The organism is Salegentibacter sp., assembly GCF_041642575.1.
Classification (GTDB): Bacteria; Bacteroidota; Bacteroidia; order Flavobacteriales; family Flavobacteriaceae; genus Salegentibacter.
The window spans coordinates 1-57,671 of the sequence record NZ_JBEPWD010000003.1 but is presented as its reverse complement, the minus strand read 5'-3'; the positions used below and the strand labels follow the sequence as shown (position 1 = coordinate 57,671).

The following is a 57,671-nucleotide window of genomic DNA, read 5'->3' as shown; positions in this document are numbered from 1 at the left end:
TTATTTAATTCTGTTAGTTGTTGAAGAGCCGGCCCGGACTTTTCCGGGCCTGGTTTCTTAAAAAGTTATTTTTTCGGTGCTTGTGCGACTAACCAGAAAATTAATTAAATTTATAGGAAAACAGAACTATGAAAAGCAGTTTCAACGATATCATAAATGATGATAAACCTGTATTGGTAGATTTTTTTGCCGACTGGTGTGGCCCCTGTAAGATGTTGGCTCCGATACTTAAAGATGTAAAAGCAGAATTGGGAGAAGGGGTTAAAATTGTAAAGATTGATGTAGACCGCAACCAGGAACTCGCTGCGAAATACCAGGTGAGAGGTGTACCCACTATGATCCTCTATAAAAACGGAAAGCAACTCTGGCGCCAATCGGGAGTTTTGCAAAAGCAACAACTTACCGAGATTATCAGATCACATTCATAAAATTTCTCCTCCGGGTCTCCCGATCCGGGGATTTTTCTGGTTTTCTTCAGGCCAGGTCAGACTTACAATTTACTTATTCCCCCTCAGATTTTCCCCGTAACAAAGGTTACTGATAGCAGCTCTCTTCCGGAGTAATTTTGCACTATTAAAAGTTTTGAGACACAAGCATATATTATATAGCTAATAATCTGTAATTCAGATTAAATAAAATAATTTTAATATGACGATAAATTACCCAACATCCTTAAGCATTGATAAGCGCAGGCTTTTTAAAAAAACAATGAGACAACTTGCATTTTGGGGAATAGCCTATGCTCTTTTATTCTTCACAATACACTTACATGCCGCATCTATTTTTGAAGCTTTTTTAGCAGGTGTGGATACCTCTGTAACCACCTTGTCGCTCATTGTACTGTTTTCGGTATTACTCATTAGTCCTTTTCTTGGTTTAGTTGACATTTTCCTGGAGGAAGATAGGTTTAGAAATCAACCTCTTGGTATGAATGTTTTAATCGCCGGGGGGCTTTATACCATGTTGTTAGTGGGAGCAATTAGCTTGATCAGGTTATTCATATTAAGCTTCGGAAAAAATATTTTCCTGGATGAAATTAGCTTAAGCATGCTAACCCGGCATTGGAGTTATTATTTTGTGATCTTAAGTGTTCATACCGGTTTTATGAGCCTCTTAATAGGATTTGGAAATCAGTTAAGCAAGAGATTTGGTCCAGGAATGCTTTTACCGTTTTTTTCGGGAAAATACAGATACCCCAGAGAGGAAGAGCGCATATTTATGTTTTTGGACCTTAGTTGTTCAACAAAACTTGCGGAAAAGCTTGGTCATATTAAATATTCAGCGCTGATTAAAGATAGTTTTCTGGATATTGATAAAATGGTAAAAAAATACAATGCCGAAATCTACCAATACGTAGGAGACGAGGTTGTACTTAGCTGGCCACTGGAAAAAGCCAAGAACCTGGAATATATCGACTTCTTTTTTGGGGTTGAGGAACTTTTCAGAAATAAAGAAGATTACTACAAGACTAATTACAGTATAGCTCCTGTGTTTAAAGCGGGAGTACATTCCGGAAAAGTAACAGCAGTAATGGTAGGTGATTTGAAAAAAGATATCGCTTATCACGGCGATACTCTTAATGTCGCAGCAAGATTAGAAGGCTTATGTAAAATTCATTCTCAGCCTCTTTTAATTTCTGAAGCCGTTTCCAAACTGGATAATATTGAGAAAAAATATTACTCGACTTCCCTGGGCACTCAATATTTAAAGGGTAGAAGTAATCCAGTTGAAGTTTTAAGCATTTCCAAATCTTTAAGAAAGGTTGCTGCGGCTTAAAATTAAATCTATGCAAAAAAGAAACCTGACCAATTCCCTCCTTATTATTCTACTTTTTAGCTTCGGAATCTCTTTCGCACAGGTAGGTACCTCCAATAAACAAGACAGCCTTCCAAGCACCTGGGAACTCCTTAAATACGATGGAGCCAGTGCATTTGGGGGAATGAAATACACATACTCCAGGCCAATAAAATGGGAGAAAGACGATTTCCTAACCGCCGGAGCTATTGTTTTGGGTACTGGTGCACTTTATTTGGTTGATCAGGAAACCCACGAATTTTTTATAGATCAGGACCCCAATATTCCGCAATTAATTAAAGATATTGGATGGTATTACGGGAGTCCTCAAAACAATTACGCCATAAACGGGGCGGTTTACCTCTATGGCCTTTTCACCAAAAATGAAAAGATAAGAAAGACAGGAGTCTTACTTATCTCGGCAGCTTCTACGGCTGGACTTATTCAAACCATTGCAAAAACCTCTATAGGAAGGGCAAGACCTGGAACCGGAGAAGGCAAAAGTAGCTTTGATCCATTCAGAGGAACTGGACCCTATCATTCATTTCCATCGGGACATACAATATTGTCTTTTACAACTGCTTACGCCATTGGCAAGCAATTTGACAATCCGTTTGTTAAAGCGGGTATTTATTGTTTAGGAATGATCGCTCCCGTATCCAGACTTTGGTCCGGTGCGCACTGGCTCACCGACGTGGGTTTGAGTCTCGCCGTAAGTATATTAGTGGTAGACAGCATTGATAATTATTTAAATGAAGAGCGCCTCTATGGCCCTGAAGAAAAAAACAGGATTGCCTGGAAGTTTAATATTGGCCTTGGAAGAGTTGGTCTAACAGGAACTTTTTGATCAATCTAATTTACCTCCTTTACTCGTCCACCAGGGATGAACCTCAACCTTTAGTCTTCCGGCCTTTACCATAGGGTCCAAATTAGCAAGGCTGTCAGCTTCCTTTTGAGTTGGAGTGTTATAAATTGCTATTCCTCTTATTTCATCATTTTCTTCCAATGGTCCCACTAAGCTCACAAAGCCCTCATCGGCCATACGGCTTAAATGTGATAGGTGTTGCTCCTGCAGTTTAGCCACTTCGGTAGAATCCTGATTGCGATTAGGTCCTGCCTTAAGAAAAACCATGTAATAGCGTTGCATTAGATAAGTGCTATCTTCGGTTTCATGGCGAAATACCTGGTAACCTTTTTCCTTCAGGTCATTCTCCAGGCTATCGATAGGTACAGGCGCCTCTTTTTTCACTCTTTCAGGGGCGGGAATCCCCCGTGTTTTTTCAACAGGTTGATTACAACTTAAAAACGCCAGTACAACGGTAAGGAATAAAACTAATTTCTTCAAGATTAATTATTTTTTCCAGTTTTTATATGGGTTGTTACTCAACTGAGAATTGTAATACCTGATTTCTCCGGTAACTTCATTACCAAGCCAGTCGGGTCTTTCAAATTCATCTTTTTCGGTTTCCAACTCGATCTCTGCTATTACAAGACCCTGGTTTTCTCCATAGAACTCATCTACCTCAAAAATAAAATTTCCCTGGTTTACCAGATATCTCATTTTATCTATAATTCCCGGCTTACAGAGTTTGAAAAGTTCCTCCGCTTCATTTATTTCAATTTCCTTTTCCCACTCAAATCGGCTCAATCCTTTTTCATTCGACTTACCTTTTATTGTAAGAAATGCTGAATTATCTGTTATTCTAAGTCTTACGGTTCGTTCAGGATCGGTGCTTAGGAAACCTTGTTTAATCCTGATTTTCTTGAAAGCTTCTTTTTTATAATCTTCAGATTTCACCAGGAATTTCTTTTCAATCTCAGTCATCGTCATGGGCGATATTTTTGATCTCATCAGATTCTATCCTTATTTTATCATATCCATGTTCGGCAACTTGTTGCAGAGCTTTGGCAATGGTATCGGGATGTATGCTTTGATATTTTTTAAGCGGACCAAACATCACAAAGTTAGCTGCTTTCATCAATTGTTTTGAGATAAATTCCAATGGCCGTTTCTCCTGTCTTTCTCCCCCTATTAGTGACGGCTGAAAAATATAGCTGTTTCTGATGCCGTTTTGCAGGACGGCGTTTTCCATTTCGCCTTTAGTTCGATTGTAGAAAAACCTGCTTTTGGGATCGGCTCCCAGGGCAGAGATCACAAGGAAACTCTCAATATTATTCTCTGCGCAAAGTTTAGCGGCCGTCACGGGAATTCCATAATCCACTTTGCGATAAATTTCTTTATTAGGGGTCTTTTTTTGAGTAGTTCCTATGCAACAAAAAACAACATCGCCCTTAAACTTGTCCCGGTGCTTCCCGAGTTCGAACATATCAATCAGGTGTTCTTCAATTTTTGAACTTTTGACACGTGTTGCGCTTCTGGAAAAGAGAATTATCTTTTCATACCTTTTATCCGGAATCAATCTTTTTAGCAGAAAGCTTCCGGTAAGTCCTGTTGCACCTAATATTATAGCTGTTTTGGCCATTTTCCGGGAATTTTAGTCTTATAAATATACATTTTATTTTTTCCGAATTAAAAGAAATTCAGTCCCTCTCCATTAATCCTAAATAGCTGAATTTTATAAAGTATCCGGAAATGAAAATGATTTTCGGGATGGAAAGTTAGCGAACTGCTCCGGGATTAATCCAACCAATTACTTTATCGGCGCTTTAAGCCTGGCAAAGTGAAGTTTCATTAAATTTACATCGTGGAAAAGGAGTTGATGAAAAGAAAGATCATCCATATAGATATGGACGCGTTTTATGCCTCTGTGGAACAATTAGACAATCCCGAATTAATTGGAAAGGCTATAGCCGTGGGTGGTAGTTCGCAGCGTGGCGTTGTAGCTGCTGCCAGTTATGAAGCACGTAAATATGGTGTAAAAAGTGCCATGAGCAGTGTGATGGCTAAACGCAACTGTCCTCATTTAATTTTTGTAAAACCCCGTTTTGAGAGATACCGGGAGATCTCTCAGCTAATACGCCAGATCTTCCTGGAATATACAGATCTGGTAGAACCGCTTTCATTGGACGAAGCCTATCTTGATGTCACCGAAAACAAAAAAGGAAATCCCAGTGCGACGCTTGTCGCAAAAGAGATTCGGGAGAAAATCAAAGAGAAGACCGGTTTGAATGCTTCCGCAGGAATATCTATCAATAAATTTATCGCAAAAATTGCCAGCGATTTTAATAAACCGAATGGACAAAAAACGGTGAATCCTGAAGAAGTTGAAGAATTTTTAGAAGCATTAGACATACGTAAATTCCACGGCGTAGGAAAAGTTACCGCCGAAAAGATGTACTTAATGGGCATTTTTACCGGCAAGGATTTAAAAACAAAAAGCCTTGAATATCTAACTGAAAAATTCGGGAAAAGCGGCGCACATTATTTTAATGTGGTTCGGGGCATTCACTTTAGTGAGGTTAGACCAAACCGAATAAGAAAATCGCTTGGCGCCGAACGCACATTTAACGAGAATATCTCTTCGGAAATTTTTATGCTGGAAAAACTGGAAAACATCGCCGAAGAAATCGAACGCCGACTAACAAAAAGTAAAGTGGCGGGCAAAACCATAACCCTGAAGATAAAATATAGTGATTTCAGCCTGCAAACCCGGAGTAAAACTATGTCTTACTTCATCTCGGATAAAGATTTGATTCTGGAAATTGCTAAAGAGCTTTTATATCAGGAAAAGATGAAAAATTCGGTGCGGCTTTTGGGGATTTCCCTTTCCAATTTAAATACAGATAAAGGCAGTAAAACTTCCGAAGTAAAAAAAGAGGTAGAGGTACAGCTGAAGTTTGAATTTTAAAATAAAAGCAAAAGCCACCAGTTTCATAGAAATCAGTGGCTTTTCAGTATAATTTTTTTCTGTTATTCTATTTCAGAAACTCTTAGGGTGTTTACCATCCCTTTATCGGCGATAGGCATCGCGGCCAGGTTAACAACATAGTCACCATGTTGCACAAAACCGTTCTCTTTGGCGATTCTGTTGATATCATCTATTGTCTCATCGGTGCTAACAAATTTGTCATAATTAAAAGCTTTCACTCCCCATAACAGGCTTAATTGAGAAAGAATACGATCATTGGAGGTAAAAACCAGAATGTGCGATTCAGGTCTCCATGAGGAGATCTGGAATGCAGTATAACCAGAGTTTGTCAATGTACAAATGGCCTGGGCCTTAATTTCATTGGCCATATGCGCCGCATGATAACAAACCGATTTGGTGATGTATCTTTTGGTACGAATATGTGGTGGATCGTGAGGTACTTTAATAAGCGGAGAGTTTTCCACACTTTCAAGAATTTGCGTCATTTTTTCAATAACCTGCACCGGATACTGCCCAACAGAGGTTTCACCACTAAGCATTACAGCATCGGCACCATCCATAACAGAGTTTGCCACATCGTTAACCTCGGCCCGGGTTGGGGTAAGGCTCGTGATCATGGTTTCCATCATTTGAGTAGCGATAATCACCGGTATTCTAGCTTTTTTAGCGGTTAACACCAGTTTCTTCTGAATAAGCGGCACTTCCTGAGCCGGGATCTCTACTCCAAGGTCTCCACGAGCTACCATCAGGCCATCGCAGTAAGCAACGATCTTTTCAATATTGGCTACTCCTTCAGGTTTTTCAATTTTGGCAATAATCGGAATTTTATATTCACTATGCTCTTTAATCAATTTCTGAAGTTCCATGAGGTCTTCGGCATGACGCACAAAAGACAGTGCCATCCAGTCTACCTGCATTTCACAGGCGAACTTGGCATCCTGTATATCCTTCACGGTTAGTGCAGGAAGAGAAATATTTGTATTAGGAAGATTTACTCCCTTTTTAGATCTCAATGGACCACCCTGAATAACCTTGGTTATAACTTCATTCTTTTTGTTAGTAGATACCACTTCAAAAATAAGCTTCCCGTCATCAAGTAGAATTCTTTCTCCTGCCTGCACATCACTTGGGAAAGTATCATAATTCATAAACACTCTTTGAGCGGTACCTTTAAATTCTGTTCCGGTAGCGAAAGTGATTTGGTCACCTTCAGATACCACAACTTCATCTTTCATAACCCCTACCCTGAGTTTTGGGCCTTGTAAATCGGCCAGGATAGAAGCGTTATAACCAAATTCTTCATTGAGTTCCCGTATCATTTTGATACGTTCTTTCACATCATTATAATCGGCGTGAGAAAAATTAATTCTGAACACATTTACTCCGGCCTGGAGCATTTTATTTAAAATTTCTTTAGAACTCGTTGCCGGTCCTAGGGTGGCAACGATCTTTGTTTTCTTTCTTGTTGGCATTATTCAAAAATTAAATTTTGTTTTGATTTTAATTGCTCTGCATCAATCTTATGCACGGCAATTACCTGGGGAATCTGGCTAATAATATTAACCAGTTTATTAAAATGTTGGTCGGGCAGATCCTCTTCTATCTTCAGAAAAAAATCCACTTTATTATACTCGGGAATAAGATTAATTTCCTGGGGCCTTACTTCTTCTTCGGCAAATAAGGAACCCGCATTCAATACCCTTGAGGGTTGACCCTTAAATTTGTTGGCAACCAGATTATAGCTGTGAAAAGTTTTAGGGTCTTTAAAAGTAAATCTTGCATATTGGGCCTCAATACTCTGATGCATGAAATCCACATCTTCTCTTTCTCTCTTTAACTTCAGTTTTAAATGCTTATTCAGCAAAAATGCCATTTTGAAATCTTCAATAGAACAATAAATAGCAAGGAGTTTAAAGAGGTCTTCTTCCACCTCATCCAACAACATTTTATGCGCCTGCATAAGTCTTCTACTTTATGGATAAAGATAAAATAAGAATAAGAAAAATGAGGCTTAACTGCGGAAAAATTTCACAATTTTCTACGAAAACGTTATAGCTTAGAACAATTCTCTAAAATCAGGTAATTATATTTTGGAGTGCATAATAAGCCCTTTTAGAGGCTTTCTCTTCGGCTTTCTTTTTGGAAGTGGCCCGTGCCTTTGCCACCACCCTGTTATCAATTCGAAGCTTAACTGCAAAATGTTTGATCTCATCATTTCCGGTGTCTTCGTAAATCTCGTAGTTGAATTCCTTTTTTTCCTTCTGGCACCATTCGATGAGAAGGCTTTTATAGCTTATTACTCTTCCCTCGAGTTGCTCAATATCGACATAAGGATCTATAACCCGCTCATAAATAAAGCGCTTACAATATTTATAACCCCTATCAAGATAAATAGCCCCTATTAATGCTTCAAACAGATTTCCATGAATATTTACACCAAATTGATCTATAGGAATATTGGTTTTTACATGATTGATGAGGTCCAGATCCCTCCCTAGTTCATTAAGATGTTTACGGCTCACAATTTTTGATCGCATTTTGGTAAGGTAACCTTCATTACCACCGGGAACTGCTTTAAAAAGATGAGAAGCAATTACCGCACTAAGCATGGCATCACCCAGGAATTCCAACCTTTCAAAACTAATAGCGTTCCCCAATTCATCTTTGATATTAAGAGATCTATGAGTAAAAGCCTTTCGGTAAGGCGCCAGGTTCTTGGGTTTGAAACCAAGGATCTGGGTTAAGATCATAAAAAAATTCCCGCCTTTAGAAGATCGGGAATTTAATATGTTTCGGATAACGCTCATTTTAAGAAATGTTACTCATCCAGCTTTTTAAAGATCACACAAGCATTATGACCACCAAACCCAAAGGTATTGCTCATCACCAGCTTAACATCACGCTTTTGCGCTTTGTTAAGTGTAAGATTTAATTCAGCATCAATATTCTCGTCGGGGTGTTCATGATTTATTGTTGGAGGCACAATTCCGTATTTCATAGATAAAATAGCTGAAATAGCTTCTACGGCTCCGGCGGCTCCTAACAAATGCCCCGTCATAGATTTGGTTGAATTAATGTTTATATTCTTCGCGTGTTCACCAAAAACCTTTACAATTGCTTTAAGCTCAGCTACATCTCCAAGGGGAGTTGAAGTTCCGTGAGTGTTGATAGCGTCGATATCTTCAGGATTAAGTCCCGCATTCCTGAGGCAATTTTCCATTACCGCCACTACTCCGTTTCCTTCAGGATGAGGGGCTGTCATATGGTATGCATCAGAAGAGAGACCGCCACCTACAACTTCGGCGTAGATCTTGGCACCACGTGCTTTGGCATGTTCGTATTCTTCCAGGATCAAGGCTCCTGAGCCTTCGCCGAGAACAAAACCGTCCCGGGTGGCATCAAAAGGTCTTGAGGCAGTTTCAGGGCTCTCATTTCGGGTAGAAAGCGCATGCATAGCATTAAAACCTCCCATTCCCGCAATAGTTACCGCAGCCTCTGAACCACCTGAAACGATCACATCGCTATATCCTAAACGGATGTTGTTTAGCGCATCGATCATCGCATTCGCTGCAGAAGCACAAGCAGAAACCGTTGTATAATTCGCCCCCATAAACCCATGTCGAATGGAGATATTACCAGGGGCAATATCTGCAATCATTTTAGGTATAAAGAAAGGATTGAATCGGGGAGACCCGTCGCCATTGGCGTAATTAATCATTTCGTCCTGAAAGGTTTCCAATCCACCAATTCCGGCCCCCCATATTACACCAACCCGATACTTATCTATAATATCCAGATCGATGCCGGAATCTTTTATAGCTTCATCTGAAGCTACAATGGCATATTGGGCAAACCTGTCCAACCTTCTTACTTCTTTTCTGTCGAAATAATCCAGCGGATTAAAGTTTTTGAGTTCACAAGCGAATTTGGTTTTGAATTTTTCGGTATCGAAGTAAGTAATGGGAGCACTCCCGCTTTTTCCGTTCACCAAGCCATCCCAATATTCTTCAATATTGTTTCCAATGGGGGTTAGGGCACCAAGGCCCGTGACTACAACTCGCTTTAACTCCATATAGTCTATTGGTTTATTTTTTTGCGTCTTCAATATAAGAAATTGCCTGACCTACTGTGGCAATGTTCTCAGCCTGGTCATCAGGAATCTGGATGTCGAATTCCTTCTCAAATTCCATGATCAATTCCACAGTGTCCAATGAATCAGCACCCAAGTCGTTGGTGAAGCTGGCTTCGTTTACAACTTCGTTCTCGTCAACACCTAACTTGTCAACGATAATCGCTTTTACTCTTGATGCAATGTCTGACATAATATTTTATTTTAATTTTGTTTAGGAGGCAAAAATAAAAAACTTTATTTTAAAACCGATTTTTACTTTAAAAATGTGAATCTAATTTACATATTTTTCCCTGAAAGCCCTTAATTTTACACTTTATTAATTATTAACAGCATCGATTTGAGCCTACAACCTAACAGTACTCCACGCCAAATTGTGATATTTGCCTCGGGGACCGGCACAAATGCCGAAAATATCATCAAATATTTTCAGGATTCTCCATTAGCGAGGGTAGTTGCTGTTTTTTCAAACCGAAAATCGGCTAAAGTGCTTCGAAAGGCACACGATCTCAAAGTTAAAGCCCTTTATTTTGACCGGGATGCTTTGTACAAAAGCAATGAAGTATTGCATGTGCTGAAAGACATTCAACCAGACCTCATCGTATTAGCTGGTTTTCTCTGGGTTTTCCCGAATAAAATCCTGGAAGAATTTCCTGATAAAGTGATAAATATCCACCCGGCACTTTTGCCAAATTACGGCGGTAAAGGTATGTATGGAGAAAAAGTTCACGAATCGGTAATCAATAATAAAGACGAGGAAAGCGGAATCAGCATTCATTATGTAAACGATAAATATGATGAAGGCGAAATCATTTTTCAGACAAAAACAAAGATCGATAAAGACGAAACCCCTGAAAGTTTAGCCGAAAAAATTCATCAGTTGGAATATAAACACTTCCCACAGGTGATCGAGCAACTCCTTCAACAAAACCAAGAATAGTGCAGCAACCCCAGGTTTACATTTATACCGATGGTGCCGCGAGAGGAAATCCCGGCCCCGGAGGATATGGAATTGTCATGGAATGGGTAGGCAAGGCCTACCGAAAAGAGTTCTCAAAAGGCTTTAAACACACCACTAACAACAGGATGGAGCTTAGAGCTGTAATTGAAGCGCTGAAAAAGCTAAAACAGCCCGGATTAAAGGTTGTGGTTTTTACCGATTCGAAATATGTTGCTGATGCCGTGGAAAAAGGCTGGGTCTTTGGTTGGGAAAAGAAAGCTTTTAAAGATCGAAAAAATGCAGATCTCTGGATTGAATTCCTAAATGAATACCGCAAACACCACGTGAAATTCAAATGGATCAAGGGCCACAATGAACATCCTCAAAATGAACGCTGCGATGCCCTGGCCGTAGCTGCATCTAAAGAGAAAAAACTACTTATAGATCAAGGGTTTGAAAAAATTTAAGCTTCAGTAAAGCGATCTGAATTTAGGTTTATCCCTTGAAAAACAAACTGTATATTTGCAGCACATTTTAAAACCCGTTATGAGTAAATTATTGATTGTAGGCACCGTAGCCTTTGATGCGATTGAAACCCCTTTTGGTAAAACAGATAAAATTCTTGGTGGAGCAGGGACTTATATTGGCCTCTCGGCTTCCCAGTTTAATGTAGACAGTGCAGTAGTTTCTGTAGTAGGAGACGACTTCCCTCAAAAATATCTGGATCTGCTTACAAATAATAATATAAATATTGACGGTATCGAGATCGTTAAAGGAGGCAAAACCTTCTTCTGGAGCGGTCGTTACCATAACGATCTAAATACCAGAGACACCCTGGATACCCAACTTAACGTGCTCGCAGATTTCAAGCCCGTGGTACCTTCGGCATATAAAGATGCTGATATCGTTATGCTGGGAAATCTTCATCCTCTTGTTCAGCTAAGTGTTCTGGAACAAATTGAAAGCCCAAAATTAGTGGTTCTCGATACGATGAATTTCTGGATGGACAATACCTGGGATGACCTTCTTAAGGTTATTGAAAAGGTTGACGTCATCACGATTAACGACGAAGAAGCCCGTCAACTTTCGGGGGAGCACTCATTGGTGAAAGCAGCAAGAAAAATCGAAGAACTAGGCCCTAAATATATAGTGATCAAAAAAGGAGAACACGGGGCGTTGTTGTTTCATGAAGAGCAGATATTTTTCGCTCCCGCCCTTCCGCTCGAGGAGGTGTTTGATCCAACCGGAGCCGGAGACACTTTTGCTGGTGGCTTCGCAGGATATCTGGCCAAAACAGAGGATATCTCTTTTGAAAATATGAAAAACGCCATTATTTATGGGTCTAATCTCGCTTCCTTCTGCGTAGAGAAGTTCGGCACGGAGCGGATGCAGGAATTATCCCCGTCGGAAGTTCAGCAGAGACTGGAAGCTTTTAAAAAGCTCACCCAATTCGAAATAGAAGTAAGTTAAATATACGGCCCTGTAATTGCAGGGCTTTTTTTGTGACCAAGTGAAAACAATAATCCAGGAACAACAATTATGAGTGATGCCATAAAACATGAATGCGGAATTGCCCAGGTCCGTCTTTTAAAGCCACTTGAATATTACAAGGAAAAGTACGGCACCGCCTTTTACGGCATAAACAAGATGTATTTATTGATGGAAAAGCAGCATAATCGTGGCCAGGATGGCGCCGGTTTTGCCAGCATTAAATTAAATACAAGTCCGGGAGATCGCTACATTAGTCGGGTAAGATCTAATGCAGCACAACCCATTCAGGATATTTTTGAGCAAATTAATGACAGGATAAATGCTGAAATCAAGGAAAATCCTGAATACGCCAATGATGTCGCACTTCAGAAAAAACATATCCCTTACATAGGAGAAGTTTATTTGGGCCATGTGCGCTACGGGACTTTTGGCAAAAACAGCATTGAAAATGTGCACCCTTTTCTTAGACAAAATAACTGGATGCACCGTAATCTAATCGTAGCGGGTAATTTTAATATGACCAATGTCAACCAGCTTTTCAATAATCTTGTTGATTTGGGACAACATCCAAAAGAACGTGCTGATACCGTTACCGTCATGGAGAAGATCGGGCATTTTCTTGATTCTGAAGTTCAGAAACTTTATAAGAAACTAAAAAAACAAGGCTATTCTAAAGTAGAAGCTTCCCCCATGATTGCCGAAAAACTTAATGTAGTTAAGATCCTCAGGAAATCTTCTAAGAACTGGGACGGCGGTTACGCAATGGCAGGGCTCCTGGGCCATGGTGATTCTTTCGTACTTAGAGATCCATCCGGAATCAGGCCTGCTTATTATTATAAAGACAACGAGGTAGTAGTAGTAGCTTCAGAACGACCGGTGATCCAGACTGCATTCAATGTAGATTATGATGATGTGAAGGAATTGGAACCCGGTCACGCGATAATCACCAAAAAGGACGGTTCGGTCTCTATTCAGCAAATTCTTGAACCTCTTGAGCGAAAAGCCTGTTCTTTTGAACGTATTTATTTTTCCCGCGGAAGCGATGCCGAAATCTATAAAGAACGTAAAATGCTGGGGCGTCTTCTTATGCCTGAGGTGTTGAAATCGATTAAACACGACACCATAAATACCGTTTTTTCCTTTATACCAAATACCGCTGAAACATCATTCTATGGAATGGTTGAAGCTGCCCAGGATGAATTGAACAAACAGAAGAACGAGGCTATTCTTGCCGAAAAGGAAACGCTAACCGATGCCAGGCTTCAGGAAATACTTGCACACCGCCTGAGAACAGAAAAAATAGCCATTAAAGATGCTAAGCTTCGCACCTTCATTACTGAAGATAGCAGTAGGGATGATTTGGTGGCTCACGTTTATGATGTGACTTATGGAGTTGTAAAACCGGAAGACAGTCTCGTAATTATTGACGATAGCATTGTTAGAGGGACAACACTTAAGAAAAGTATTATTAAAATGCTGGATCGGTTGAATCCAAAGAAGATTGTAATTGTATCCTCGGCGCCACAGATTAGATATCCGGATTGCTACGGAATAGATATGGCCAGACTGGAAGATCTGGTAGCTTTTAGAGCAGCTTTAGAACTACTAAAAGATCATAATAAATATGAGATAGTAGAAGATGTTTATAAAAAATGCAAGGAACAGGTAGATCTGGAAGACCATGAAGTAGAAAACTTCGTAAAGGAGATCTATGAGCCTTTCACCGATGAACAAATTTCAGATAAAATCGCTGAACTGATAAGTGAACCCACGGTAAAAGCGAAGATAAAAGTGATCTATCAGACCGTTGATAATTTACATAAAGCTTGCCCGAAAAATCTTGGGGATTGGTATTTTACAGGTGATTATCCAACATTTGGCGGTAATAGAGTGGTGAATAGGGCCTTCATCAACTTTTTTGAAGGAAATAAGGACAGAGCCTACTAGTATATTGCTGTTTATCAAATATTTATGCGCTTTATCTAAAATATTTTTCAACCAGAATTTTCCGGCTTATATTCGTAAGACCATAACATAAGTAGGTTAAGTTCATGGTAGATTTGGGGCAAAAAAAGGTGGATGAACAATCCGCCTTTTTTTATGCTCCAAACTTAAATAAGCATATAACTGTGATGCACTCAATACCTTCAAAAATATAAGTATTTTCCTACAACTTTATTTCAGCTAAAGGTGTTCAACAAATATTTAAGCTATTGGGCTAAAAGCATTTGCAAAAATAAAATCCTGTTGTATATTAGCTAAGCCATAACATAAGTAGGTTAAGTTCATGGTAGATTTGGGGCAAAAAAAGGTGGATGAACAATCCGCCTTTTTTTATGTTCGATTTCCAGGTGCTCTAAAAAAATAATCCCTCTCTTACACTTTTTTCTTATGAACTACCTATAAACTAGTATTTTGGTAGTTCATCTAAAAATGTTTTCAGAACCTATTTTTCTTCCTATCTTGGTAAGACCATAACATAAGTAGGTTAAGTTCATGGTAGATTTGGGGCAAAAAAAGGTGGATGAATAATCCGCCTTTTTTTATTGGGACTAATTTCTATAGCACATAAAAAAAGGCTACCGAATCGGTAGCCTTTATAAATTTTAGAACTTAATCTCTATTTTTCTTTTGCATATCTGCTCGCAACTTCTTTCCAGTTAATCACATTAAAAAATGCGTTGATGTAATCTGGACGACGGTTCTGATAGTTTAAATAATATGCGTGCTCCCATACATCAAGTCCCAGAATTGGAGTACCACCACAACCTTTCTCCGGCATTAATGGATTATCCTGATTTGCTGTTGAACAAATCTCTAATTTACCTCCGGGATGAACACATAACCAGGCCCAACCAGATCCAAACTGTCCGGCACCGGCTTTTGCGAATTCATCTTTAAAGGCTTCAAAAGATCCAAAAGCATTATCAATTGCTGAGGCAAGTTCACCATCGGGTTTTCCACCACCATCAGGAGACATGATTTCCCAGAATAAATTGTGATTGTAATATCCACCTCCGTTATTCCTAACAGCTTTATTTGACATATCCAGATTTTCCAGAATATTCTCAATGGTTTTTCCTTCCAGGTCGGTACCTTTTATAGCGTCGTTAAGTTTACTTGTATAACCTGCATGATGCTTACCATGGTGAATTTCCATGGTTCTTGCATCTATATGTGGTTCCAATGCATCAAATGCATATTTTAGTTTCGGTAATTCGAAAGCCATAGTTTTATATATTTTATTGTGATTAGTATTTAATTCTCCCAAATTTAAGTATTAAGGAATGTACTAAAAATATTTTTCTGTTATAAAATACTTAAAAGCACGGAAGCTTTGGCAAACAATTTTATTTTACCTTTATGTTTCTGTCCATCAATTAAGATTTCACCAAACAATACTGATTTTTGAAAAATACTTTCAATATTTATAATGCATCCGCGGGTTCCGGAAAAACCTTTACCCTGGTCAAGGAATATCTTGTTTTACTTTTCAATTCCTCCAGGCCAGATGCGTATAAAAATATACTGGCCATAACCTTTACCAATAAAGCGGTGGCAGAGATGAAAACAAGAATCATCACAAGTCTGCATAACTTCTCAAAATCTCCGGTCCCTGAAGCTTCTAGCGGGCTCTTCGAAGCCATCAGAGAGGCCACAGGAATGTCGGGTGAAGAGATTCAGCAGAAATCTGCCAGAATTCTAAAAAATATCATTCACAATTACGCGGCTTTTGAGATCTCTACAATAGATGGTTTTACCCAGCGAATCCTGAGAAGTTTTGCCAAAGACCTTGGTTTATCGGTTAATTTTGAGATTTCTCTAAACACCGAGCAAATTCTGCTTGAAGCCGTGGAAGCTTTAATTGCTAAGGCGGGAACCGATAAGACCCTGACAAAAATTCTTACTGAATTTGCCCTAAGTAAAACCGATGAGGAAAAAAGCTGGGATATAACCAAGGATCTCTTTGAAATTTCCCGGTTACTTACCAATGAAAACAATCAACATCCTCTGGCGAAATTAAAAGGTAAAAGTCTCGCCGACTTCGAAAAGTTTTCCAAAAAGATAAAAGCCGAAAAGGAATCCACAAAAGAAATCATCCATAGTTCAGCGGATATTTTCTTCGGAATAATGCAGGACCATAACCTGGAATTTTCAGATTTCACCAGGAAATCACTCCCTAATTATTTTCAGAAATTAAAGGAGGAAAAGTTTCCTGCAGATTTCTCTTCACAATGGATAGAAAACCTGGAAATATCCCCACTTTATAACAAAACCCAAAAAGAGGAGAAAAAATCCCTTTTAGACAGTCTTCAGCCACAGCTTTGTGAACTATTTAGAGCTTCAGAAAAAGCTATCTATCAATTGGATTTTCTCAGTGAAATAGAGAAAAAACTGGTGCAGCTTTCCCTTTTAAACGCTATCAATCAACAGGTTGAAATCATTAAGAAGGAGCGTAACCTTTTGTTGATCTCAGAATTCAACCCATTGATAAGCGCCCAGGTTAAAGACCAACCCGCGCCTTTTATATATGAGAAACTCGGGGAACGCTATCAGAATTATTTCATAGATGAATTTCAGGATACCTCCCAGATGCAGTGGGAAAATCTGCAACCATTGGTGGAGCATAGTCTTTCTGCTGAATCAAAACCGGGGGAACCGGCCGGACTTATGCTGGTAGGAGATGCCAAACAATCTATTTATCGTTGGCGTGGAGGTAAAGCCGAGCAATTTATTGACCTCTATAATCTTAAAGAAAAACCTTTCAGTATAAAACAAAAAGTAGAAGATCTCCCCGATAATTATCGCAGCGGGGGTGAAATTGTGAACTTCAATAATAATCTTTTTCAATATGCCTCGAATTCTTTGCGGCATCCCAGTTACAGCGAACTTTTTGTAAAAAGTAAGCAAACACCAAAAAAAGAAAATTATGGATACGTAGACATTTCATTTATTGAAGCAAAAACCAGTGAGGAAGAATTTAATATCTATCCTGAAAGAGTTCTGGAAATAATCAAAAATCTGGAAGAGGAAAAATTCCCTAAAAGCGATATTTGCATTCTCACCCGCAGAAGAAAAGAGGGAATTGCCATTGCGAGTTATTTAAGTGAGCAAGGAATCCCTGTAGTTTCCTCGGAAACCCTTCTGGTAGCTAATTCTCCGGCCGTTAATTTCATATTACATCTGCTTGCTTTTTCTATCAACCCCAAGGATGATAATCTTAAGCTGGAACTTTTTAATTTTCTTCAGGAAAAACTTCAGCTGGAGGAACCGCACCAAATTATAAGCGAGAATTTGAAGTATCATGAAGATGCTTTCTTCAACTGGCTTAAGGAATATGATATCCATTTTAGTCTGGAGGAGATGAAAAACCTCTCCTTATATGAGGCAACGGAATATATAATCAGAAGTTTTTCGCTGGTAGATACTTCTGATGCTTACATTCAGTTCTTCCTGGATTATATTTTTGAAACAACTCAGAAATCCATTACGGGCATTGCCGATTTCCTCGACCTTTATGAACAAAATAAAGAAAAGCTCAGTATTGCAGTTCCTGAGGAAGGAAATGCGGTCAAAATAATGACTATTCATTCTTCTAAGGGTCTGGAGTTTCCGGTAGTGATCTATCCTTTTGCCAACTCTGATTTTCAGGATACCCGAATGGATTCCCTTTGGCTGGACCTCCCTGAAGCATTGAATAAAATTCCAGTGAGCTACATTAGTGCCTCAAAGAAAATGCTCAATTGGAGTGAAAATGCTTCCGCCGTATTTCAGGAATTGCTTGATCAAAAGGAACTCGACACTCTTAACGTGTTGTATGTTGCCTGCACCAGGGCTTCAGAACAATTGTATATCCTTTCAAAATTGGATACCGATAAGAATGGAATAGAAAACCCTGCGAAGGTTTCCGGATTATTAATAGGTTTTCTAAAAGAGGCAGGGAAATGGGCAGAAGGACAACTCCAGTATACCTTTGGAAATCTTCCTCAACTGCGACCGGGGGCAAAGGGCTCTACAAGCCAGGTACAAGAACACTTTTATTCCACACCTACTGAAAATCAGGCAGTACATATAGTCACAAGATCAGGTTCATTATGGGATACCCAGCAGGAAGAAGCCATTGAAAAGGGTGAAATCATCCATGATATTCTAGCGCAAATCAACACAAAAGAAGATGTAGATCAAGCTTTGGACCAGGCGGTTCTTGATGGAATTATTACTCAGGAAGCAAAACCAATAATCGGAAAAGTGATCAATTCTGTCATTGACCATCCTGACTTGAGGGAATTCTTTGAACCTGGAATCTCAAATTTGAATGAGAGAGACATTCTTATAGATCACGGAAAAAGACTCAGACCAGACAGGCTTAATTTTAAAGATAAAGAAGTGACTATTCTGGATTATAAAACCGGCGGTTTTAAGGAACAACACGCCATGCAAATAAAAACTTATGGTGAAACACTGGAAAATATGGGGTTCAGAACAAATAAAAAGATCCTTGTTTATATTAACAAGAAGTTAAGCCTTGAGTATGTATAAAAAAGATGTGTAATTTTGTGAAAAATCGATTAAAATGTACGGAAAAATAAAAGATCATCTTGAAAAAGAACTTCAGGAGATAAAAGATAACGGATTATTTAAAAGAGAAAGAATTATCACCAGTCCGCAGGATGCCGTGATAAAAATCTCAACCGGCCAGGAAGTAATAAATTTCTGCGCTAATAATTACCTGGGCTTATCTTCGCATCCCGAAGTTATCCAGGCCGCAAAAGACACTTTAGACTCGCATGGATTTGGAATGTCAAGTGTGAGGTTTATTTGTGGGACTCAGGATATTCACAAGGAACTGGAAAAAACGATCGCCGATTTCTACGGAACCGAAGACACTATTTTATATGCGGCAGCCTTTGACGCCAATGGAGGAATCTTCGAACCTCTATTCACTGCGGAAGATGCGATAATCTCAGATTCTCTTAATCATGCTTCTATAATTGATGGAGTAAGACTGTGTAAAGCTGCACGCTACCGTTACGAAAACGGGAATATGGAAGATCTCGAAAACCAACTTAAAACCGCAAACGACAAAGGTGCACGATTTAAGATTATCGTTACCGATGGGGTATTTTCAATGGACGGATTGGTAGCTCCACTGGATAAGATTTGTGATCTCGCCGATAAATATGATGCGCTGGTTATGATAGACGAATGTCATGCAACAGGTTTCATTGGAGAAAACGGAATTGGAACCCTTGAAGAGAAAAATGTAATGGATCGCGTGGATATCATTACAGGCACTCTTGGAAAAGCTCTGGGTGGCGCAATGGGTGGATACACAACCGCCAAGAAAGAAATCATAGAAATGCTGCGTCAACGTTCGCGTCCCTATCTCTTTTCAAATTCCCTCGCGCCGGCTATCGTTGGGGCTTCAATTAAGGTTTTTGATATGTTGAAAACCGATTCTTCCCTTCGGAATAAATTAAAAGAAAACACAAAATACTTTAAAAGCGGAATCAAAGAAGCCGGTTTTGACATAATAGACGGTGATGCTGCAATTGTACCGGTGATGCTTTACGATGCTCAATTGTCGCAAAACATGGCTGATAAACTACTTGACGAAGGCATTTATGTAATTGGTTTTTTCTATCCGGTAGTGCCTAAAGGTAAAGCCCGTATAAGGGTTCAGCTTTCTGCAGCTCACGAAAAAGCACATTTGGATAAAGCCATTAAGGCTTTTACTAAAGTGGGAAAAGAACTGGGAGTGATCTAATTAACTTTGAATTTCTGTTAATAAAACAGTAAAATAGAGGCCTAAATTTCCTTCAAATCGCTGAAAAACTGCATTAGACAAGGGTTTATTAAGAAAACTTTATTATTATCCACTTTGTTAATATACATTTTGCGTCTACTTTTGTTAACAATTAACACTTAAAACTAAACAATTGAATATGAAACATCTTAGCAAATTATTAATGGCTGCTGTGTTGGTATTTGGGCTTACTTCGGTAAACGCTCAGGATGCCAATAATCCATGGTCTATTGGTCTTGAAGCCAATGCAGTAGATTTCTATCCTACTGGTGAAGATGCTCCCCTTGGAGGTACTTTCGATCAGTATTTTAATGTGGGTGACCACTGGAATATCATCCCTGCTGTGTCCAGAATTTCAGTTGGACGGTATATTGGCGGCGGATTTGTTTTCGAACTTGATGGTTCAATGAACCAAATTGACAAATATGGAGATATGGGAACCAGTAATCTTTCTTATTACTCCCTTGACGGATCTTTCAATTACAGTCTTCGAGCAATGCTTAACGAAGGATGGTTAGATCCAGTAATTGGTATTGGTGGGGGTTACACCCGCATCGGTGACTCGGGAGATCTTCCTATTACAGATTTAAGCGCTGCCACCTTAAACGGTAAAGTGGGTCTTAATTTCTGGTTTAGCGACAATGTAGCCCTTACTGTTGAATCTAATTACAAACATGTTTTTGATACCGATATGGCTACGCATTTCCAACATGCTGCCGGTGTGAAATTTATGTTTGGTGGTACTGACACTGATGGTGATGGTATCTACGACAAAGATGACGAGTGTCCTGAAACTCCAGGTCTTCCTGAATTCAACGGATGTCCTGATACCGACGGTGATGGCATTGAAGACAGACAAGACGCCTGTCCTGATGTAGCTGGTCTTCCTGAATTTGATGGTTGTCCTGATACTGATGGTGACGGAATCCCAGATCCTCAAGATGACTGTCCTGAAGTAGCTGGTCTTGCCGAGCTTAACGGATGTCCTGATGCAGATGGCGATGGCGTTCCAGATCATGAAGATGACTGTCCTGAAGAAGCCGGTCCTGCTGAAAATGATGGGTGTCCTTACGAAGACCGTGATAATGACGGAGTTCTTGACAAAGATGACGAATGTCCTGACACTCCTGGAACCGTAGAAAATGACGGTTGTCCAGAGCCGGATGTTGAAGTTATTTCTGAATTGAATGAGTACTCTAAAACCGTACTTTTCGACCTGAATAAAGCTACCATCCGTGATGAATCTGAAGAGGCGCTTCAATCTATCGCCGATATCATGGAAGAATATGATAACACTATCTTCCATGTTGAAGGTCATACAGACAGCACCGGAAGCGACGAATACAACCTGCAACTTTCTAAAGAACGTGCAGCTTCTGTTAAAGAATGGTTACAAGAAGCCGGAATTCCAGCCAACAGATTGACTTCTGAAGGTTACGGTGAATCCAGACCAATCGCAACTAACAATACTGCTGCCGGAAGACAGGATAACAGACGTGTTGAAATTTCTTTGGATAAAGACAAGGAAATGAGAAACCAGGAAACTGAAACTGATACTACTGATATGAACTAGTAGAAAAGTTTAAAACTTTATTTAAAAACGCCCCGATTAATCGGGGCGTTTTTTATTTTTATGAAATGATTTCTTTTATATCGCAGGTCCTTCAAAAACTCTTAAAATCAGAAGAGAACATTTCAGAAACCATTTTTATACTCCCCTCAAAAAGAGCCGGGAGTTTCTTATTGAATGAGCTTTCAAAATTAAATCAAAAGCATCTTTTCGCCCCAAAAGTTTACAGTATTGAAGAGTTTGCTCAAATTATTTCCGGACTTCAGCCTATAGATAATACTATTTGCTTGTTTGAGTTCTATGAAGTTTACAGAAAACTAACTCCTGAGGAGGAACGCGAAGATTTTGAAACTTTTACTACCTGGGCCCAGACCCTAATCCATGATTTTAATGAGATAGATCGGTACCTTATAGATCATAAAAGCTTTTTTAATTATCTGGCCGGAATTCAGGATATCAATCATTGGTATCTTCAGAAGGATAAAACCGAATTAATAGAAAACTACCTTAAATTCTGGCACAAGCTTCCTGAATATTATGCTGAATTAAAAACTAGTCTTCTCTCCAGGAATCGGGGATATCAAGGCCTGATTTATCGGGAGGCTGCTGGAAAAATTAAAAATTACACTTCCTCTGAATCTCAGAAACATGTTTTTATTGGCTTTAACGCCTTAAATAATGCCGAACAGGAGATCATCCAACATTTATTGGAGCAAGGGAAAGCTGAAATTAACTGGGATCTCGATGAGATCTTTTTGAAAGACAAAGAACATTCAGCATCGATTTTCCTTAATCAATATCTTAAGGAGTGGCCAATCTATAATAATGAAACTTCTTTACCTGAGGTAAAAGAGTTTTCAAAAGAAAAAGAAATAGAACTAATTGGGGTGCCAAAAAATATCGGACAGGCTAAATATCTGGGAGAGCTACTCTCAGGTATGGAGCAAAATCAATTGGAAAATACGGCTGTCGTTTTGGGAGAAGAAGACCTTCTGTTGCCTGTTCTAAACAGTTTGCCACCGAACATCCGGGATTTGAATATCACGATGGGATTTCCTCTCAAAAATGCTCCGTTAAGTTCTCTTTTTGAAAAGATCTTTCATATTAATCTTAATGCAGCCTCCGGGTTCTATTACAAAGATGTGATTTCAATAATTAATCATCCTGCCTTGCATAGCATTCTCCAACCCGCCGCCGATGATTTTTCAGGAAAGATCAAAAAGGATAATTCGGTTTATATTAGTTCAGAAGAAATCATTCAGCAATTTACAAGCGGAAATCAAAAGATCATAAAGGCTTGTTTTGATGAGGTGAATAACAAACCTGAAACGCTCATCAGGAATTTCCAGATGCTTATTCAGGAAATCAAGGGTTTTTATAAGAGTCAGAAAAACAGCATTGGCCTGGAGTTTTTATATCAATTTCATATTCTTTTCAACAAACTTGAAAGTCTCCATTCAACTTATCCCCATATCCGGAGTTTAAAGACACTCCATGGTTTTTACAAGGAAATAATGACGACTCAAAGTTTGGATTTTCAGGGAAAACCCTTTAAAGGTCTTCAGCTAATGGGAATGTTAGAATCCCGGGCACTCGACTTTGAAACGGTGATTATTACATCAGTGAATGAAGGAATATTGCCTTCGGGGAAATCACATAATTCCTTTCTGCCTTTCGATCTTAAAAAGGCATATAAGCTCCCGACTTACAGTGAGAAAAATGCCGTTTATACCTATCATTTTTATCGGCTAATGCAACGAGCAAAAAAGGTGTATTTGATCTATAACACCGAGCCGGACGGGATGAATACCGGTGAGAAAAGCCGGTTTATTACACAGTTGGAAGTAGAAAAACATCCAAACCATAAATTGATAAAAAAACTCATAAGTCCAAAAGTACCCACTCTTACTTCAGATTTAAAAGAGGTTAAAAAAACTCCAGAAATCATTGAAAAACTTAAAGAGTTGGCTACCTCCGGATTTTCACCTTCGGCGCTTACCACCTACATCAGAAACCCAATAGATTTTTATTACCGCTATGTGCTTGGGGTAAGAGATAGTGACGATGTAGAAGAAATCGTAGCCTATAACACCCTTGGGACGGTTATTCATGATAGCCTGGAAACATTCTACAAGCCCCTGGAAGGAAAAAACCTTACTGAAAATGATATCCTGCAGTTTAAGAAACGTATTCCGGAGGAGATCAGTCTTCAGTTTAAAAAATCCTACACCTCTGTCCCTATGGATCGCGGGAAGAATCTTCTTATTTTTGAAGTTGCAAAACGCTACCTGCAAAATTTTCTTCAGCAGGAATTAAACCGAATAAAGAACGGGGATGAAGTTAATATCCTGATGATCGAGGAGAACCTCAAAACTCAAATTAAGATTGAGGCATTGGATTTCCCGGTTTACATAAGAGGAAAAGTCGACCGACTCGAAAATACTAACGGTATTACCAGAATTATTGACTATAAAACTGGCAAGGTTCAACAGGCTCAACTTAAAATTGTAGATTGGGACTTACTGGCCTCAGATTATGATAAGTACAGCAAAAGTTTTCAGGTTCTTACCTATGCAAGTCTTATTACAGAAAGCCTGGATTTAAATCCGCCTGTGGAAGCCGGAGTGATCTCCTTTAAAAATCTGCAGAACGGATTTTTGAAATTTACCAAGAATGAAAAGGCGAATCAAAGAAGTGGAGGAAAAACCGAACTTGATTCCGAAATAATGGGTGCTTTTCAGACCGAATTAAAGAAATTAATTGTCGAAATTTGTGATCCAAATACGGCATTTATCGAAAAAGAAATCAAAAATGGAAATTACTAAAGAAACTAATCTTCAGATAGAAGGAAAACACAATAAACCTATACTCGCAGACCTTTATTTTAATACTGAAGATAAACCGAAACCTGTTATCATATTTTGTCACGGTTACAAAGGTTTTAAAGATTGGGGTGCATGGGATAAAATGGCTCAGTTCTATGCCGAAAAGGGCTATTTCTTTGTGAAATTCAACTTTAGCCATAACGGAACCTCTCCTGAACATCTAACAGAATTCCCCAATATTGAAGCTTTCGGAGATAATAATTACACTAAAGAACTTGATGATCTGCAATCGGTTATCGATTGGCTTTTATTACCAAATTTTCCACATCTGGCCCAGGTAGACCCTTCCAATATTAGTTTAATTGGCCACTCCAGGGGTGGCGGTATTACAGTTATAAAGTCGGCTGAAGAAAAAAGGATTACCAAGCTTATTACCCTGGCGGCAGTAAGCGATTTCGCTTCAAGATTCCCCAAAGGAAAAGATTTGGAGGCCTGGGAGAAAAAAGGGGTACAGTATATCACAAATACCCGCACGAAGCAACAATTACCCCATCATTACCAGTTTTACAAAAATTTCAAGGAGAATAAAGAAAGACTTAATATACAGAAAGCAGCTAAAAAGCTGGAAATACCCCATTTTATTGCTCACGGTAGTAACGATACAACAGTTTCAATTGCCGACGCGGGAAATCTATTCGAATGGAGTCCTGCCTCCAAATTACTTCTGGTAGAAGGCGCCAATCACACCTTCGGAATTTCACATCCCTGGCAAAAAGAAGAACTAACCAGGGAATTTCAACATGTGTTGAACAAAAGCCTTGATTTCCTTAATGCCAATGCACAGGAGCTATTCGACGAGTACCTTGAACTTGATGAAAACGATTAATTTCTTCGGAAGAAAATAATTCCAGGCCACCCTAATTCGGGTGGTTTTTTATTATTTTGAAACAGGAAAAGTGCGAAAATAAAAAAACCACCGCGAAACGGTGGTTTTGGTGGAGAATATCGGAGTCGAACCGATGACCTTCCCGATCTGGCATCGGGACGCTCTAGCCCTTTCACGAAAAAAATAGTTGTAGAAGCAAAATATCCGGAAACAAAAAACCACCGCGAAACGGTGGTTTTTGGTGGAGAATATCGGAGTCGAACCGATGACCTTTTGGCTGCCAGCCAAACGCTCTAGCCAACTGAGCTAATCCCCCAATTTGGAAAGGCAAATGTAATAATTTTCTGTAAATTTAAACAAAGAACTTTTAATTAATATTTCTGAATAAAAATGATTAGGAAGGCTAGCCTGAAGGACCTCAGCGAAATCAAAAAACTTACCGAAGCCTGTGCTGAAGCCCTTCAGCAACAAAATATTTTTCAATGGAATGAAGATTATCCAAGCCTTGAAAAGCTCGAAAATGATATTAAAAGGGAAGAATTATTTGTTTATGAGCATAAAAATAGGATAATCGCCATTATAGTGCTCACCCCAAACATGGATGAAGTTTACCAAAATATTAGCTGGCTTACTGAGACGGGAAATAATTTATATGTTCACCGCCTGGCCACGCATCCGGATTTCTGGGGGCAGGGATACGCCAGGAAAATGATGGATTTTGCAGAAGATTTCGCAAAAACCGAAAATTTCACTTCCATTAGGCTGGATACCTTCAGTCAAAACAAACGCAACCAGAAGTTTTATGAAGCCCGCGGTTATCAAAGACTTGGCGATGTTTATTTTCCGCATAAAAACGACCAGCCCTTTCATTGTTATGAGCTGGTTCTATAGCACAAAGTAAAAAGCCCTTCCTTTCCGCAGAAAAGAAGGGCTTTCGATTACTCTTGGATACCTTAACTTTCCCACTCAGCGATCCCGCCTTTTGCCGAATCTACTTTTATGGAATAGTTTCTACCTCCAGAGATGATCCAGCGCACTTTTACTGCATCCATCCCAGGGATATTTTCCACCTTTATGGTTTCAGGATTTACTTCCTGCTCTTCCACCTTATTAAAATCTTCATCATTTACAACCATTCCGGCAACTACCTTCGCTCCTGAAATACTTACAAAGTCGGGACGCTCGATTTTATACTTCAAATCCTGGCTGGAATGTGTAGGCATTAATCTTTCATTGTAAATTGTAGCGGTAACCTGTCTTAAACCACCGCCTAGGTTTTCCTCTTTCACATCAGAGATACTTAGTTTTGGGGTGTGGTAGGCATGATAAACACTAAAAGCCATATTTCGGTGAGCGTCCTGCTCCAGGAGGAATCCCGGGTGCGCCCTGCCAAAGTTCTTTTTGAATCCTCCAATTTCTATTTTACCGTATTGCGGATGGCTATATTCCTCCCAGTCCACAAACGCATCACCAAAGGTAAGGTAACGGTCTACTTTCAATTCCTCATCCTGATTTCCGCGACCCTTATTTTCGTGAAAATAAAGGTAGGAAACCATTAATTCATTGGAGTAAGTATAAACGCCCCTTCCGCCGTAAAACCAATCTAATTCACCACCAAAAACAGAATATAAATCCTTGTAAACCACCAGGTAACGATACCCCGGAATCATTTCCTCTCCTTTTTTAGCAATTTCATCATAGATCGCTACATCTTCACTATTATAGGTTTCAGCATCTTCTTCGGCTCCGGGCCCGCGAAGGATCATCCCGCCATAATTATGATAACTCTGAGCCCCTGCTATATTTGGGTGGTCCATCACAAATTCCATCACCGCCCTGTTCTCTGGTAGGCTAAAGGGATATTTATAAGCCCCGCGTTGAATGTAATCCGGTTGCCATTTCCAGCCCCAGTCGCGGTTGGGATCGTAATAGCCAATCCCGTCTTCATTCACTTCGCCGTCGCCGTCTGTATCAATCCCCTCAAAGCCCAGCATTTCATATTCACCTTTTTCTTCTGCAGCAACTCTTATCAGTTTACGGTCATCCTGTGGATCTTTAATAAACCTGCCGGTTGGAGATTTCCTTATCATCATCGTAATATGATCATCTTCATTAATATCATCGAAACCATCTTCTCCGGCCTTACCGTCTCCGTCATTATCTAAAACGATCATCCCTGAGCGGGGAGAATGCGGAGTATTGGGTTCATTCATATAGTTATTTCGTGCATCAGGATTTATACTGGGATTTATATAAAAAGTTTTGTCTTCCAACAATTCTCTTATAAAATCAAGTTCATCAAACATTTCAGTAAGATACCAGGCCGTGTATAAAGAAAATTCGGTTCCCTGAATTTCATTGGAATGAATATTTCCATCTATGTACATAGCCGGTTTTTTATTCGGGTTCCCAGTATTGAAATCAGAGATTGTGAGCACATAAATATCACGGCCTTCATAAGATTTCCCTATGCTTTCCATTTTAGCCAATTCAGGATAGGCCTTGGCGATCTTTTCCATTATATCAACCATCCCCTCATAAGTATAATACCTGTTCCAGCTAACCTGTACCTCAGGTTGATGCGGTGTTCCTATTGCCCTGAAGAATTTTTCCTGGGCCTCGGCGGGAGCAATATTGAGCAGGAAACTTAAAATTGCCAGAAGGATTGTATTTTGTATATATTTTGAATTCATTTCTCTAAAATTAAAGTTTTACATTGCTCTCCACAAACCCGGTATGAGGTGCGCCAATTCTTAAGTTTGCCGTGCCGCTGCCTTTTACGATCCAGGAAAGCGTTTTCTTTTCGTAGGCTTCCAACTTGTCTACCAGTTTAATAGTGTTTCCTGCCAGAATATCCTTTTTATCCTTACTCAATCTTATTTGTAGTTTCTGAAGCCACCGGGATTTTCCACCCAGTTCAGAATGTGTAGGTAAAGGGGAGTTATTGAAAAGGTCTACGGTAACTCTTGTCAGTCCGCCCCCTAGCTTTTCGGTTTTAAGATTATGCAATTCCAGTTTGGGTTGCATTTCAGCCAGTTTAATGATGAAATCTGTATGATTGGAAGCGATACTATCGGTCATTTGGTACGGCGGGTTGCTCATCGCAAAAGGCTTTATTCCTCCAACTTCAACCTTTTGGTTGGGGAAATCAGGATGTTCTACTTCAGTCCAGGGAAGAAAAACATCCTCTACTACTTCTTTTTCTGCCCAGGTAAGGAAGTTTGTTTCCGCAGTTGGTTTAATATCACCATTGGAAACCGAATCGGTTTGTACACCATTCTCTGTTTTCTCTTCTTTCACTTCCGGCACCCACCAACCCGGAGTGCTGAAGCTAAGTCTTCCGAAGTGAAAATAAGCCCACTGAAAGAAATCCCCGTCTGTTCCCTGATTATCCTGGTTGTATGCCTCATAAGGTATGGTTTCATTATAGATCTCAGAGATCATTTCATTGAGCTTAACATCCTTTTCCAACATCGAGGTAACTACACGCTTTTCGGCTTCAGCTTTATTGAATTTTAAAGGCTTGCTTAAATTATTCGCAGGCCCAAAACTCACAAAAGCAAAAATATTCCAGCGCTCAAATAAATAGTCCAGAAGCGCACGGCTTTCTGGTTGAGAGACCGGAAAATCGCCCGCATAGGCTTCAAAATACGGGAATTTATAAGTAAGACTTTTATTGAAGGCTATGCCCTCTTCGGGATCTTCATTAAATTTTTCGTCCTTATCATTATCAATCCCTTCTGAGTACAGCATATAGCGCTTTTCATCCCTTTTAGCCTTTTCGTCAGCTTTTACGAGTACACGACTATCGCTTTGATGCGGCACATAATCACCCATTGGGCTTTCCACTCGAAGCTTTGAAATCCACCCGTCATTGTTCAGGTCTTCATAAGGGTCTTCACTTATTTCCCCATCACGGTCCTGATCGATTTTTGCTGAATTTCCTCTGCGTTCATATCTCATATCACTAAAATACTGTGCATAGGCATCGGGCGACATATTCGGAAAAACATAAAAAGTAGTTTGGTCCAAAATTTCTGAATGCTCCTGAAGTATTTTCTCTGAAATCTGTAATGCGAGTTCCACGCTTAACAGATGAAAGCCTTCCACGCCTCCGGAGATCGCAATGGCAGGTTTATTTTCCAAATCTCCTTTTCCCAGTTGAAGAGCCCAAATATCCTGACCCCCTTTGGTTTTGGTAAGTGAAATAAGTTTTGCATTTGCAGAGTTTGCCATTTGTTTCAGGCGTTTTTCCACCTGGCGATTAGTAGGATAATCTTGTTGGGAATAGCTGCTAAAGGCAAAAAAGATACTTAACAGCAACAAGCAGGGTAATTTTAAATTCATAAGCTTTTATTGATTTTATAAAATAATTCTCTCAAAAATAGGACTATAATTATGCGAAGTGGTTTAATTTTAAAATTTTTATTCCTGAAAATCCCGTAAACAAGCCTGGATCTTATTTTTATATTTGCGTTCTCTTGGAAGCATCAATCAGTTTTAAAAATATAAATCGCTTAGCTATTCCGGCTATCATCGCGGGAATTGCAGAACCGCTAATTTCACTAACCGATATCGCGGTTATCGGAAATGTTGATACCAATCCTGTAGAGGCCCTGGCTGCAGCAGGGATCGTGGGTTCCTTTCTTTCGGCGATTATCTGGATAGTTGCACAGACAAAAACCGCAATTTCAGCCATTGTTTCTCAACATCTTGGTGCGAATCGGCTGCACGCTGTAAAAACCTTAATTCCGCAGGCTATTTATTTTAATTTCGCCTTTAGCCTGGTGATCTATTTCACCACTGCCTTTTTTGCTGAAGGCATCTTTAGCGCCTATAATGCCGAAGGACTTATCCTCAGTTATTCTGAAGAATATTATCAAATCCGGGCTTTAGGTTATCCGTTTACCCTGGTAACTTTCGCTATTTTCGGAGTTTTCCGCGGACTTCAAAATACTTTATGGGCTATGAAATGTAGCCTTGCGGGAGCTGCCGTTAACGTAGGACTCGATTTTCTCCTCGTCTACGGCATAGAAGGTCTCATCCCCGCCATGCATCTAAAAGGTGCGGCATACGCCAGCCTTATTGCTCAGGCTACAATGCTAATTATGGCCTTATGGTTTTTCTTTAAGAAAACACCTTTTAATCTAAAGTTGAGTTTTAATATCAATCCTCGGCTTAAAGGACTGCTTTTAATGGCGGCCAATCTTTTTGTTCGTACCGCTGCACTCAATTTCGCGATCTACCTGGCCAATGCCTACGCCACGGACTACGGAAAAAATTATATCGCCGCCCAAAGTATTTTAATGAACATTTGGTTGTTTTTCAGCTTCTTTATTGATGGTTATGCCAATGCCGGAAACGCTATAGGCGGAAAACTTCTGGGTGCCCGCGATTATAAAAATCTGTGGGAACTCAGTAAAAAAATTAGCAAATATTCCATTTTCATCGCTTTAATCCTGATGGCGATCTGCGCCTTATTTTATACTGAAATAGGATTGATATTTAACAAGGAAGCTGCTGTTCTGGCCCTGTTCTCTTCGGTATTCTGGATCGTCCTATTAATGCAACCGGTGAATGCCATCGCCTTTATGTTTGATGGAATTTTTAAAGGTCTTGGAGAAGCTAAATATCTTCGGAATCTACTATTGGTGGCAACTTTTCTGGGCTTCACGCCTGCTCTCTTGATTTCAGATTACTTCGGGTTGCAACTTTACGGTATATGGATCGCATTTTTTGTATGGATGCTCATAAGAAGTACCGCCCTGGTGATCAAATTCCGAAGAAAATACCTGCATAAAGAAGTGTGAAGATTTCGTTTGTTCCCGCTTAATATTTTAAATTTGAGGGAAATCAACCGAATAATTATGACCTCAACACCAGAAAACGGAAGTTTATATACTAAAATCGAAAACGGAATTGCTCACCTGGAATTCGGGCATCCGGCAAGTAACTCTTTTCCCTCAGTTCTATTAGAAAGACTGGAAAAGGAAATTGAGAAACTCTCTGATGATGAAAATGTAAATGTTATCCTATTAAAATCGGAAGGAGAAAAAGCCTTTTGCGCCGGGGCCTCTTTTGATGAACTAGTCGCCATAGAAACAATGCAGGCCGGTAAGTTATTTTTCTCCGGATTCGCCAATGTCATTAATGCAATGCGAAAATGCAAAAAACTAATTGTAGGGCGTGTTCAAGGAAAAACCGTGGGAGGTGGCGTCGGACTCGTAGCAGCTTGCGACTACGCTATGGCTACTGATGCAGCCGCAATTAAACTTTCTGAATTGAGCATAGGGATTGGTCCTTTTGTGATCGCTCCGGCGGTAGAACGAAAAATGGGAGTAGATGCGCTGGCCGAACTCAGCCTTGCAGCCCACGAATGGAAAAACGCTTACTGGGCCAAAGAAAAAGGCCTTTATGCCAGGGTTTTTGAATCGATAAAAGACCTCGATAAGGAGATTACAATTTTCATCGAAAAACTTGCCTCATATAACCCAGAAGCCTTGTTCGAGATGAAACAAATCCTATGGAAAGACACCTCTCACTGGGAAGAATTATTATTTGAAAGGGCGGCAATTTCCGGGGAATTGGTGTTATCTGATTTTACTAAAAATGCCTTAGCGAAATTCAAAAAATAACCAGATATCCCTGAATATTCATTATATTAATAAAAATTGAAGACTATGAGCCTATTTCAGGAACATCTGCCAAAAGACCGGCCGGCTAACCGTGAAGAAGAATGGGGATTTACCCTCTGGGAATTTATCGCCGATAACTGGCTTTACTTAATTGCTATCCTCTTGATCCTTGGTATTTTCTTCTATGCTCGCATAAACTGGAGAAAACGTCAGGAAAAACATAGAAACAACTAATGAGCGAAGATACCTGGGAAATATTTAGTTTTCTAAGCGGAATGGGCTTCTGGCTGATTCTTGCTGTAGTTCTAATTGTTGTAGTGATTTACAGCAGATATAAAAAATAATTTAGCGCGTTTTTAACCAACCTGTAATACTAAGCCTGGTTGTATTCACCGGTTTCACCTCATGTTCCAGCACCTGGCTCTCAAAGATCACCACCCTGCCCGGGAATGGGTAAATGCTTTTTGCGATTTCCTTTCCGTTTTCCTCGGTATAAATTACCAGTTCTCCACCATTTTCCGGTTTCCAGTCTTCATCGTTCAAATAACAAACCAATGAAAGTTTTCGCCTACCATCGTTTTGAAAAGTGTCCAGGTGGCGTTTATAAAATGTCCCTTTTGGATACAGCGCATAATGAAATTCTTTGGTCAGAATTCCGAGAAAGCAGGTTTTGTTGAGATAAGCTACAAGAGAATTAATCTTATCAAAAAAATATTTCTCCGCAGGGCCGGCTTCGGCTTCGTTGAGCCAGAGGATAAAATCTCCCCGCACCGATTTAGCTATCACTTCGTTGACTTTATTCCCAATAGCAGCCTTTTTAAATTCATCTTCCCTGTATTTTTGTTTCAGGGAATCGCGTAAGGCGGCCACCTCTTCAGTATCAAAAAAATTATCGGCGATGCAATATTGCTTCTCTACCAAATCGGCTATTATCTCCTCGTAATACGGGTTTTCCCTGAATTCTAATTGTTCAAAAAGTTCGGTGTTAGTCTTTTCCATCGGAACAAAAATTTAGCAAATATACTTCGGAAACAGTTTTATTTCAGCATTAAATTCAGGCGTTAAAAATCCTGTATCTTTGCCCAAAATTTACTTTTATGAGTAAGATACGTATTACAAAGCAATTCAATTTTGAAACCGGTCACGCCCTGTATGGATACGATGGAAAATGCCGCAACGTGCACGGTCACAGCTATAAACTCAATGTAACTGTAATTGGAGAGCCAATTTCTGATAAGAACGATGTGAAATTCGGAATGGTGATAGATTTTGGTGATCTAAAGAAGATCGTTAAGTCTGAGATCGTAGATAAATTCGATCATGCCACGGTTTTTAATAAAAACACTCCGCATATTGAGCTGGCACAGGAACTCAGCAACCGCGATCATCACGTGATCCTGGTTGATTACCAACCCACCAGCGAAAATATGGTGATAGACTTCGCTGAAAAGATCAAAAACCGCCTGCCCGGACATATTCAGTTGCATTCCTTAAAACTACAGGAAACCGAATCCAGTTTTGCCGAGTGGTATGCAAGCGACCAGGCCTTCCAGTAAATTCCCACTCCCTTCCGAAAGGAATTCTAAATTTACGAAGTCAGTTGAGAGGGAGGGATTAAGGTCTTCTGCTAAAATATTTATATTTACAGCTTAGAATAATAACCTATGACCATCCCGCAGGGTAAAAAAATCTATTTTTCAAGCGATAATCACTTAGGTGCACCCACTGCTTCTGAAAGCAAACCGCGGGAAGTACGATTTGTAAAATGGTTAGATGAGATAAAAGAAGATGCGGCAGCAATCTTTCTATTAGGCGATCTTTTTGATTTTTGGTTTGAATACAAACACGCGGTTCCCAAAGGATTTGTAAGGGTTTTAGGAAAACTTGCAGAAATAAAAGACAGCGGTATTCCTGTTTATTTCTTCGTTGGAAATCACGATTTGTGGATGAAAGATTATTTTGAGGAAGAATTGAATATTCCCGTTTACCACAAACCACAAGAATTTGAATTCAACAATAAAACATTCCTGGTTGGACACGGCGATGGCCTAGGGCCGGGTGACCACGGCTATAAACGGATGAAAAAGGTATTTACCAATCCGTTTTCAAAATGGCTTTACCGTTGGCTTCATCCCGATTTAGGTATTCCTCTGGCCCAGTATTTTTCAGTAAAAAACAAAATGATTTCAGGAGTAGAAGACCAGCAGTTTTTAGGTGAAGATAAGGAATGGCTTATCCAGTATTGCCGCAGAAAGCTTGAGGAGAAACATTATGATTTTTTCCTGTTTGGGCACCGGCATTTGCCCCTCGATATTCAGCTTAATGAAAACTCCAGGTATATCAACACCGGAGACTGGATCTCGCATTATACCTATGCTGAATTTGATGGGAATACAGTGTCTTTAAAGAAACTAGACGCTTAATCTTCCGCAATGTCACGCAGCTTTAACTGAAGCGACACGTTCCCGTTCCATTCATTTTCATCCAGGCTATACACCGCTTTAAATTTCTTTCGGTCTTTGATCAGCTCAACTTTTTCCCCAAGGTTAAAGCCAATCACATCAAAAGTTGGTCCTGACGGTAATTGAGTTACCGAGCATTTCAAATGTGCATCTTCGGCCCCAACACATTTCCCGTAACCGGTATCGATAAGGTCTCTGCTCATAAACACAGGACTCATATTCCCCGGCCCATAGGGAGCGAATTGTTTCAGGATCCGGTAGAATTTAGGAGTGATGTCGCTTAATTGCAATTCGGCATCTATACTAATTTCAGGAGTTAGCAGGTGTTTCTCGATACTATCTGAAACCACTTCCTCAAACTTGTGTTTAAAGTTTTCATATTCTGAAGTTTCCAGGGTAAGGCCCGCTGCATATTTATGCCCGCCAAACTGTTCAATATGATCCTGGCAGGCTTCCAGCGCATTATAAACATCAAATCCTTTCACCGAACGCGCCGATGCCGCCAGTTTCTCTCCGCTTTTAGTAAAGACTAGCGTGGGACGGTAGTAGGTTTCTGTTAGCCTGGAGGCTACAATTCCTATCACCCCTTTATGCCAGTTTTCATCATATACCACCGTGGTATAGCGCTCCTGCTCTTTTAATTCTTCAATCTGGGCAAGCGCTTCTATGGTAATCGTCCTGTCGGCATCTTTCCTGTCGGAGTTAAATTTTTCTATTTCTGCAGCGAATTCCAGTGCGGTAGCTTCATCTTCTTCAGTAAGAAGGTTCACAGCGTGCAATCCGTGTTTCATTCTTCCGGCGGCGTTAATCCGTGGGGCAAGGATAAAGACCACATCGCTGATACTGATCTTTTTCTTTTTTACCTGGTCTAAAATTGACTTGAATCCGATTCTGGGCGCAATATTTATCACCCTTAACCCGTGATAAGCCAGCACCCGGTTTTCTCCGGTAATAGGAACTATATCTGCTCCAATGGCCGTGGCTACAAGATCGAGATAAGGCAATAAAACATCTATAGGATCTCCCCGTTCTGAAGACAATGCCTGAATTAATTTAAATCCCACCCCGCAACCGCATAATTCTTTATAAGGATATTCGCAATCTTCTCTCTTCGGATCTAAAACTGCAACGGCTTTAGGTATTTCAGCACCGGGACGGTGGTGATCACAGATGATGAAATCAACCCCCTTTTCCGCAGCATATGCTACTTTATCTATTGCTTTGATACCACAATCCAGGGCGATGATCAGGGAAATATCGTTATCTGCCGCGAAATCTATCCCCTGGTAGGAAATTCCATAGCCCTCGCCATACCTGTCTGGAATATAATTGGCAACATTGGACGTGAGAGTTTTAAGATACGAAGACATCAACGCTACACTGGTAGTCCCATCCACGTCGTAATCGCCGTAAACCATAATATTTTCCCCTGCTGCAATGGCTTTTTCAATGCGGTTTACAGCAAGATCCATGTCCTTCATTAAATAGGGATCGTGCAAATCGTCCAGGCTGGGCCGAAAAAACTTTTTTGCTTCTTCAAACGTGTCTATACCCCTTTGCACCAGAAGCGATGCTATTGGTTTATCCACCCCCAATTGCAGGGAAAGAAGAGAAACGGTTTCAGGATCGGGTTTAGGTTTAAGCGTCCAGCGCATATGTTAAAAAATTTATGCAAAAATAACAATGTGAGTCAAAGTTTTGGGAAAGGACCTAATTTCTGCAGGCAAGAGCAATTTAAAATATTTCCCCCAAATTCTATGCTGAATAAAAAAGTTTATGGTTTTCCCCCAACTATGATCACTATTTCGCCCTTGGGCGGCTTTTGTGTATAATGCTGAAGTACTTCTGAAGCCGTGCCGCGAACTGTCTCTTCATGAAGCTTGGTAATCTCCCTGGAAACCGAGACAGGCCGGTCATCCCCAAAATATTCTACAAAATGCTGAAGGGTTTTCAGCAGTTTATGCGGGGATTCATAAAAGATCATTGTTCTGGATTCTTCAGCCAGCAGTTTCAGCCTTGTTTGTCTGCCTTTTTTCACCGGAAGAAAACCTTCGAAGATAAATTTATCGTTGGGAAAACCGCTGTTCACCAATGCCGGAACAAATGCTGTAGCTCCCGGCAGGCAGTCTACCTCAACGCCGGCCTCTACACATGCACGGGTTAATAAAAAACCAGGATCTGAAATGGCCGGAGTACCTGCATCACTGATCAAAGCAATAGTTTCACCATTTTTTATTCGTTGCACAATTCCTTCAACCGTCTTGTGCTCATTATGCATATGATGGCTTTGCATGTGGGTTTTGATCTCGTAGTGTTTCAGGAGTTTGCCGCTATTCCGGGTGTCTTCAGCAAGGATTAGGTCAACCTCTTTCAAAATACGAACCGCCCTGAAGGTGATATCCTCCAGGTTACCTATTGGGGTAGGCACCAAATAAAGTTTTCCCATAGATGCCTATGCTTACTGCCTGTATTTGTTTTCGATCTTTTCCAGAAATCGCTCTTCATATACTTCTTTTCCTTCCCAATGATTATAATCTGGTTTCACGATTTTCTCTATGAATTTTTTTGCTTCATTGGGATCGTCAATGGTGTTCAACTGGGAAAGCACCCGGTTGTAATCGGTAGTATTACCGTCAAAGAGGTTTTTTATAAATGACAGCCTTTCATTAAGCCCAATATTGATTCCTTTTTTCAGTCGGTCATTAACAGATTTCGGTTTGTTCTCCTTTTGTTTTGCATTAAGAGGTTCAAAATTGGGGAGGTTATCATAATCTACTCCAATATCCCGAAAATCCTTTTGTGATCCAGGATCTTCATTTTTTGGAATGGGATCTGGCTTTTGCACTGGAGCCTGATTCTGCTCAGACTGCTTTTTTGCAGGTGGTTGAGCAGTGCTTTCCCAAGGGCCAAAAAGCTCGTCTACCTTTCCGGTTTCAGGGGGCATTTGTGCTACGATATCCTTTATTTTTTCTGTATTAGGCTCTGTAATCGCATCGGCATCCTCGCGGTATTCAGTCCCATCAGGAGCATAATCATTTTCCGTTCTCACCGAGGATTCTTTTGGCTCCGGTTTTTCTATTTTCAGTGTTTCTGTCGCTTCGGGAGCTTCAAAAGCATTTAGGTTCTGCTCGGTAAAATGCAATATTGAAAGCTGCTCATAAAGGCTTGCTGCTTTTAGTTTCAGTGCTTTGGTATCCAGATTCTCCTCTTCAGAAATTATATCTTCAGCGAGCTTTACTATTTCCTTTTTAAGTCTGTTTTTCATTTTCATCCAATTTTTCAGAAGTAATTTTTAAGAACCCATAATTTAAAGCTTTATAGCTTTACAACGAAATCTCACAAAAAAGATGCCCATCCCGGGTTTAATAACTTTAGAAATTAGCATCCAGCAATGGCTTGTATTTTTAATAAATTTGTTCCACCTTTATCGAAAAGGGCTGATTCCCATTTCGATTTGAAAATTACAAAATGTTTCTCGAAAATACAGTAAATCACGAAGAGCAATTTGGCTGGATTGAGGTTATTTGCGGCAGTATGTTCTCCGGAAAGACCGAAGAATTAATTCGCCGACTCAAGCGGGCACAGTTTGCCCGGCAGAAAGTTGAGATCTTCAAACCCGCCATAGACAAGCGCTACGACGAGGAGATGGTAGTCTCCCACGATGCCAATGAGATCCGCTCAACGCCGGTACCATCAGCATCAAATATTCCCATTCTGGCCGATGGATGCGACGTGGTTGGGATAGATGAGGCCCAATTTTTTGACGATGAGATTGTGAGTGTATGTAACGATCTCGCTAACCGTGGAATTAGAGTTATCGTAGCCGGACTGGATATGGATTTTAAAGGAAATCCATTTGGTCCCATGCCTTTTTTAATGGCTACCGCCGAATATGTGACCAAAGTCCATGCTGTTTGCACCCGAACTGGAAATCTAGCCCAGTTTAGCTACCGAAAGGCCGTTAATGATGACCTTGTTTTTCTCGGTGAAACCGAAGAATACGAGCCTTTAAGCAGAGCTGCATACTACAAGGCCATGCTCAATGAAAGAATAAAAAAACTGGAGGTGAAACAAGCTGAAGAATTGAACCCCAACCTGAAGAAAAAGAATGCCTAAAGCCCACCAAACGCAACTGGAAATAGACCTTGGGGCTTTAGCTCATAATTACCGATACCTCAGGTCTAAGATTGCTCCTGAAGTTAAATTCATGTCGGTGATCAAGGCTTATGCCTATGGAAATGATTCAGTAGAGATCGCCAAAAAGCTGGAGGACCTTGGTACCGATTATTTTGCAGTAGCATATACTTCTGAAGGAATAAGGCTTCGGGAAGCGGGGATTACAAAACCCATTCTCATACTTCATCCGCAACCGGTCAATTTTGAATCCCTTATCGATAACTGCCTGGAACCAAATTTATATAGTGAAAAGGTGCTGGCAGAATTTATTGAGATCGCGGAAAGACTTCAACAGGAAGGTTATCCTATTCACCTTAAGTTCAATACTGGGATGAATCGGCTGGGGTTTACTGAAAAAAACTTTCATAAGATCCATGAAAAATTAGAAGGAACAAAGGCCGTAAAAGTTGTTTCGGCTTTCTCTCACCTCGCCGCAAGTGAAGACTGGAAGGAACGGGAATTTTGTTTATACCAAATTACCCGTTTTCAGAAATTCGCAGAGGATCTTTTAGATCACCTGGATTACAGACCTATGTTTCATATCTGTAATACTTCTGCAATTTTTAATTATCCCGAAGCAGGTTTTGACATGGTTCGCAGCGGTTTGGGTTTATACGGTTTCGCTAATGATCCGGCTGTTAACGCCAGGCTTAAACCAATAGGTACTCTTAAAACCATTATTTCTCAAATTCAGGATTTGAAAGAAGGCGATACTGTAGGTTACAGCCGCGCTTTTGAGGCTAAAAAACCAAGCAGAACAGCCACTATACCTATTGGTCACGCCGATGGTATTAAGCGCATCTACGGCCACGGAAAAGCCGGTGTTTTTGTAAACGGGGAATACGCACCCATCGTGGGAAATGTTTGTATGGATATCATTATGATAGACGTGACTGATATTAACTGCAAAGAAGGAGATGAAGTAATTATTTTTGGCGGCCCCCAACACGTTACCAAATTCGCTGGTGATGGTGGGACAATTTCTTACGAACTCATTACCGGAATTTCCCAACGGGTGAAACGAGTAATTAATCAGTGATTTTATTAGAATAAATCGTTTTTAAATTTTGTGTAAATTGGCTGAATTCTAACTAATTCAATCCAAATTATCATGAGTTTTATTAAAGATTTTAAAGCTTTTATGCTGAAAGGCGATATTATAGCCCTGGCTACAGCAGTAGTCATCGGGGCTGCCTTTAACAAGATTGTTGCTTCGGTTGTGGCCGATGTCATCATGCCTATTATTGGTTTAATAACCGGAGGCACAGATTTCACCCAGAAATTTATCTCGCTGGATGGGCAGGATTATGAAAGCCTGGAAGCAGCACTAGAAGCAGAAGCTGCGATTTTAACCTATGGAAATCTAATCGATGCCATTATTCACTTTATAATTGTTGCTTTTTTCATATTTTTGGTGCTACGTGCTTATGAAAGAACAAAAAAGGAAAAAGAAGCACCAAAACTGGTGGAACCCAAAGGCCCAAGCCAGGAAGAGTTGCTAACGGAGATTAGGGACGAACTTAAAAAGCAGAACAAAACTCCATAAGGAGTTAAAAATACGAGCACCGCTATACTGCTCATTTAATGTAAGCGTAATTTAACTAAACCTCACAGGAAACTGTGAGGTCTTTTTTTAACGAAAATCAACAATTAGTGCAAAAACTATAATTCTTTTCAATTTTAAGTCCTGAAACTGGGTAAGTTAAGCCCGGTATAATAAATTTGCGGCTGGTTTTTAAGAACGTTAAATGGATTTCCTTCTTCACGGAAATGACTAATATAACAAAGTTTCCAGCCTGAGTTTATGCTGAGCGTAGCTGAAGTGCGGGAGTAATAAAATAAAGATTTCTGCCTTTGCGGAAATGACTAAATTTTTAGATTATGAGAATAGCAGTGGTGGGCGCTACCGGAATGGTGGGCCAGGTAATGTTACAGGTTTTAGCAGAGAGAAATTTCCCGGTAACCGAATTATATCCGGTTGCCTCAGAGCGATCTGTGGGGAAAAAGATCAATTTCCAGGGAAAAGAATATGAAGTGATTGGGCTTCAGGAAGCCGTAGATATTAAGCCCGATATCGCTTTGTTTTCGGCCGGAGGAGATACTTCCCTGGAATGGGCACCCAAATTTGCCGAAAACGGTACGACGGTAGTAGACAATTCTTCGGCCTGGAGAATGGATCCTTCCAAGAAATTGGTGATCCCAGAGATTAATGCTTCCGAATTAACTTCAGAAGACAAGATTATCGCCAACCCGAACTGCTCCACCATTCAGTTATTAATGGCCTTAAAACCATTGCACGATGCTTTCAAGATCAAGCGGGTAATTGTTTCTACCTACCAGTCTATTACCGGAACCGGCGTAAAAGCTGTGGAACAACTGGAGAATGAATATAAAGGCGAAAAAGGAGAAATGGCCTATCCTTATCCTATTCATAAAAACGCCTTACCACATTGTGACGTGTTCCAGGAAAACGGCTACACTAAAGAGGAAATGAAGCTCACCAAAGAAACCAAAAAGATCCTGGGAGACGATTCGGTTTCGGTAAGTGCAACGGCCATTAGAATTCCTGTCGTTGGCGGGCATTCAGAATCGGTGAATGTTGAATTTGAAAATGAATTTGATGAAGCCGAGGTTCGAAAAATCCTGAGTCAGTTTCCCGGGGTAACCGTGCAGGACAATCCTGATACCAACACATACCCGATGCCTATTTATGCTGAAGGCAAAGACGATGTTTTTGTGGGGAGAATCCGCAGGGACTATTCCCAGCCAAAAAGTTTAAACATGTGGGTGGTGGCCGACAACCTTAGAAAAGGTGCTGCTACAAATACAGTACAAATTGCTGAATACTTAATTACACACAAATTGGTTTAAAAAACATACATTGTTAAAAAGGCAGAAACCGGCTTGTTATTACGAGCCGGTTTCCTAATTTTGCAAACCATGAAAAAAATAAGCGCACATATTAGCACTATTCTATCTATAGTGATATTGTTAGCAAGCCTCCTTCCGGCATTGCATGCGTTTGATCATGAAGTAAGTTCTGAAAGTGACAATGCTTTAAGTGTAGAATTTACAAAAGCATCTATAGATTGTGATTTATGCGATTTCCACATTGCTAATACAGATGCTCCTTCAATCTTTACTTACAAAATTCACACACCTCAAAAGGAAACAGTATATGCAATTTCTCTGGCAGAAACTGTAAACCTTTTTCCCAACAGACTATTTTCCCTTAGGGCACCTCCTGCGGTGATTAGCTAAAGAAATATATTCAGAAATCTCGCTTTTTTTTAAAAAAGCTGATTTTAACTGATTTAACTTTTTTAATTAATCACAGTATTTTCTCTATGAAACAATTCCTATTTGTTTTATTGCTTTTTACCATTTTTCCTATGAATATTTTCTCCCAGCAATTAAGTCTGGAAGGGAAGGTTGTAGATGAGCAGAATCTAGCCCTTGATGGCGCTCATGTTCATATAAACAACAGATTTGTCTTAGCCGGGGAAAATGGAAATTATCACGTTGGTAATCTGAAGGAAGGTGAGCATCGCATTAGCGTTTCATATATTGGTTTTAAAACTTTAGATACTGTAATCTCGCTGGCTGAAGATACTGTGGTTAATTTTAAGTTACAGGAAGATACCGCTGCACTGGAAGCAATCTTGCTTAATGGAAGTGCGCGCAGAAGATCTTCAGAAAACATAGAAAAGGTTAACAAGGAATATCTTCAGGAACAATTTTCTGGCTCCCTGGCCACCACGCTGGAAAGGCTTCCCGGTGTTAATGCTACAGAAATTGGTGCAGGTGCATCAAAACCTATTATTCGCGGACTTGGGTTTAATCGTGTAGTGGTTACCGAAAACGGCATTAAACAGGAAGGCCAGCAATGGGGTGCAGATCACGGGCTGGAAATAGATGCTTTCTCTGTAGAAGATATTGAAATTGTCAAAGGCGTTGGCGCCATAGAACACGGTAGCGATGCCATTGGTGGAGTTATAAAAATCATCAATGACCGAGTGCCTGAGGAAGGCTTTACCGGCGAAGTAATTGGCCTTACCAAAAGCGTAAATAACACCTTAGCTGCTTCAACTAATCTTTCTTTAAGAAATAACCGGTTTTTCTATAAAATTAAAGCTACCGGGAGCGAATTTGGGGATTATTCGGTACCTACAAATAATATTGTATACCTAAACCGCAATGTTCCAATTTTTAATGAAAGGCTCAAAAATACCGCAGGGAAAGAAGTGGATTTATATGGGCAGGTAGGTTACCTGGGAGAACATTATAAGGGAACTCTTAGCGTTAGTAATATTTATTTTAAATCTGGATTTTTTCCAGGCGCTCACGGTATTCCATCTACAAACAGGGTGCAGGACGACGGTGACCAGAGAAATATAGATTATCCGTTTCAGCGGGTAAACCATTTGAAATTCATTAATAAAAATGAATGGTTTTTTCACGACTCCAGTCTGGAAGTTATCTTAGGTTTCCAGAATAACCACCGCCAGGAATGGAGCCGTTTCCATACACATTATACGGGACAGGTAGCCCCGGAAGTTAATCCAGACCTGGAATTAAATTTTGACCTCAACACCTATGATGCCCAGGTGAAATTCAGTAAAGACTTTAATGAAAATCACACAACAGCTATTGGAGCACAAACTCAACTCCAGGATAATTCTATAAACGGGTTCAACTTTTTGCTTCCTGAATATTCCAGGATTAATCAGGGAGTTTATGCTACACATTCCTATCAGGCTTCTAAAAACATCAATCTAAACGCAGGCGCGAGATTAGATTTTAGTAAGATTGAAATTGAAGGTTTTTATGATGATAATTTATACCGTTATTTAATTAGAAATGGAAGTACTAAAGCTACGGCAAACGACTATGCTACCAGAAGTACAGAAACGGAAAGAGACTTTACCAACTTAAACCTCATGGCGGGGGCACTTTTCAATTTTCACAAGAATTGGGACTTTTCTGTAAATACCGGTACTAGTTTTAGACTACCTACGGCTATAGAATTGGGTGCTAATGGTATTCACCATGGCTCTTTCCGCCACGAGCGTGGAGATCCAAATCTGGATGCCGAAAAAGGCTATGTTTTCGATACCAAGCTTAATTACCGAAAAAATTCCTTTAAGGCTTCTATGAGTCCTTATCTATATTATTTTGAAAACTATATTTTTCTGAATCCCAGCGGGCAGTTTTCGATTTTACCACACGCCGGGCAAATTTATCAGTTTACCCAGAGTGAAGCTTTACTAACCGGAATAGAATTCGATGTTAATAAGGTTTTTGCTGAAAGATGGCACACCCAGTTTACTTTCGAGTATTTATACAACCGGCAGATTACCGCAAATCGCTCGCGTAATTTCCCTTTACCTTTTACCCCGCCCATAAATGGATTCTTTGAGCTTGGTTACGATTTTCTGAAAAAATCAAACACCTTTAAAGATACCGAGGTATTTGCCAATACCGCCTTTGCTTTCGAGCAGGACAGGATTGCACAAAATGAAGAGATTACCCCAGGTTACCAAATTTTTGGCGGTGGGTTAAGAACCAATCTTGAAATAGGAGATTTTAAAGCAACTCTAAACTTACAGGCCACCAATATCTTCAATACTAAATATTTTAATCATACCAATTTTTACCGGGCCCTGGAAATTCCTGAAATGGGACGAAACATCCAATTAATGGTAAAGGTCCCTATTAATTAATGCAAAAATTTAAAGCACATATCGCCATTTTTTCACTTGCAGTATTCCTGTTTCCACAGGTCGCGAGCGGTATGCACTATTTCCTGGTAGAACATAAAGTTTACAAAAGTGGTGAATTTGCTTTTAACGATTTAAACGACTTTGAATACCATTCCTGCACTTATCATTTAAACGGATTTTCACCCCTTATCCTGGGAATAGAAAACTTTAATGAAGCAGCCAGACATTTCACCTCAGAAACTGCTACAAAATTTTGCTGTCTGGAAAATTACGTACATCAACCAGATTTTAATTTTCAGCTTCGAGGCCCACCCTTAAGTTTAAATTATCCGCATTAAAAATTATTAGAATTATACATTTATTTATCAAATACTTACAAAAATGAAAACCAGATTAATTTATTTATTTAGTATTACCGCCTCTTTATTATTCACCTCTTGTAGTGACGATGATAACGTGGTAGATACAGAAGCTCCGGAAATTTCCATAATGGAACCTCATGATGAAGAAGAAATTGCTCCCGGAGGAGAAATTCATTTTGAAGCTCTTTTTACAGACGATGTAGAGCTTGCCTCATATAAAGTGGAAATTCATAATGCATTTGATGACCATACCCACGCAAGTACTAAAAATGAAGAGCACAACGACAACCCATGGAGCTATAGTGAAGTTTTTACTATAGAGCCGGGGAATACCAACTTTGAAGCTCTTCAACATATCCCTGTACCCTCTGAAATCAAAGGAGAACATATTAGTGAAGGACCCTATCATTTTGGCGTATTTGTAACCGATGCTGCAGGAAATGAGTCACAGGCTTTTTTTGAAATACATATTGAAGAAGAGCACGACGAAGATGAGGACGACCACGAACATTAAAACTTAATCTTTTACTTTATAAAGGCCGCAATTTCTAGATGCGGCCTTTATATTTTAACCTCTTTATACTTATACATTTGAAAATTAATTACTTTTGGGTATCATTCTCTTTAATAGTATAATATGAAAAAAACATTCTCAAGAATTTTTGCACTTGCCATCCTGGCCTCCTGCATAGATTCTCAAGCCCAAACTCCTACCAATTTGAAGTACCCGGAAACAAAGAAAGTAGATACGGTAACCAATTATTTTGGCACCGAAGTTAAAGACCCTTATCGCTGGCTGGAAGATGACCGCAGCGAAGAAACAGAAGCCTGGGTAAAAGCCCAGAATGAAGTAACATTCGGCTACCTGGAAAAGATCCCTTTCAGGAAAGACCTGGAAGAAAGGCTAACCGAGATCTGGAATTATGAAAAAATAGGCGCTCCCCGAAAGGAAGGCGATTATTTCTATTTCTCAAAAAACGACGGACTGCAAAATCAGTATGTTGTTTACCGTAAAAAAGGTAAAAATGATGAGGCTGAAGTCTTTCTAGATCCAAACAAATTCAGCGAAGACGGGACCACTTCCCTGGCCGGACTAAGTTTTTCTGATGACGGAAAAAAAGCGGCTTATGCCATTTCTGAAGGTGGAAGCGATTGGAGAAAAATCATCGTGATAGATGCCGAAACCAAAGAGATCGTAGAAGACACCATTAAGGATGTAAAATTCAGCGGAATCTCCTGGAAAGAAAACGACGGCTTCTATTATTCCAGTTACGAAAAGCCGGAAGGCAGCGAGCTTTCAGCAAAAACAGATCAGCATAGATTATATTATCATAAACTGGGCACTCCTCAAAGTGAAGACAAAGTAATTTTTGGAGATTCAGAAGAACAAAAGCATCGTTATGTAGGTGGAGGTGTTTCGGAAGATAACCGCTACTTGTTCATTTCAGCAAGAAATTCAACGTCAGGAGGAAAACTCTTTATGATGGATCTTCAGCAGGAAGATCCTGAATTGGTTACTATTTTAGACCATGAGGATACTGACACCAACGTACTGGACAACGACGGTGAGAAGCTAATTATCGTAACTAATATGGATGCGCCTAACAATCGCATTGTAACCGTAGACGCCGCTAATCCAAGTCCTGAGAACTGGGAGGATCTTATTCCCGAGACTCAGTTTGTGTTGAGTCCGTCAACGGCAGGGGGCTATATTTTTGCCAACTATATGGTAGATGCCATTTCACAGGTAAAACAATACGATTATAACGGTAATTTGGTAAGAGAGATTGAACTTCCTGGGATAGGATCGGCGGGAGGATTTAGCGCCAAAAAGGAAGAGAAAGAACTTTACTATTCCTTCACCAATTACGTAACGCCGGGGACCATTTATAAATTGGATATAGAAGAGGGCACCTCTGAGGTTTACAACAAGCCCGCAATTAAGTTCAATCCCATAGATTTTGAAAGCAAGCAGGTTTTCTTTAATTCTAAAGATGGTACAAAAGTGCCTATGATCATTACCTACAAAAAAGGCCTTGAGCTGGATGGTAAAAATCCAACTATGCTGTATGGATACGGAGGCTTCAACGTGAGCCTTACGCCTTCCTTCAGCACTGCAAACGCGGTTTGGCTTGAACAGGGTGGCGTTTATGCCGTACCAAACCTTCGTGGAGGTGGCGAATACGGAAAAGAATGGCATAATGCCGGTATTAAATTGAAAAAACAAAACGTTTTTGACGATTTTATAGCCGCTGCTGAATACCTAATCGAAGAAAATTACACTTCCAGCGACTACCTGGCTATTAGGGGTGGATCGAATGGCGGACTCCTGGTAGGTGCCACGATGACTCAGAGACCTGAACTGATGAAGGTAGCCTTACCAGCTGTAGGAGTTATGGACATGCTGCGCTACCACACCTTTACTGCCGGTGCAGGTTGGGCTTACGATTACGGAACTGCTGAAGACAGTGAAGAAATGTTCAAATACCTTTATGCATATTCTCCTGTACACAATTTAAAAGAAGGGGTTGAATATCCGGCAACAATGATTACAACAGGAGATCATGATGACCGGGTAGTACCAGCACATTCCTTTAAGTTCGCAGCCGAATTACAGGACAAACAAACCGGGAGTAATCCTGCGTTAATAAGAATCGAGACTAAAGCTGGTCACGGTGCCGGTAAACCGACTAAAATGATCATCAAAGAGTACGCAGATATTTTTGGGTTTACCCTTTATAATATGGGCTTTGAAACTTTGCCCAATAAGCTTGATAACAATAAAAGCTAATTGAAAAATTAAGTTGGCTAACCCGTCGGCACTAATCCTGCCGGCGGTTTTTATTTTCCACTAGTTCCAGTTTGCCATCCTTTAGCAGAAAACCTTTTTCAGCGTGATGGAGAATATCTTCATCATCATCGGAATAAGTTTCCAGCAGTCTATAGTCGCCGGCAACCTCCTCTTTTAACCTTCTTACCTTTTCCTCATCATTGCAGGTTTTTCCTATTATCCTATAATCTTCATCCTTATATTCGGTAAGGGTTCCCAAAACTTTTACTGGCAGAAGTTCTTCCAGATATTTCGTATAAACCTCAAATCCACCGGTGATTATGTAGACCGTAATTCCCTTTTCAGCACTTTTTTTAATGCGATTAATCATCTCTTCTCTGAAATGTTCTGGATATTCCACATCCCAGAATTGTTTGGCATACTTCTTCACCTTCTCCGGCGGAAGATGATCCAGGTAATTGTAGAAATTTTCTTTAAAATGGGTTTTACTCACCAGTTGCAGTTCTCCAAGAAATTGAATCCAGGCAATTTGAAAAAGATTGATTAGTTTATAGCCCTTTTTATAACAAACAAACTTAAAAAATTCATCCTTGGAGGATTTTTCGTATAAGGTTTGATTAAGGTCATAAACAATGATTTTTTCCATATTTTTCTACTGAAAACTCTATCAGGTTATTTAGTTTTACCTTGGGAAAAGATAGTAAAATCCTCTTGCAGGTGAACTCTATTTATAATTTCCTAAACAGGAATTTAAGATGTTATGCTGAAATTAAAGAATGTTTCCTTCTCTTACCTGGAAAAGCCAATTTTAAAGAACGTGGGTTTCAGCCTCGAAAAAGGTGAGAACCTTTCCGTGATTGGAGAAAGCGGCTGCGGGAAAAGCACGCTGCTTAAACTCATCTACGGCCTTCTGCACACCGAGGGAAAGATCTTTTGGAATGATGAGGAATTGCTGGGCCCCAAATTTAATATAGTTCCGGGAGAACCATTTATAAAATATCTGGCCCAGGATTTTGATCTGATGCCTCCTTTAACTGTTGCCGAAAATATTGGCAAACACCTTAGCAATATGTATCCGCGAAAGAAGAAAAAGCGGGTTGAGGAATTAATGGAGGTGGTAGAAATGACCGAGCTTGCGAATGAAAAGGCAAAGCACCTTAGCGGTGGCCAGCAACAACGGGTCGCCCTGGCCCGGGCACTGGCAAATGAACCCGAATTGCTTTTACTCGATGAACCCTTTAGCCATATCGACCATTTCAGAAAAAACAATCTGAGACGTCAGCTGTTTTCCTATCTCTCAGAAAAAAACATCACCTGCATAGTAGCAACGCACGACAGCACAGATGCACTTTCCTTTGCAGATAAAACCATTGTACTTAAAAATGCAAAAATTCACGCTGAAGGCACTCCCGAACAACTTTACCAAAACCCTCCGAACAAATATGTGGCTTCTCTTTTTGGTGAAATAAACGAGATCATGCTTAAAAACTTAATTTTAGAAGAAAAGAGCCGGAAGAAAATCCTGGTTTATCCGCATGAGATAAGTTTTTCTAAGAATTCAGAAATAAAAGTAGAGGTAATAGAGAATTTTTTCCGGGGGCCACATTATTTGATAAAAACCAACCTAAACGGACAGGAGATCTTCATTGAAAATCCATCGAAGTTAAAAGAAGGTGCCAAAGTGGGAATTAAAATATCTCCCAAATTAATCGCTACCCGCCAATAGCTATTCTACACTAAGAATCTTATGGGTTTGACCGTTTAGCGTAAAATCTTCTCCTGCTTTTTTATCTTTCATGGCAAGTGCCACCGGAGAATTGGTCCCCACAGCATAGAATTTTTCTGAATTAAGCTTTAATTCTCCAGCCGGAATAGCGATAAAATAATTTGCTGCACTGGATTTTACGATGCTTCCGAAGCCGGCTTTTTTCTGTGAAATAGGCGGTATCGAATTTATTGTTTTTTTGAGCTTGCTGTATTGTTCCAGCTGCCCCGACAGCTTTTCGAATTCCAAATGCAACATTGCCCGGCCGGTTTCATACTTATCGCCCATTGAACATTTTGTCTCCAGTTTTAATGCGGTCTGCAGATCATCTATGGCGGTATGGATACGCTTTAAACGTTCCTCTACATATGAAGTTGCCTCTTCTATCAATTTAGTTTTCAACTCGCTCATTCTTCTCTTTTTCAAAACTGAATTCCCCGTAATTCTTCATTTGTCTAACTATCCAGCTTTTTCGGCCTTCAATATAGTTTGAGGCAGGATTTGCCTTAAACTGTCGGGGATTGGGTAAAATTGCCGCAATAGCAGCTGCTTCAAAAGTCGTTAGCTCTGAGGCAGGTTTATTAAACCAATATCGCGCAGCAGCCTCAGCTCCATAAATGCCCGGCCCCATTTCAATGCTGTTGAGATATACTTCCAAAATGCGTTCCTTACTCCAAAAAGTCTCGATTAAAAAAGTAAAGTAAACCTCTAAACCTTTCCTAATCCAGTTTCGGCCAGGCCAAAGAAATACATTTTTTGCAGTTTGCTGGGAAATTGTGCTGGCGCCACGTACCCGTTTACCTTCCTGATTTCCTTCTATTGCCTTTTCAATGGCTTTAAAATCGAAACCATTATGATTGACAAAACTCTGATCTTCACTTGCAACCACCGCAAGCTGAAGAGGCAAAGAAATCTCCTCCCTGGGCACCCACGTATGCCGAATATGCTCCTCCGGATTTTCCAGGTAGCGAATCCCCATAAGCGGAGTAAATGCAACCGGCAACCAATTCAGAAGCACAACCAAAAGCATCGAAATCAGGATAAGACCAGCGATTAATTTCCAGACAAACCTGAAGATCTTTTCAATCATTTTATAAGTTCTGAAAGTTCTTTACCAACAAGACTACCTATGGCCACTCCCATTCCTCCAAGCCGAACTCCACAATAAATATTTTCTGAAAGCTGCTTTACGATCGGTTTTTTCTGTTTTCCTACTCCCATAATTCCACTCCAGCGATGGTCTATTTCAAATTGGGTTTCGGGCAAAATGGTGGTTTTAAGTATTTCTTCCAGTCGATTTTGAATAAGACTGGTTTGAGTTATTTCAGTGGTTTCTTCGGTTTTAAAGTCGAGGTTTCTTCCACCGCCCAATAGGATTCTGTCGTCAATATTTCTGAAATAATAATAGCCTTTATCCAGATGAAAAGTACCTTTAATCTCCAGATCTTTTATAGGTTTAGTGATGAGCACCTGGGCCCGGGCAGGTTTTACTTCTTCGATTCCGAGCTTTGAAGCAAAGCCGTTAGTGGCGATGAGCAATTTCTTCACTGAAAACTCCAGCTTATCAGTATTTATTTTTACTGAATCCCCTGCTTCTGAGAATTCTTCAACACTAATATTATTCAGAATTCTGATCCCGGCAGATTGAGCTTTAAATAAAAGGGCATCCATCATTTTTCCAGTATTCAACTGCCCTTCAAACCGGTTAAAAATTAAATTCTTTTGAATATTCCTGAAATTAAAGTCATCCTTTTCTTTGCTAAAAACTTCTTTGCCAAAAACCGGTTTCAGCAAGGCATTAATACGCGGTATTTCCGAAAGACATTCCTCGAATAAATTTCCATCTTCCGAAGTAAAAAGTTCGTAGCCTCCATATTCCCTGAACCCAATTCGGGTGTCCCCTATAGTCTGCCTCAAAAGTTTAAGGCCTTCGACGCGTTTTTTAACCAACTCAACAACTTCGTCTTCTGTATGTGTTTTAAGATCATCAAGAATTTCAGACATGCTCCCGAAACAGGCAAAACCGGCGTTCTTTGTGCTGGCTCCATTTGGTAAAATTCCGCGTTCAAGAATAAGCACCCGGGAATTGGGAAATCGTTTTTTTAGATCGAGGGCGCAATTGAGACCGGTAATTCCACTTCCTATAATGCAATAATCAATATTAGAAAACCAGGTTTTGGTTTCCCAGTAAGAAAAATTCATTGTTGGTTAATTTTCATTGAAAATACAGAAAGTTTCGGATAAACGGGTATAAAAAAACCCCACAGCTCAAAAACTGCGGGGTTTTTAATTTATTAAAAAATATGCTTACTCAACTTCCTCCATGGGTTTCATTTTGAAATCTTCCATGAATTTGGTCGTGTAATTTCCTTCAATATAATCAGGGTGATCCATGAGTTGCCTGTGGAATGGAATTGTGGTTTTAATGCCTTCAATCACAAACTCATCAAGTGCCCTTTTCATCTTGCTAATCGCTTCTTCCCTGGTTTGGGCAGTAGTGATAAGCTTGGCGATCATAGAATCATAATTTGGCGGGATCACATATCCGCTGTAAACATGAGTATCAATTCGAACTCCATGGCCACCCGGCGCATGTAGATTGGTGATCTTCCCGGGAGAAGGCCTGAAGCCGTTGTATGGATCTTCAGCATTGATACGACATTCTATTGAGTGCAGCTGTGGGAAATAATTCTTCCCCGAAATCGGCACTCCCGAAGCTACCAGGATTTGTTCCCTGATAAGATCGTAATCGATTACTTGCTCGGTTATTGGATGCTCTACCTGAATACGGGTATTCATCTCCATAAAGTAAAAGTTGCGGTGTTTATCTACTAAAAATTCAATGGTTCCCGCTCCTTCATATTTTATATATTCAGCAGCTTTAACTGCCGCTTCTCCCATTTTTTTCCGAAGACTATCGGTCATGAATGGAGAAGGGGTTTCTTCGGTTAATTTCTGGTGACGACGCTGTACTGAACAATCTCTTTCAGAAAGATGACAAGCTTTTCCGCTGCTGTCTCCCACGATCTGGATCTCGATATGGCGAGGCTCTTCTATGAGCTTTTCCATATACATCCCATCATTTCCGAAGGCAGCTCCGGCTTCCTGACGAGCAGAATCCCAGGCGTTTTGCAGATCTTCTTCTTTCCAAACGGCGCGCATCCCTTTACCTCCACCACCGGCAGTAGCTTTTAGCATAACAGGGAAACCGATTTCTTTTGCCTTTTCTAGACAATCTTCATAGTCCTCCAGAATACCTTCTGATCCGGGAACGCAAGGAACACCGGCAGCTTTCATGGTAGCTTTAGCAGTCGCCTTATCTCCCATTTTACCGATCATTTCTGCTGAAGCACCGATGAATTTTATGTCGTGTTCTTCACAGATCTTGGAGAACTTAGCGTTTTCAGAAAGAAATCCGTAACCCGGGTGTATTGCGTCTGCATTGGTGATTTCGGCAGCGGCTATAATATTGGAGATCTTAAGATAAGAAAGGTTACTTGGCGGAGGGCCAATACATACGGCCTCGTCGGCAAACCTTACGTGAAGACTTTCCGCATCGGCAGTAGAATATACCGCAACGGTTTTAATCCCCATTTCTTTACAGGTACGAAGAATGCGCAGTGCAATTTCGCCCCTGTTGGCAATTAATATTTTTTTAAACATACCTATTGTTTTTTTGACCCAGGGGAAAACTCCCTTAACCTGAATGGGCAGTAATTTATGATGGATCTACTAAAAATAACGGTTGATCGAACTCTACGGGAGAAGCATCGTCAACAAGTACTTTCACTATTTTTCCTGAAACTTCACTCTCAATTTCATTGAAGAGTTTCATAGCTTCAATAACACAAAGTACATCACCTTCCTTAATCGAATCGCCAATTTCTACGAAAGTTGCTTTATCCGGCGAAGGTTTACGATAGAAAGTTCCAATAATAGGTGACTTAATGGTGATATAATTTGAATTATCTTCATCTGAAGACTTTTTCTCTTCGGCTGCAGGTGCAGGAACATTCTGCTGTGCAGGCGCCGGAGACTGTTGTTGAACCGGCATCTGTTGCTGCATTTGATTGCCCATAGGCACTTGCTGAACAAATGTTGTTTCCTTTTCGTCTGAGCCTGTTTTGATGGTGATCTTCACATCGCCCGTTTCTAGTTTCACCTCACTGGCGCCAGACTTGGCTACAAACTTGATTAAATTCTGAATTTCTTTTAAATCCATAATGATAGGGTGTTGGTTTTTAAGAATTATAAGCCCATTTCAGGAAAGTGGCTCCCCAGGTGAAACCTCCTCCAAATGAAGCGAAAATAATATTATCTCCTTTTTTAAAATTTTTCTCGTAATCGCTAAGCAACAGCGGCAAAGTTGCCGAAGTTGTATTTCCATAGCGCTCTATATTCATAAGAACTTTTCCATCTTCCAGGTTCATACGGCTGGCAGTTGCTCCAACAATACGTTTATTAGCCTGATGGGCCACTAACCAGTCTACATCGGCATTGGTGAGATGGTTTCGTTTCATGATCTGCTCACTAACTCCTGACATATTTGAAACCGCGAATTTAAAAACGGTTTTTCCATCCTGTCTCACAAAATGAAGTTTTCTGGCAACGGTTTGTTCATTAGGAGGCATTACAGATCCCCCGGCTTCAACATTCAGGGATAAGCGACCAATAGAATCACTTCTAAGAATCTCATCCTGAAGCCCGAAACCTTCGTCATTAGGTTCCATCAATACTGCTCCTGCTCCGTCCCCAAATATAATGCAGGTTGTCCTGTCAGTATAATCAATTATAGAAGACATTTTATCGGCACCAATCACAAGGACTTTTTTGTACCTGCCGGATTCAATATAAGCTGATGCCGTAGACATCCCATATAAAAATCCAGAACAGGCAGCCTGCAGGTCATATCCAAATGCGTTAACTGCTCCTATCTGGCTTGCGATATGCACCGCTGAAGCAGCTACCGGCATATCCGGTGTTGCTGTAGCAAGTATTACCACATCAATTTCTGCAGGGTCAAGATTGGATTTTTCAATAAGATTTTTTGCGGCCTGGATACCAAGGTAGGAAGTTCCTTTATCAGGGTCTTTGAGGATGCGTCGTTCTTTAATACCCGTCCTGGAGAATATCCATTCATCATTGGTATCGACCATTTCCTCCAACATTTTGTTGGTTAAAATATCTTCGGGCACATAAGCGCCCACAGCGGTAATAGCAGCTGTGACTTTATTCATACACATTGAAATTAAACACCTTTCCTACCCTAATTAGGGCAAAAACCGCTAAAGTAATGTAATAAATATAACTTTAACGGGGGTGCAAATTAAGGTCTTTTTAGGACTTATTCAACTTAAAACAAAAAACTCCCACATGGTGAGAGTTTCTATAATTAAGGAAGCTCTAAAATATTAAGCTTCAACTTCTTCGGTGTTGTCAATCAGAATCTGACCACGGTAGTAAAGTTTACCTTCGTGCCAGTGTGCTCTGTGGTACAAATGTGCTTCGCCTGTAGTAGGATCGGTAGCTATTTTAGGTACCGAAGCTTTATAATGTGTCCTTCTTTTATCTCTTCTGGTTTTAGAGATTTTTCTCTTTGGATGTGCCATGGCTTGCTATTATTTATCGTTTAATAAGTTTTTTAATTTATCCCATCGAGGATCTGTTTGTTCCTCTTCTTTCTTCTTTTCTGTTAAGCTGAACTCGTCCAGTTTGTCAAGTACTTCAGATTTCAACGTTCCGTCTTCAACGCCCGGATGAACTTTTTTTAAAGGTACAGAAAGTACGATAAGCTCATAAATATACTGCTGTACATTAACCTCATATTCTCCGTGAGGCAAAATAAGCAGATCTTCATTATCATCGTTATACTCGTTTCCGAATTTAATTACCAGAAGCAACTGCCCTTCAACCGGTTGGTCATAAGGCTCGTTGGTAAGGTCGCAGTTCACATTTACAGTTCCACTAAGGTTAAATGTGAGCTCCATCATTGTTGTTTTCTTATCAAACAACAAGTCTACCTTAAGCTTGGCGTCATTAAATTCTTCGTACCCAAAATGTTCCAAGAACGTATTATCAATCTCGTACTCAAACCGGTGTTCTCCCAGCTTTAATCCCACATAGGGGATCGTGTATTCAGCTAGTTTCCTCATTTCATCATCAGTTTCGAGTGCCTATTCCCTCAGGATAAGGCGGGTGCAAAGATATAAAAATTAATAAATTAACGATGATTTATAAACAAATTTTTGTTCATATCTTTTTGCGTTGCTTCCGCAGTGGATTTTTGGTGAGTTCAGCATATTCCTCGCGAAATTTAAAGATCTCAATTCCCTTGAAAACAGCCTCTTTAAACGAATTTATATTCGCCTCATTCTTCCCTGCAATTTCAAAGGCGGTACCGTGATCTGGTGAGGTGCGAACCTTGCTTAAACCGGCGGTAAAATTAACCCCGTTTCCGAAGGAAAGGGTTTTAAAGGGAATAAGTCCCTGGTCATGGTACGAGGCTATCACCGCATCAAAATTCTTATAGTTTTTAGATCCGAAGAAACTATCGGCAGAATAAGGTCCGAAAACAAGTTCTCCCTTTTCTCGCAATTTCTCCAGGGTAGGCTTCATTATTTCTTCATCTTCCTTCCCAATAACCCCCTGGTCTCCACTATGCGGATTAATGCCAAGCACGGCTACTTTTGGCTTTGAGATCCTGAAATCCTGTTTCAGGCTATTCTGAATTAAGCTTATTTTTTTCTTTATAAGTTCAGGAGTGATCACATTGGCAATGTCTTTAAGAGCCACATGGTCTGTAAAAAGACCAACCCGAAGTTCATCGCTTATCATAAACATAAGACTTTCTCCTTCCAATTCCTGCGCAAGATAATCGGTATGACCGGGGAAATTAAATTTTTCGCTCTGTATAGAATGTTTGTTGATTGGTGCCGTCACCAGCACGTCTATATCCCCGGCTTTAAGAGCTGCGGTTGCAGCTTCAAGAGATTTAAAGGCATATTCTCCCACCTTTGGATCTTCCTGGCCAAAGTTGATATTTACATTTTCCTTCCAGACATTATATACATTTATCTTACCATCTATAGCATTGGAAGGCTCGTCTATCCCCTGAAAATTCAAAGAGAGCTTGAAATGTTTCTTAAAAAAATTCAGGATCTTGGTATTGGCAAAAATAACCGGAGTGCAAAAATCAAGCATCCGGGAGTCGTCGAAGGTTTTAAGGACTATCTCGCCGCCAATACCATTAAGGTCTCCTATGCTAATTCCTAATTTTACCTTTTCAGCGTGTTTCATAAACTTCCCGGGTTTTTATTTCTATTTTTACATCACAAATGTAACCAATATTCTACAACATGTTTACCGGAATCATTGAAGAAACAGGTGAAATCACCGCGCTAAAGCCTGAAAACGGCAACCTTCATATAAATGTTAAAGCTGAAATTGCTTCAGAGTTAAAAGTGGATCAAAGTGTGGCCCATAACGGGGTTTGTCTTACTGTAGTAAATATACACGGGAAAGAATACACGGTAACTGCTATTCAGGAAACCCTTGACAAATCAAATCTTGGCGATTTAAAAGTTGGTGATATCATTAACCTGGAACGCGGCATGAAACTGGGCGCACGCCTCGATGGACATATCGTACAGGGCCATGTAGACCAGACAGCAGTTTGCAAAAATGTACTGGAAAAAGAAGGTAGCTGGGAATTTACCTTTGAATATGATCCCGAATTCCAAAATATCACAATAGAAAAAGGTTCTATTACGGTTAACGGGGTGAGTTTAACGGTGGTGAATTCCAAAAGAAATGAATTTAGCGTGGCCATTATTCCTTATACCTATGAAAATACCACCTTTAAAAATCTCAAAAAGGGTGACAGGGTGAACCTGGAATTTGATGTGATTGGGAAATACGTGAAGCGCCTTAATGAACTTCGTCAGGCTTAGCTGCTTTTTTGCTGGTATAATAAAGACCTATAAGCATTCCGCCTACCAGCAGGTAAGGAATATAATCGTCTATTGGTAGACAAAGTCCCGGTGGTGGTGGGTTGGGAAAGCCATTGCTTCCGTTGCCTTTAGGCGCACAGGGTGGGCCGGAATGGCTCTTTACATTCTTCGCTTGAGGTTCCGGAGGACCGGTTTGTGTGAACACCTCTAGGGAAAAGAGCAGCAGGAAGACTGAAAAAATTAATCCATATTTAAAATTTACCCTCATAGACGTGCGTAATGTAATACATTCCTTGGAATCACAAAAAAAGTTAAAGGGGTAATACTTTTATATAACCGGGGACTTGGGGGTCCCGATAACAAAATTAAAGTAAAAAGTAGTAGAATAAACCAGCTCAACTTAAAATACAAAAGTTAAAGTTTCTCCTCCGGCTACGCTCAAACTCAACAAGAGTAAACTTACAGCATAAGTAGCTGATAATCAAAAAAAGTCGTTAAAATTTTTAATTAAGTCGGTGAAAGGTACGCTAGAGCAT

Annotated in this window: 56 protein-coding genes and 2 tRNA genes; 30 read left to right on the top strand and 28 right to left on the bottom strand. The window is 40.1% G+C overall.

Annotation, left to right across the window (positions count from 1 at the left end):
- The first annotated feature begins 128 nt into the window (after window positions 1-128).
- The 3 genes from trxA to ACESK1_RS01575 all read left to right on the top strand — a co-directional run bounded on the left by trxA (window position 129) and on the right by ACESK1_RS01575 (window position 2,641).
- Complete coding sequence (trxA, locus tag ACESK1_RS01585; RefSeq protein ID WP_372917231.1) at window positions 129-428, top strand: thioredoxin; 300 nt, start codon at window positions 129-131, stop codon at window positions 426-428.
- Between the two features lie 220 nt (window positions 429-648).
- The gene (locus ACESK1_RS01580; RefSeq protein ID WP_372917229.1) at window positions 649-1,776 is read left to right on the top strand and encodes an adenylate/guanylate cyclase domain-containing protein; all 1,128 of its coding nucleotides are present in this window, start codon (window positions 649-651) and stop codon (window positions 1,774-1,776) included.
- A gap of 10 nt (window positions 1,777-1,786) precedes the next feature.
- Window positions 1,787-2,641: a phosphatase PAP2 family protein gene (locus tag ACESK1_RS01575; protein ID WP_372917227.1), complete on the top strand. Its 855-nt coding sequence runs from the start codon at window positions 1,787-1,789 to the stop codon at window positions 2,639-2,641.
- Here ACESK1_RS01575 and ACESK1_RS01570 read toward each other — a convergent pair whose 3' ends face one another.
- Genes ACESK1_RS01570 through ACESK1_RS01560 form a run of 3 tightly spaced genes read right to left on the bottom strand, consistent with a single transcriptional unit; the run spans window position 2,642 to window position 4,277 of the window.
- Window positions 2,642-3,139 (bottom strand): YciI family protein, encoded by a 498-nt coding sequence (locus ACESK1_RS01570; RefSeq protein WP_372917225.1) that lies wholly within the window; start codon window positions 3,137-3,139, stop codon window positions 2,642-2,644. It abuts the gene before it with no gap.
- Between the two features lie 6 nt (window positions 3,140-3,145).
- A complete protein-coding gene (locus tag ACESK1_RS01565) occupies window positions 3,146-3,619 on the bottom strand; it encodes a CYTH domain-containing protein (RefSeq protein WP_372917319.1) in 474 nt (157 codons plus the stop codon).
- A complete protein-coding gene (locus ACESK1_RS01560; RefSeq protein ID WP_372917223.1) occupies window positions 3,612-4,277 on the bottom strand; it encodes an NAD(P)H-binding protein in 666 nt (221 codons plus the stop codon). The genes ACESK1_RS01565 and ACESK1_RS01560 overlap by 8 nt, the downstream gene beginning before the upstream one ends.
- A gap of 237 nt (window positions 4,278-4,514) precedes the next feature.
- Between ACESK1_RS01560 and dinB the strand changes: the two genes are divergently transcribed.
- Window positions 4,515-5,603 carry a DNA polymerase IV gene (dinB, locus tag ACESK1_RS01555; protein ID WP_372917221.1) on the top strand — a complete coding sequence of 363 codons (1,089 nt, stop codon included), beginning with the start codon at window positions 4,515-4,517 and terminating at the stop codon, window positions 5,601-5,603.
- 62 nt (window positions 5,604-5,665) lie between these two features.
- On the opposite strand, the gene pyk is transcribed toward dinB, so the two are convergent.
- From pyk to ACESK1_RS01530, 5 genes are all read right to left on the bottom strand, one after another.
- Complete coding sequence (gene pyk, locus ACESK1_RS01550; protein WP_372917219.1) at window positions 5,666-7,096, bottom strand: pyruvate kinase; 1,431 nt, start codon at window positions 7,094-7,096, stop codon at window positions 5,666-5,668.
- Complete coding sequence (locus ACESK1_RS01545; protein WP_372917217.1) at window positions 7,096-7,584, bottom strand: IPExxxVDY family protein; 489 nt, start codon at window positions 7,582-7,584, stop codon at window positions 7,096-7,098. Before ACESK1_RS01545 ends, pyk begins: the two co-directional genes overlap by 1 nt.
- A gap of 115 nt (window positions 7,585-7,699) precedes the next feature.
- A complete protein-coding gene (gene rnc / locus ACESK1_RS01540; protein WP_372917215.1) occupies window positions 7,700-8,431 on the bottom strand; it encodes a ribonuclease III in 732 nt (243 codons plus the stop codon).
- Between the two features lie 11 nt (window positions 8,432-8,442).
- Complete coding sequence (gene fabF / locus ACESK1_RS01535) at window positions 8,443-9,696, bottom strand: beta-ketoacyl-ACP synthase II (RefSeq protein WP_372917213.1); 1,254 nt, start codon at window positions 9,694-9,696, stop codon at window positions 8,443-8,445.
- 13 nt (window positions 9,697-9,709) lie between these two features.
- Complete coding sequence (locus tag ACESK1_RS01530; protein ID WP_013069791.1) at window positions 9,710-9,946, bottom strand: acyl carrier protein; 237 nt, start codon at window positions 9,944-9,946, stop codon at window positions 9,710-9,712.
- Window positions 9,947-10,093: 147 nt separating this feature from the next.
- Between ACESK1_RS01530 and ACESK1_RS01525 the strand changes: the two genes are divergently transcribed.
- From ACESK1_RS01525 to ACESK1_RS01510, 4 genes are all read left to right on the top strand, one after another.
- The gene (locus ACESK1_RS01525) at window positions 10,094-10,693 is read left to right on the top strand and encodes a phosphoribosylglycinamide formyltransferase (RefSeq protein ID WP_372917211.1); all 600 of its coding nucleotides are present in this window, start codon (window positions 10,094-10,096) and stop codon (window positions 10,691-10,693) included.
- On the top strand, window positions 10,693-11,160 hold the full coding sequence (rnhA, locus tag ACESK1_RS01520; protein WP_372917209.1) for a ribonuclease HI: 468 nt from the start codon (window positions 10,693-10,695) through the stop codon (window positions 11,158-11,160). The genes ACESK1_RS01525 and rnhA overlap by 1 nt, the downstream gene beginning before the upstream one ends.
- A gap of 79 nt (window positions 11,161-11,239) precedes the next feature.
- Window positions 11,240-12,163: a PfkB family carbohydrate kinase gene (locus ACESK1_RS01515; RefSeq protein ID WP_372917207.1), complete on the top strand. Its 924-nt coding sequence runs from the start codon at window positions 11,240-11,242 to the stop codon at window positions 12,161-12,163.
- A gap of 69 nt (window positions 12,164-12,232) precedes the next feature.
- Entirely contained in the window at window positions 12,233-14,131 is a 1,899-nt protein-coding gene (locus ACESK1_RS01510) for an amidophosphoribosyltransferase (RefSeq protein WP_372917205.1), read from the top strand.
- A 673-nt stretch (window positions 14,132-14,804) separates the two neighbouring features.
- Here ACESK1_RS01510 and ACESK1_RS01505 read toward each other — a convergent pair.
- On the bottom strand, window positions 14,805-15,413 hold the full coding sequence (locus ACESK1_RS01505; protein ID WP_372917203.1) for a superoxide dismutase: 609 nt from the start codon (window positions 15,411-15,413) through the stop codon (window positions 14,805-14,807).
- Window positions 15,414-15,592: 179 nt separating this feature from the next.
- On the opposite strand from ACESK1_RS01505, the gene ACESK1_RS01500 reads away from it, so the two are divergent.
- The 5 genes from ACESK1_RS01500 to ACESK1_RS01480 all read left to right on the top strand — a co-directional run bounded on the left by ACESK1_RS01500 (window position 15,593) and on the right by ACESK1_RS01480 (window position 25,272).
- The gene (locus ACESK1_RS01500; RefSeq protein ID WP_372917201.1) at window positions 15,593-18,724 is read left to right on the top strand and encodes a UvrD-helicase domain-containing protein; all 3,132 of its coding nucleotides are present in this window, start codon (window positions 15,593-15,595) and stop codon (window positions 18,722-18,724) included.
- 34 nt (window positions 18,725-18,758) lie between these two features.
- Complete coding sequence (gene kbl / locus ACESK1_RS01495) at window positions 18,759-19,952, top strand: glycine C-acetyltransferase (protein ID WP_372917199.1); 1,194 nt, start codon at window positions 18,759-18,761, stop codon at window positions 19,950-19,952.
- Between the two features lie 178 nt (window positions 19,953-20,130).
- Entirely contained in the window at window positions 20,131-21,564 is a 1,434-nt protein-coding gene (locus tag ACESK1_RS01490; RefSeq protein WP_372917197.1) for an OmpA family protein, read from the top strand.
- Between the two features lie 65 nt (window positions 21,565-21,629).
- A complete protein-coding gene (locus ACESK1_RS01485; RefSeq protein WP_372917195.1) occupies window positions 21,630-24,386 on the top strand; it encodes a PD-(D/E)XK nuclease family protein in 2,757 nt (918 codons plus the stop codon).
- Window positions 24,373-25,272: an alpha/beta hydrolase family protein gene (locus ACESK1_RS01480; RefSeq protein WP_372917193.1), complete on the top strand. Its 900-nt coding sequence runs from the start codon at window positions 24,373-24,375 to the stop codon at window positions 25,270-25,272. The genes ACESK1_RS01485 and ACESK1_RS01480 overlap by 14 nt, the downstream gene beginning before the upstream one ends.
- 107 nt (window positions 25,273-25,379) lie before the next feature.
- On the opposite strand, the gene ACESK1_RS01475 is transcribed toward ACESK1_RS01480, so the two are convergent.
- Window positions 25,380-25,478 (bottom strand) — tRNA-Trp (locus ACESK1_RS01475).
- A gap of 33 nt (window positions 25,479-25,511) precedes the next feature.
- Window positions 25,512-25,588: transfer RNA gene (locus tag ACESK1_RS01470), tRNA-Ala, on the bottom strand.
- A 74-nt stretch (window positions 25,589-25,662) separates the two neighbouring features.
- Here ACESK1_RS01470 and ACESK1_RS01465 point away from each other — a divergent pair.
- Window positions 25,663-26,163, top strand: coding sequence for a GNAT family N-acetyltransferase (locus ACESK1_RS01465; protein ID WP_372917191.1), 501 nt, complete (start codon window positions 25,663-25,665; stop codon window positions 26,161-26,163).
- A 62-nt stretch (window positions 26,164-26,225) separates the two neighbouring features.
- On the opposite strand, the gene ACESK1_RS01460 is transcribed toward ACESK1_RS01465, so the two are convergent.
- Both ACESK1_RS01460 and ACESK1_RS01455 read right to left on the bottom strand, forming a co-directional pair.
- On the bottom strand, window positions 26,226-27,965 hold the full coding sequence (locus ACESK1_RS01460) for a M14 family metallopeptidase (protein WP_372917189.1): 1,740 nt from the start codon (window positions 27,963-27,965) through the stop codon (window positions 26,226-26,228).
- A 10-nt stretch (window positions 27,966-27,975) separates the two neighbouring features.
- Window positions 27,976-29,619: a M14 family metallopeptidase gene (locus tag ACESK1_RS01455; RefSeq protein WP_372917187.1), complete on the bottom strand. Its 1,644-nt coding sequence runs from the start codon at window positions 29,617-29,619 to the stop codon at window positions 27,976-27,978.
- 134 nt (window positions 29,620-29,753) lie between these two features.
- Here ACESK1_RS01455 and ACESK1_RS01450 point away from each other — a divergent pair, with 134 nt between their 5' ends.
- From ACESK1_RS01450 to ACESK1_RS01440, 3 genes are read left to right on the top strand one after another with little or no spacing between them, the layout of a single operon-like run.
- Entirely contained in the window at window positions 29,754-31,082 is a 1,329-nt protein-coding gene (locus tag ACESK1_RS01450) for an MATE family efflux transporter (RefSeq protein WP_372917185.1), read from the top strand.
- Between the two features lie 57 nt (window positions 31,083-31,139).
- A complete protein-coding gene (locus tag ACESK1_RS01445) occupies window positions 31,140-31,907 on the top strand; it encodes an enoyl-CoA hydratase/isomerase family protein (protein ID WP_372917183.1) in 768 nt (255 codons plus the stop codon).
- A gap of 45 nt (window positions 31,908-31,952) precedes the next feature.
- The gene (locus ACESK1_RS01440) at window positions 31,953-32,141 is read left to right on the top strand and encodes a hypothetical protein (protein ID WP_372917181.1); all 189 of its coding nucleotides are present in this window, start codon (window positions 31,953-31,955) and stop codon (window positions 32,139-32,141) included.
- Between the two features lie 111 nt (window positions 32,142-32,252).
- Here ACESK1_RS01440 and ACESK1_RS01435 read toward each other — a convergent pair whose 3' ends face one another.
- Window positions 32,253-32,906 carry a 2OG-Fe(II) oxygenase gene (locus ACESK1_RS01435; RefSeq protein ID WP_372917179.1) on the bottom strand — a complete coding sequence of 218 codons (654 nt, stop codon included), beginning with the start codon at window positions 32,904-32,906 and terminating at the stop codon, window positions 32,253-32,255.
- Window positions 32,907-33,004: 98 nt separating this feature from the next.
- On the opposite strand from ACESK1_RS01435, the gene ACESK1_RS01430 reads away from it, so the two are divergent.
- Both ACESK1_RS01430 and ACESK1_RS01425 read left to right on the top strand, forming a co-directional pair.
- Window positions 33,005-33,463 carry a 6-pyruvoyl tetrahydropterin synthase family protein gene (locus tag ACESK1_RS01430; protein WP_372917177.1) on the top strand — a complete coding sequence of 153 codons (459 nt, stop codon included), beginning with the start codon at window positions 33,005-33,007 and terminating at the stop codon, window positions 33,461-33,463.
- Between the two features lie 108 nt (window positions 33,464-33,571).
- The gene (locus tag ACESK1_RS01425) at window positions 33,572-34,330 is read left to right on the top strand and encodes a UDP-2,3-diacylglucosamine diphosphatase (RefSeq protein WP_372917175.1); all 759 of its coding nucleotides are present in this window, start codon (window positions 33,572-33,574) and stop codon (window positions 34,328-34,330) included.
- On the opposite strand, the gene recJ is transcribed toward ACESK1_RS01425, so the two are convergent.
- The 3 genes from recJ to ACESK1_RS01410 form a co-directional block, all read right to left on the bottom strand.
- Window positions 34,327-36,024 carry a single-stranded-DNA-specific exonuclease RecJ gene (gene recJ, locus ACESK1_RS01420; RefSeq protein ID WP_372917173.1) on the bottom strand — a complete coding sequence of 566 codons (1,698 nt, stop codon included), beginning with the start codon at window positions 36,022-36,024 and terminating at the stop codon, window positions 34,327-34,329. The genes ACESK1_RS01425 and recJ overlap by 4 nt on opposite strands.
- A 119-nt stretch (window positions 36,025-36,143) precedes the next feature.
- Window positions 36,144-36,815: a 16S rRNA (cytidine(1402)-2'-O)-methyltransferase gene (rsmI, locus tag ACESK1_RS01415; protein ID WP_372917171.1), complete on the bottom strand. Its 672-nt coding sequence runs from the start codon at window positions 36,813-36,815 to the stop codon at window positions 36,144-36,146.
- A gap of 12 nt (window positions 36,816-36,827) precedes the next feature.
- Window positions 36,828-37,634 carry a hypothetical protein gene (locus ACESK1_RS01410; protein WP_372917169.1) on the bottom strand — a complete coding sequence of 269 codons (807 nt, stop codon included), beginning with the start codon at window positions 37,632-37,634 and terminating at the stop codon, window positions 36,828-36,830.
- Window positions 37,635-37,837: 203 nt separating this feature from the next.
- On the opposite strand from ACESK1_RS01410, the gene ACESK1_RS01405 reads away from it, so the two are divergent.
- The 9 genes from ACESK1_RS01405 (at window position 37,838) to ACESK1_RS01365 (ending at window position 47,421) form a co-directional block, all read left to right on the top strand.
- Window positions 37,838-38,485 (top strand): thymidine kinase, encoded by a 648-nt coding sequence (locus ACESK1_RS01405; RefSeq protein ID WP_372917167.1) that lies wholly within the window; start codon window positions 37,838-37,840, stop codon window positions 38,483-38,485.
- On the top strand, window positions 38,478-39,584 hold the full coding sequence (gene alr / locus ACESK1_RS01400; protein ID WP_372917165.1) for an alanine racemase: 1,107 nt from the start codon (window positions 38,478-38,480) through the stop codon (window positions 39,582-39,584). The genes ACESK1_RS01405 and alr overlap by 8 nt, the downstream gene beginning before the upstream one ends.
- A 72-nt stretch (window positions 39,585-39,656) precedes the next feature.
- Entirely contained in the window at window positions 39,657-40,091 is a 435-nt protein-coding gene (gene mscL, locus ACESK1_RS01395; RefSeq protein WP_372917163.1) for a large-conductance mechanosensitive channel protein MscL, read from the top strand.
- A 335-nt stretch (window positions 40,092-40,426) separates the two neighbouring features.
- Window positions 40,427-41,416, top strand: coding sequence for an aspartate-semialdehyde dehydrogenase (locus tag ACESK1_RS01390; RefSeq protein ID WP_372917161.1), 990 nt, complete (start codon window positions 40,427-40,429; stop codon window positions 41,414-41,416).
- A 69-nt stretch (window positions 41,417-41,485) separates the two neighbouring features.
- Complete coding sequence (locus ACESK1_RS01385; RefSeq protein ID WP_372917159.1) at window positions 41,486-41,806, top strand: hypothetical protein; 321 nt, start codon at window positions 41,486-41,488, stop codon at window positions 41,804-41,806.
- A gap of 86 nt (window positions 41,807-41,892) precedes the next feature.
- The gene (locus ACESK1_RS01380; RefSeq protein ID WP_372917157.1) at window positions 41,893-44,268 is read left to right on the top strand and encodes a TonB-dependent receptor; all 2,376 of its coding nucleotides are present in this window, start codon (window positions 41,893-41,895) and stop codon (window positions 44,266-44,268) included.
- Window positions 44,268-44,606, top strand: coding sequence for a hypothetical protein (locus ACESK1_RS01375; protein WP_372917155.1), 339 nt, complete (start codon window positions 44,268-44,270; stop codon window positions 44,604-44,606). The genes ACESK1_RS01380 and ACESK1_RS01375 overlap by 1 nt, the downstream gene beginning before the upstream one ends.
- Window positions 44,607-44,649: 43 nt before the next feature.
- The gene (locus ACESK1_RS01370) at window positions 44,650-45,144 is read left to right on the top strand and encodes a DUF4625 domain-containing protein (RefSeq protein ID WP_372917153.1); all 495 of its coding nucleotides are present in this window, start codon (window positions 44,650-44,652) and stop codon (window positions 45,142-45,144) included.
- Window positions 45,145-45,267: 123 nt separating this feature from the next.
- On the top strand, window positions 45,268-47,421 hold the full coding sequence (locus ACESK1_RS01365; RefSeq protein WP_372917151.1) for a prolyl oligopeptidase family protein: 2,154 nt from the start codon (window positions 45,268-45,270) through the stop codon (window positions 47,419-47,421).
- Window positions 47,422-47,452: 31 nt separating this feature from the next.
- Here the strand turns inward: ACESK1_RS01365 and ACESK1_RS01360 are convergent, their stop codons facing one another.
- Window positions 47,453-48,067, bottom strand: a complete 615-nt coding sequence (locus tag ACESK1_RS01360) for an HAD family hydrolase (protein ID WP_372917149.1) — start codon at window positions 48,065-48,067, stop codon at window positions 47,453-47,455.
- Window positions 48,068-48,181: 114 nt separating this feature from the next.
- Here ACESK1_RS01360 and ACESK1_RS01355 point away from each other — a divergent pair, with 114 nt between their 5' ends.
- Complete coding sequence (locus tag ACESK1_RS01355) at window positions 48,182-49,147, top strand: ABC transporter ATP-binding protein (protein WP_372917147.1); 966 nt, start codon at window positions 48,182-48,184, stop codon at window positions 49,145-49,147.
- On the opposite strand, the gene ACESK1_RS01350 is transcribed toward ACESK1_RS01355, so the two are convergent.
- The 9 genes from ACESK1_RS01350 to pdxA all read right to left on the bottom strand — a co-directional run bounded on the left by ACESK1_RS01350 (window position 49,148) and on the right by pdxA (window position 56,482).
- The gene (locus ACESK1_RS01350) at window positions 49,148-49,597 is read right to left on the bottom strand and encodes a transcription elongation factor (RefSeq protein WP_372917145.1); all 450 of its coding nucleotides are present in this window, start codon (window positions 49,595-49,597) and stop codon (window positions 49,148-49,150) included.
- Window positions 49,578-50,276: a monofunctional biosynthetic peptidoglycan transglycosylase gene (mtgA, locus tag ACESK1_RS01345; RefSeq protein WP_372917143.1), complete on the bottom strand. Its 699-nt coding sequence runs from the start codon at window positions 50,274-50,276 to the stop codon at window positions 49,578-49,580. Before mtgA ends, ACESK1_RS01350 begins: the two co-directional genes overlap by 20 nt.
- Entirely contained in the window at window positions 50,273-51,388 is a 1,116-nt protein-coding gene (locus tag ACESK1_RS01340; protein ID WP_372917141.1) for an NAD(P)/FAD-dependent oxidoreductase, read from the bottom strand. The genes mtgA and ACESK1_RS01340 overlap by 4 nt, the downstream gene beginning before the upstream one ends.
- 105 nt (window positions 51,389-51,493) lie before the next feature.
- Entirely contained in the window at window positions 51,494-52,849 is a 1,356-nt protein-coding gene (gene accC / locus ACESK1_RS01335; protein ID WP_372917139.1) for an acetyl-CoA carboxylase biotin carboxylase subunit, read from the bottom strand.
- 55 nt (window positions 52,850-52,904) lie between these two features.
- A complete protein-coding gene (gene accB / locus ACESK1_RS01330) occupies window positions 52,905-53,408 on the bottom strand; it encodes an acetyl-CoA carboxylase biotin carboxyl carrier protein (protein ID WP_372917137.1) in 504 nt (167 codons plus the stop codon).
- Between the two features lie 19 nt (window positions 53,409-53,427).
- On the bottom strand, window positions 53,428-54,423 hold the full coding sequence (locus tag ACESK1_RS01325; protein WP_372917135.1) for a beta-ketoacyl-ACP synthase III: 996 nt from the start codon (window positions 54,421-54,423) through the stop codon (window positions 53,428-53,430).
- 174 nt (window positions 54,424-54,597) lie between these two features.
- Window positions 54,598-54,795 (bottom strand): 50S ribosomal protein L32, encoded by a 198-nt coding sequence (gene rpmF, locus ACESK1_RS01320; protein ID WP_093409370.1) that lies wholly within the window; start codon window positions 54,793-54,795, stop codon window positions 54,598-54,600.
- Window positions 54,796-54,804: 9 nt separating this feature from the next.
- Window positions 54,805-55,338: a DUF177 domain-containing protein gene (locus tag ACESK1_RS01315; RefSeq protein ID WP_372917133.1), complete on the bottom strand. Its 534-nt coding sequence runs from the start codon at window positions 55,336-55,338 to the stop codon at window positions 54,805-54,807.
- A gap of 97 nt (window positions 55,339-55,435) precedes the next feature.
- Complete coding sequence (gene pdxA, locus ACESK1_RS01310) at window positions 55,436-56,482, bottom strand: 4-hydroxythreonine-4-phosphate dehydrogenase PdxA (protein ID WP_372917131.1); 1,047 nt, start codon at window positions 56,480-56,482, stop codon at window positions 55,436-55,438.
- Window positions 56,483-56,541: 59 nt separating this feature from the next.
- Between pdxA and ACESK1_RS01305 the strand changes: the two genes are divergently transcribed.
- Window positions 56,542-57,135, top strand: a complete 594-nt coding sequence (locus tag ACESK1_RS01305; protein ID WP_372917129.1) for a riboflavin synthase — start codon at window positions 56,542-56,544, stop codon at window positions 57,133-57,135.
- Here ACESK1_RS01305 and ACESK1_RS01300 read toward each other — a convergent pair.
- A complete protein-coding gene (locus ACESK1_RS01300) occupies window positions 57,113-57,403 on the bottom strand; it encodes a hypothetical protein (RefSeq protein ID WP_372917127.1) in 291 nt (96 codons plus the stop codon). The genes ACESK1_RS01305 and ACESK1_RS01300 overlap by 23 nt on opposite strands.
- Window positions 57,404-57,671 lie beyond the last annotated feature (268 nt).

Coding starts and splice junctions, on each gene's coding strand:
- trxA (WP_372917231.1), top strand. CDS start 129: ATGAAAAGCAGTTTCAACGATATCATAAATGATGATAAACCTGTATTG.
- ACESK1_RS01580 (WP_372917229.1), top strand. CDS start 649: ATGACGATAAATTACCCAACATCCTTAAGCATTGATAAGCGCAGGCTT.
- ACESK1_RS01575 (WP_372917227.1), top strand. CDS start 1,787: ATGCAAAAAAGAAACCTGACCAATTCCCTCCTTATTATTCTACTTTTT.
- ACESK1_RS01565 (WP_372917319.1), bottom strand. CDS start 3,619: ATGACTGAGATTGAAAAGAAATTCCTGGTGAAATCTGAAGATTATAAA.
- ACESK1_RS01560 (WP_372917223.1), bottom strand. CDS start 4,277: ATGGCCAAAACAGCTATAATATTAGGTGCAACAGGACTTACCGGAAGC.
- dinB (WP_372917221.1), top strand. CDS start 4,515: ATGAAAAGAAAGATCATCCATATAGATATGGACGCGTTTTATGCCTCT.
- pyk (WP_372917219.1), bottom strand. CDS start 7,096: ATGCCAACAAGAAAGAAAACAAAGATCGTTGCCACCCTAGGACCGGCA.
- ACESK1_RS01545 (WP_372917217.1), bottom strand. CDS start 7,584: ATGCAGGCGCATAAAATGTTGTTGGATGAGGTGGAAGAAGACCTCTTT.
- rnc (WP_372917215.1), bottom strand. CDS start 8,431: ATGAGCGTTATCCGAAACATATTAAATTCCCGATCTTCTAAAGGCGGG.
- fabF (WP_372917213.1), bottom strand. CDS start 9,696: ATGGAGTTAAAGCGAGTTGTAGTCACGGGCCTTGGTGCCCTAACCCCC.
- ACESK1_RS01530 (WP_013069791.1), bottom strand. CDS start 9,946: ATGTCAGACATTGCATCAAGAGTAAAAGCGATTATCGTTGACAAGTTA.
- ACESK1_RS01515 (WP_372917207.1), top strand. CDS start 11,240: ATGAGTAAATTATTGATTGTAGGCACCGTAGCCTTTGATGCGATTGAA.
- ACESK1_RS01510 (WP_372917205.1), top strand. CDS start 12,233: ATGAGTGATGCCATAAAACATGAATGCGGAATTGCCCAGGTCCGTCTT.
- ACESK1_RS01505 (WP_372917203.1), bottom strand. CDS start 15,413: ATGGCTTTCGAATTACCGAAACTAAAATATGCATTTGATGCATTGGAA.
- kbl (WP_372917199.1), top strand. CDS start 18,759: ATGTACGGAAAAATAAAAGATCATCTTGAAAAAGAACTTCAGGAGATA.
- ACESK1_RS01490 (WP_372917197.1), top strand. CDS start 20,131: ATGAAACATCTTAGCAAATTATTAATGGCTGCTGTGTTGGTATTTGGG.
- ACESK1_RS01485 (WP_372917195.1), top strand. CDS start 21,630: ATGATTTCTTTTATATCGCAGGTCCTTCAAAAACTCTTAAAATCAGAA.
- ACESK1_RS01480 (WP_372917193.1), top strand. CDS start 24,373: ATGGAAATTACTAAAGAAACTAATCTTCAGATAGAAGGAAAACACAAT.
- ACESK1_RS01465 (WP_372917191.1), top strand. CDS start 25,663: ATGATTAGGAAGGCTAGCCTGAAGGACCTCAGCGAAATCAAAAAACTT.
- ACESK1_RS01460 (WP_372917189.1), bottom strand. CDS start 27,965: ATGAATTCAAAATATATACAAAATACAATCCTTCTGGCAATTTTAAGT.
- ACESK1_RS01455 (WP_372917187.1), bottom strand. CDS start 29,619: ATGAATTTAAAATTACCCTGCTTGTTGCTGTTAAGTATCTTTTTTGCC.
- ACESK1_RS01445 (WP_372917183.1), top strand. CDS start 31,140: ATGACCTCAACACCAGAAAACGGAAGTTTATATACTAAAATCGAAAAC.
- ACESK1_RS01440 (WP_372917181.1), top strand. CDS start 31,953: ATGAGCCTATTTCAGGAACATCTGCCAAAAGACCGGCCGGCTAACCGT.
- ACESK1_RS01435 (WP_372917179.1), bottom strand. CDS start 32,906: ATGGAAAAGACTAACACCGAACTTTTTGAACAATTAGAATTCAGGGAA.
- ACESK1_RS01430 (WP_372917177.1), top strand. CDS start 33,005: ATGAGTAAGATACGTATTACAAAGCAATTCAATTTTGAAACCGGTCAC.
- ACESK1_RS01425 (WP_372917175.1), top strand. CDS start 33,572: ATGACCATCCCGCAGGGTAAAAAAATCTATTTTTCAAGCGATAATCAC.
- recJ (WP_372917173.1), bottom strand. CDS start 36,024: ATGCGCTGGACGCTTAAACCTAAACCCGATCCTGAAACCGTTTCTCTT.
- rsmI (WP_372917171.1), bottom strand. CDS start 36,815: ATGGGAAAACTTTATTTGGTGCCTACCCCAATAGGTAACCTGGAGGAT.
- ACESK1_RS01410 (WP_372917169.1), bottom strand. CDS start 37,634: ATGAAAAACAGACTTAAAAAGGAAATAGTAAAGCTCGCTGAAGATATA.
- ACESK1_RS01405 (WP_372917167.1), top strand. CDS start 37,838: ATGTTTCTCGAAAATACAGTAAATCACGAAGAGCAATTTGGCTGGATT.
- alr (WP_372917165.1), top strand. CDS start 38,478: ATGCCTAAAGCCCACCAAACGCAACTGGAAATAGACCTTGGGGCTTTA.
- mscL (WP_372917163.1), top strand. CDS start 39,657: ATGAGTTTTATTAAAGATTTTAAAGCTTTTATGCTGAAAGGCGATATT.
- ACESK1_RS01390 (WP_372917161.1), top strand. CDS start 40,427: ATGAGAATAGCAGTGGTGGGCGCTACCGGAATGGTGGGCCAGGTAATG.
- ACESK1_RS01385 (WP_372917159.1), top strand. CDS start 41,486: ATGAAAAAAATAAGCGCACATATTAGCACTATTCTATCTATAGTGATA.
- ACESK1_RS01380 (WP_372917157.1), top strand. CDS start 41,893: ATGAAACAATTCCTATTTGTTTTATTGCTTTTTACCATTTTTCCTATG.
- ACESK1_RS01375 (WP_372917155.1), top strand. CDS start 44,268: ATGCAAAAATTTAAAGCACATATCGCCATTTTTTCACTTGCAGTATTC.
- ACESK1_RS01370 (WP_372917153.1), top strand. CDS start 44,650: ATGAAAACCAGATTAATTTATTTATTTAGTATTACCGCCTCTTTATTA.
- ACESK1_RS01365 (WP_372917151.1), top strand. CDS start 45,268: ATGAAAAAAACATTCTCAAGAATTTTTGCACTTGCCATCCTGGCCTCC.
- ACESK1_RS01360 (WP_372917149.1), bottom strand. CDS start 48,067: ATGGAAAAAATCATTGTTTATGACCTTAATCAAACCTTATACGAAAAA.
- ACESK1_RS01355 (WP_372917147.1), top strand. CDS start 48,182: ATGCTGAAATTAAAGAATGTTTCCTTCTCTTACCTGGAAAAGCCAATT.
- ACESK1_RS01350 (WP_372917145.1), bottom strand. CDS start 49,597: ATGAGCGAGTTGAAAACTAAATTGATAGAAGAGGCAACTTCATATGTA.
- mtgA (WP_372917143.1), bottom strand. CDS start 50,276: ATGATTGAAAAGATCTTCAGGTTTGTCTGGAAATTAATCGCTGGTCTT.
- ACESK1_RS01340 (WP_372917141.1), bottom strand. CDS start 51,388: ATGAATTTTTCTTACTGGGAAACCAAAACCTGGTTTTCTAATATTGAT.
- accC (WP_372917139.1), bottom strand. CDS start 52,849: ATGTTTAAAAAAATATTAATTGCCAACAGGGGCGAAATTGCACTGCGC.
- accB (WP_372917137.1), bottom strand. CDS start 53,408: ATGGATTTAAAAGAAATTCAGAATTTAATCAAGTTTGTAGCCAAGTCT.
- ACESK1_RS01325 (WP_372917135.1), bottom strand. CDS start 54,423: ATGAATAAAGTCACAGCTGCTATTACCGCTGTGGGCGCTTATGTGCCC.
- rpmF (WP_093409370.1), bottom strand. CDS start 54,795: ATGGCACATCCAAAGAGAAAAATCTCTAAAACCAGAAGAGATAAAAGA.
- ACESK1_RS01315 (WP_372917133.1), bottom strand. CDS start 55,338: ATGAGGAAACTAGCTGAATACACGATCCCCTATGTGGGATTAAAGCTG.
- pdxA (WP_372917131.1), bottom strand. CDS start 56,482: ATGAAACACGCTGAAAAGGTAAAATTAGGAATTAGCATAGGAGACCTT.
- ACESK1_RS01305 (WP_372917129.1), top strand. CDS start 56,542: ATGTTTACCGGAATCATTGAAGAAACAGGTGAAATCACCGCGCTAAAG.
- ACESK1_RS01300 (WP_372917127.1), bottom strand. CDS start 57,403: ATGAGGGTAAATTTTAAATATGGATTAATTTTTTCAGTCTTCCTGCTG.